This is a genomic window from Sorangium sp. So ce448 (assembly GCF_051520915.1).
Lineage (GTDB): Bacteria > Myxococcota_A > Polyangia > Polyangiales > Polyangiaceae > Sorangium > Sorangium cellulosum_B.
The window spans coordinates 862668-920338 of the sequence record NZ_CP150343.1; the positions used below are offsets into that span (position 1 = coordinate 862668).

Annotated in this window: 42 protein-coding genes (2 of these 42 cut by a window edge); 21 read left to right on the forward strand and 21 right to left on the reverse strand. The window is 73.5% G+C overall.

What is annotated here, in order from left to right:
• A protein-coding gene (locus WMF45_RS03200) for a protein kinase domain-containing protein (RefSeq protein WP_437715491.1) crosses the window boundary here: on the forward strand, positions 1 to 478 show its final stretch. Its footprint begins 1403 nt before the window's first position; 478 of the gene's 1881 nt are visible here — the last part of the coding sequence; its start codon lies off the left edge, out of view; its stop codon occupies positions 476 to 478.
• 99 nt (positions 479 to 577) lie between these two features.
• Here the strand turns inward: WMF45_RS03200 and WMF45_RS03205 are convergent, their stop codons facing one another.
• Complete coding sequence (locus WMF45_RS03205; protein ID WP_437715492.1) at positions 578 to 1216, reverse strand: hypothetical protein; 639 nt, start codon at positions 1214 to 1216, stop codon at positions 578 to 580.
• Positions 1217 to 1674: 458 nt separating this feature from the next.
• On the reverse strand, positions 1675 to 2994 hold the full coding sequence (locus WMF45_RS03210) for an MFS transporter (RefSeq protein WP_437715493.1): 1320 nt from the start codon (positions 2992 to 2994) through the stop codon (positions 1675 to 1677).
• Positions 2995 to 3228: 234 nt separating this feature from the next.
• On the opposite strand from WMF45_RS03210, the gene WMF45_RS03215 reads away from it, so the two are divergent.
• Positions 3229 to 3438, forward strand: a complete 210-nt coding sequence (locus WMF45_RS03215; protein WP_437549338.1) for a hypothetical protein — start codon at positions 3229 to 3231, stop codon at positions 3436 to 3438.
• A gap of 12 nt (positions 3439 to 3450) precedes the next feature.
• Here the strand turns inward: WMF45_RS03215 and WMF45_RS03220 are convergent, their stop codons facing one another.
• From WMF45_RS03220 to WMF45_RS03230, 3 genes are all read right to left on the reverse strand, one after another.
• Positions 3451 to 4377 carry a glutamate--tRNA ligase family protein gene (locus WMF45_RS03220; RefSeq protein ID WP_437715494.1) on the reverse strand — a complete coding sequence of 309 codons (927 nt, stop codon included), beginning with the start codon at positions 4375 to 4377 and terminating at the stop codon, positions 3451 to 3453.
• A 67-nt stretch (positions 4378 to 4444) separates the two neighbouring features.
• On the reverse strand, positions 4445 to 6241 hold the full coding sequence (locus WMF45_RS03225) for a glutamate--tRNA ligase (RefSeq protein ID WP_437715495.1): 1797 nt from the start codon (positions 6239 to 6241) through the stop codon (positions 4445 to 4447).
• Positions 6242 to 6380: 139 nt separating this feature from the next.
• On the reverse strand, positions 6381 to 8135 hold the full coding sequence (locus WMF45_RS03230) for an adenylate/guanylate cyclase domain-containing protein (RefSeq protein ID WP_437715496.1): 1755 nt from the start codon (positions 8133 to 8135) through the stop codon (positions 6381 to 6383).
• A gap of 436 nt (positions 8136 to 8571) precedes the next feature.
• Between WMF45_RS03230 and WMF45_RS03235 the strand changes: the two genes are divergently transcribed.
• Positions 8572 to 9291, forward strand: coding sequence for a hypothetical protein (locus WMF45_RS03235; RefSeq protein WP_437715497.1), 720 nt, complete (start codon positions 8572 to 8574; stop codon positions 9289 to 9291).
• Positions 9292 to 9477: 186 nt separating this feature from the next.
• Here WMF45_RS03235 and WMF45_RS03240 read toward each other — a convergent pair whose 3' ends face one another.
• Together WMF45_RS03240 and WMF45_RS03245 are read right to left on the reverse strand one after the other, a co-directional pair.
• Positions 9478 to 9858: an Hsp20/alpha crystallin family protein gene (locus WMF45_RS03240; protein WP_437715498.1), complete on the reverse strand. Its 381-nt coding sequence runs from the start codon at positions 9856 to 9858 to the stop codon at positions 9478 to 9480.
• A gap of 92 nt (positions 9859 to 9950) precedes the next feature.
• Entirely contained in the window at positions 9951 to 10415 is a 465-nt protein-coding gene (locus tag WMF45_RS03245) for an Hsp20/alpha crystallin family protein (protein ID WP_437715499.1), read from the reverse strand.
• Between the two features lie 438 nt (positions 10416 to 10853).
• On the opposite strand from WMF45_RS03245, the gene WMF45_RS03250 reads away from it, so the two are divergent.
• Positions 10854 to 11435, forward strand: a complete 582-nt coding sequence (locus tag WMF45_RS03250) for a YtfJ family protein (protein WP_437715500.1) — start codon at positions 10854 to 10856, stop codon at positions 11433 to 11435.
• 34 nt (positions 11436 to 11469) lie between these two features.
• Here WMF45_RS03250 and WMF45_RS03255 read toward each other — a convergent pair whose 3' ends face one another.
• Positions 11470 to 12384, reverse strand: a complete 915-nt coding sequence (locus WMF45_RS03255; RefSeq protein WP_437715501.1) for a MerR family transcriptional regulator — start codon at positions 12382 to 12384, stop codon at positions 11470 to 11472.
• A 173-nt stretch (positions 12385 to 12557) separates the two neighbouring features.
• Here WMF45_RS03255 and crtI point away from each other — a divergent pair, with 173 nt between their 5' ends.
• The 3 genes from crtI to WMF45_RS03270 all read left to right on the forward strand — a co-directional run bounded on the left by crtI (position 12558) and on the right by WMF45_RS03270 (position 16647).
• Positions 12558 to 14165 (forward strand): phytoene desaturase family protein, encoded by a 1608-nt coding sequence (crtI, locus tag WMF45_RS03260; RefSeq protein WP_437715502.1) that lies wholly within the window; start codon positions 12558 to 12560, stop codon positions 14163 to 14165.
• On the forward strand, positions 14146 to 15102 hold the full coding sequence (locus WMF45_RS03265; RefSeq protein WP_437297667.1) for a phytoene/squalene synthase family protein: 957 nt from the start codon (positions 14146 to 14148) through the stop codon (positions 15100 to 15102). Before crtI ends, WMF45_RS03265 begins: the two co-directional genes overlap by 20 nt.
• 66 nt (positions 15103 to 15168) lie before the next feature.
• Positions 15169 to 16647: a lycopene cyclase gene (locus WMF45_RS03270; RefSeq protein ID WP_437715503.1), complete on the forward strand. Its 1479-nt coding sequence runs from the start codon at positions 15169 to 15171 to the stop codon at positions 16645 to 16647.
• Positions 16648 to 16671: 24 nt separating this feature from the next.
• Here WMF45_RS03270 and WMF45_RS03275 read toward each other — a convergent pair whose 3' ends face one another.
• From WMF45_RS03275 to crtD, 3 genes are read right to left on the reverse strand one after another with little or no spacing between them, the layout of a single operon-like run.
• Positions 16672 to 17163: a beta-carotene hydroxylase gene (locus WMF45_RS03275; RefSeq protein WP_437715504.1), complete on the reverse strand. Its 492-nt coding sequence runs from the start codon at positions 17161 to 17163 to the stop codon at positions 16672 to 16674.
• Positions 17160 to 18044, reverse strand: a complete 885-nt coding sequence (locus tag WMF45_RS03280) for a carotenoid 1,2-hydratase (RefSeq protein ID WP_437715505.1) — start codon at positions 18042 to 18044, stop codon at positions 17160 to 17162. Before WMF45_RS03280 ends, WMF45_RS03275 begins: the two co-directional genes overlap by 4 nt.
• The gene (gene crtD / locus WMF45_RS03285) at positions 18041 to 19612 is read right to left on the reverse strand and encodes a 1-hydroxycarotenoid 3,4-desaturase CrtD (RefSeq protein WP_437715506.1); all 1572 of its coding nucleotides are present in this window, start codon (positions 19610 to 19612) and stop codon (positions 18041 to 18043) included. Before crtD ends, WMF45_RS03280 begins: the two co-directional genes overlap by 4 nt.
• Positions 19613 to 19710: 98 nt before the next feature.
• Between crtD and WMF45_RS03290 the strand changes: the two genes are divergently transcribed.
• The 5 genes from WMF45_RS03290 to WMF45_RS03310 all read left to right on the forward strand — a co-directional run bounded on the left by WMF45_RS03290 (position 19711) and on the right by WMF45_RS03310 (position 26842).
• Positions 19711 to 20622 carry a polyprenyl synthetase family protein gene (locus WMF45_RS03290; protein WP_437715507.1) on the forward strand — a complete coding sequence of 304 codons (912 nt, stop codon included), beginning with the start codon at positions 19711 to 19713 and terminating at the stop codon, positions 20620 to 20622.
• A gap of 382 nt (positions 20623 to 21004) precedes the next feature.
• Entirely contained in the window at positions 21005 to 22759 is a 1755-nt protein-coding gene (locus WMF45_RS03295; protein WP_437715508.1) for an acyl-CoA dehydrogenase family protein, read from the forward strand.
• 56 nt (positions 22760 to 22815) lie between these two features.
• Positions 22816 to 23904, forward strand: a complete 1089-nt coding sequence (locus tag WMF45_RS03300) for a MaoC family dehydratase (RefSeq protein ID WP_437715509.1) — start codon at positions 22816 to 22818, stop codon at positions 23902 to 23904.
• An 87-nt stretch (positions 23905 to 23991) separates the two neighbouring features.
• Positions 23992 to 26127, forward strand: a complete 2136-nt coding sequence (locus tag WMF45_RS03305) for an ATP-binding protein (RefSeq protein WP_437715510.1) — start codon at positions 23992 to 23994, stop codon at positions 26125 to 26127.
• A 145-nt stretch (positions 26128 to 26272) separates the two neighbouring features.
• Positions 26273 to 26842: a hypothetical protein gene (locus tag WMF45_RS03310; protein WP_437715511.1), complete on the forward strand. Its 570-nt coding sequence runs from the start codon at positions 26273 to 26275 to the stop codon at positions 26840 to 26842.
• On the opposite strand, the gene WMF45_RS03315 is transcribed toward WMF45_RS03310, so the two are convergent.
• From WMF45_RS03315 to WMF45_RS03335, 5 genes are all read right to left on the reverse strand, one after another.
• On the reverse strand, positions 26843 to 28300 hold the full coding sequence (locus WMF45_RS03315; protein WP_437715512.1) for a cyclic nucleotide-binding domain-containing protein: 1458 nt from the start codon (positions 28298 to 28300) through the stop codon (positions 26843 to 26845).
• A 269-nt stretch (positions 28301 to 28569) separates the two neighbouring features.
• Entirely contained in the window at positions 28570 to 29634 is a 1065-nt protein-coding gene (locus tag WMF45_RS03320) for a retropepsin-like aspartic protease (protein WP_437715513.1), read from the reverse strand.
• A gap of 3 nt (positions 29635 to 29637) precedes the next feature.
• Positions 29638 to 30720: a hypothetical protein gene (locus tag WMF45_RS03325; RefSeq protein ID WP_437715514.1), complete on the reverse strand. Its 1083-nt coding sequence runs from the start codon at positions 30718 to 30720 to the stop codon at positions 29638 to 29640.
• A 115-nt stretch (positions 30721 to 30835) separates the two neighbouring features.
• Positions 30836 to 31681, reverse strand: coding sequence for a ribokinase (locus WMF45_RS03330; protein WP_437715515.1), 846 nt, complete (start codon positions 31679 to 31681; stop codon positions 30836 to 30838).
• Between the two features lie 35 nt (positions 31682 to 31716).
• Positions 31717 to 33576, reverse strand: coding sequence for a vWA domain-containing protein (locus WMF45_RS03335; protein WP_437715516.1), 1860 nt, complete (start codon positions 33574 to 33576; stop codon positions 31717 to 31719).
• Between the two features lie 362 nt (positions 33577 to 33938).
• Here WMF45_RS03335 and WMF45_RS03340 point away from each other — a divergent pair, with 362 nt between their 5' ends.
• Complete coding sequence (locus WMF45_RS03340) at positions 33939 to 34748, forward strand: SIR2 family NAD-dependent protein deacylase (RefSeq protein WP_437715517.1); 810 nt, start codon at positions 33939 to 33941, stop codon at positions 34746 to 34748.
• Positions 34749 to 34890: 142 nt separating this feature from the next.
• A complete protein-coding gene (locus tag WMF45_RS03345) occupies positions 34891 to 35130 on the forward strand; it encodes a DUF378 domain-containing protein (protein WP_437715518.1) in 240 nt (79 codons plus the stop codon).
• Positions 35131 to 35158: 28 nt separating this feature from the next.
• Here WMF45_RS03345 and WMF45_RS03350 read toward each other — a convergent pair whose 3' ends face one another.
• Positions 35159 to 36007, reverse strand: a complete 849-nt coding sequence (locus WMF45_RS03350) for an alpha/beta fold hydrolase (protein WP_437715519.1) — start codon at positions 36005 to 36007, stop codon at positions 35159 to 35161.
• A gap of 191 nt (positions 36008 to 36198) precedes the next feature.
• On the opposite strand from WMF45_RS03350, the gene WMF45_RS03355 reads away from it, so the two are divergent.
• Positions 36199 to 37068, forward strand: coding sequence for an isocitrate lyase/PEP mutase family protein (locus tag WMF45_RS03355; RefSeq protein ID WP_437715520.1), 870 nt, complete (start codon positions 36199 to 36201; stop codon positions 37066 to 37068).
• Between the two features lie 10 nt (positions 37069 to 37078).
• Entirely contained in the window at positions 37079 to 38254 is a 1176-nt protein-coding gene (locus WMF45_RS03360) for an acyl-CoA dehydrogenase family protein (RefSeq protein WP_437715521.1), read from the forward strand.
• An 80-nt stretch (positions 38255 to 38334) separates the two neighbouring features.
• On the opposite strand, the gene WMF45_RS03365 is transcribed toward WMF45_RS03360, so the two are convergent.
• Complete coding sequence (locus WMF45_RS03365) at positions 38335 to 38955, reverse strand: glutathione S-transferase family protein (RefSeq protein WP_437715522.1); 621 nt, start codon at positions 38953 to 38955, stop codon at positions 38335 to 38337.
• 25 nt (positions 38956 to 38980) lie between these two features.
• The gene (locus WMF45_RS03370; RefSeq protein WP_437715523.1) at positions 38981 to 39334 is read right to left on the reverse strand and encodes a glutathione S-transferase family protein; all 354 of its coding nucleotides are present in this window, start codon (positions 39332 to 39334) and stop codon (positions 38981 to 38983) included.
• Positions 39335 to 40119: 785 nt separating this feature from the next.
• On the opposite strand from WMF45_RS03370, the gene WMF45_RS03375 reads away from it, so the two are divergent.
• Complete coding sequence (locus WMF45_RS03375) at positions 40120 to 40410, forward strand: GNAT family N-acetyltransferase (protein WP_437715524.1); 291 nt, start codon at positions 40120 to 40122, stop codon at positions 40408 to 40410.
• Positions 40411 to 40427: 17 nt separating this feature from the next.
• On the opposite strand, the gene WMF45_RS03380 is transcribed toward WMF45_RS03375, so the two are convergent.
• Together WMF45_RS03380 and WMF45_RS03385 are read right to left on the reverse strand one after the other, a co-directional pair.
• Positions 40428 to 40919 (reverse strand): N-acetyltransferase family protein, encoded by a 492-nt coding sequence (locus WMF45_RS03380; protein WP_437715525.1) that lies wholly within the window; start codon positions 40917 to 40919, stop codon positions 40428 to 40430.
• 37 nt (positions 40920 to 40956) lie between these two features.
• Positions 40957 to 45234, reverse strand: a complete 4278-nt coding sequence (locus WMF45_RS03385; RefSeq protein WP_437715526.1) for a tetratricopeptide repeat protein — start codon at positions 45232 to 45234, stop codon at positions 40957 to 40959.
• Between the two features lie 381 nt (positions 45235 to 45615).
• On the opposite strand from WMF45_RS03385, the gene WMF45_RS03390 reads away from it, so the two are divergent.
• The 4 genes from WMF45_RS03390 to WMF45_RS03405 all read left to right on the forward strand — a co-directional run.
• Entirely contained in the window at positions 45616 to 46215 is a 600-nt protein-coding gene (locus tag WMF45_RS03390; protein WP_437715527.1) for a peptidyl-prolyl cis-trans isomerase, read from the forward strand.
• A 58-nt stretch (positions 46216 to 46273) separates the two neighbouring features.
• Positions 46274 to 46570, forward strand: a complete 297-nt coding sequence (locus WMF45_RS03395) for a polyhydroxyalkanoic acid system family protein (protein WP_437715528.1) — start codon at positions 46274 to 46276, stop codon at positions 46568 to 46570.
• A gap of 451 nt (positions 46571 to 47021) precedes the next feature.
• Positions 47022 to 51794 carry a hypothetical protein gene (locus WMF45_RS03400; protein WP_437715529.1) on the forward strand — a complete coding sequence of 1591 codons (4773 nt, stop codon included), beginning with the start codon at positions 47022 to 47024 and terminating at the stop codon, positions 51792 to 51794.
• Positions 51791 to 57671: the 5' portion of a hypothetical protein gene (locus tag WMF45_RS03405; protein WP_437715530.1), read on the forward strand. It continues 128 nt past the right edge of the window; 5881 of the gene's 6009 nt are visible here — the first part of the coding sequence; its start codon is at positions 51791 to 51793; its stop codon lies beyond the right edge, outside the window. The genes WMF45_RS03400 and WMF45_RS03405 overlap by 4 nt, the downstream gene beginning before the upstream one ends.

Here is a 57671-nt window from a genome sequence, read left to right on the forward strand (position 1 = left end):
GGACGCGATCGCGGTGCTTGTCGTCGACGGCGTCGATCCGGAGGATCACGATCTCCTGATGGAGCTCCATGACATCCTGCGCTGCGCCCCGGCGGGCAAGCTCTCGATGATCCTGGTGGGCGCCCCCGATCTCCCCGCGACCCTCGCCTCGAACGGCGTGCCGCGCGAGCTCTACTCGGGCGCTCAGTCGCTCCTCTTGCCCGGCATGACGCAGCAGGAGATGATCGAATACATCGACTTCCGGATGTGCTCGGTCGGAGGGAGCAGGCGGGGGCTCCAGCTGGGCCTCGCGTCCCAGCAGCTGCTGCACGCGAGGAGCGGCGGCAGCCCGAAGCTCATCAACATCTACTGCCACAACGCGCTGACGATCGCCGCGCTCCAAGGCGAGACGGACGTGAGCCTGTCGTCGATCCGCCTGGGAATGAAGAGCAAGAGCTATCTCACCGCCGAGGCGGCCACCAACCTGATCCGGGGCTGAGCGCGCCTCCAGCGGGTCGTCCGGCGCGGCCGGAGCGGTCGTGTGCGGGGCGATCGCAACGCGCTCGCGCGCTGGCCAATCCCCTCGTTCCTCGCCTCGTTAGCTGTCGTTTCCGGCGGTCCCGACTGGTGCGACCGGCCTGGCCGCTCCGGTCCCGGACGGCGCGCTCGGCGGCGCCGCGGGGAGGGGGGCGCGCCCGGGCATTGCGGCGAGCACCGCCGCGTCCGTCATCGGCGCGCGCGGCACGTTCAGCGCACGTCCAATGCGCGCCCTCGAATGCTTGTCGTTGTCGATGCACCTGCCGCGCGTGTATGCGCTGAGCCGGTCGCGCGGCTCCTGCTTGCGGCACGCCCCGAAGGATCCCTTGATCAGCGCGAGTCCCGCACGAAAGCATTTCTCTCGATCCCCGACGAGATCCTCGTGCGACCACCCCTCCCGGGTCTTGCCGGCGCCGACGCGGACCTGGAGCAGACAGGAGTCGAGCCCCGAGCCGCGCGAGAGCTTCCCGAGCCCGAGGTCCACGTCGCGACGGTAACCGCTCTCGAAATACGCGATCGATAAGAGCAGCGCCATCGTCTCGGCTCGGCCGCGCGGGCCGCCGAAGAGCGGCTTCAATGCGGGATCATAGGCAACCTTCGCCGCCGCGCGCGCGATCTCGTGGTAACGCGCGCGGCCTTCCTCGGGCGTCTCGACCGCGTCCTTGATGAAGCTCTTCCCAGGCGGGGCCCATGTCATCATGATACCAACAGCCCACGCGATAATCGTATCCATAAGACATGTAAGGTCATGGGCTACCTCTGTGTCAAGCAATTCGGACAGCCTGGCTGGGATTGTCGTCGTGCGTTGTATGATGGCGTGCCGCTCAGTGTGCATTATAACGTCCTCGTCAAATTGCGAATGATCTGGGAAGCGGTGCGTCGTACGTGGTGCGCAATCGTTTTCGCACCGGTTCGCACTGGATTTGTGTTCGGTTGTGTTCGGTCGTGTTCAGTTACGTTTGTTACGCTTGTTGCGTTTGTTGCGCTCGGCCTCGCGAGATTGCGGCTGTGCTCGCGGTTAAATTCGCGCCGAGTTGTCTCGCGCTCTCGCCGCGGGGCTCACGAATGGAGTGGACCTCTCCAGTCCTCGAGAGAGCGACTGCCCCTCACCGGGCCGGGAGCGATGATGTGCTGCGCGCGCTCGACGCGAGGCGCGTGTCAGGCCTTCTCGGCGGCGTCTTCTTCGGATTCGGAGCTCGCGCGCGTGTCTTCGAGCCGGTCGACCGCGCGCAGCTCGGGGAACAGCCATGCCCAGAGCAGCACGACCGCGATCGTCCCGAGGCCGCCGAACACCACGGTGGGCACCGTCCCGATGAGCCTCGCGAGGGTGCCCGACTCGAGCTCTCCGAGCTCGTTCGAGGCGCCGACGAACACCATGTTGACCGCGCTCACGCGGCCGCGCATCTCGGGCGGCGTGGCGAGCTGCTCCAGGGTCATCCGCACGACGACGCTCACCATGTCGGCGGCGCCCATCACGGTGAGCGCGACGAGCGAGAGGGGGAAGCTCCGCGACAGGCCGAACACCACCGCGGCGAGCCCGAAGAGCCCGACGCAGAGGAGCATCCTCGGCCCGGCGCGCCGCGTGATGGGCCGGAAGGCGAGGACCACGGCCATGAGCCCGGCCCCGACGGCCGGCGCGGCGCGCAGGAAGCCGAACCCCTTCGGACCGACCCCGAGCACGTCGGTCGCGTAGATGGGCAGCAGCGCGACCGCGCCGCCCAGGAAGACGGCCACGAAGTCGAGCGAGATCGAGGCGAGGAGGACCTTCTTCCGGTAGACGTAGCGCAGCCCGGCGAGCGCCGTGGCGAGCGACGGCGGCTTCCTCTCCAGGCGGCCGGCGGGCGCCCGCACGGCCAGGGGCCCGGCGCACGCCGCGGCGAGCGCGAGGCTCGCGCTCAGGTACACGGGCGCGGGCGCCTTCCAGAGCGCGTAGAGCAGCCCGCCCAGGCTCGGCCCGCCGATGGCGCCGACCTGCCAGAGCGTCGATTGCCACGTCACCGCGTTCTGGAAGTGCTCCGTCGGCACGAGCGTCGGCAGGAGCGCCGAGCCGGCCGGCCCCTGGAAGGCGCGCACCGTGCCGAGGAGCACGAGGACCCCGTAAATCGCCGGCAAATTCGGGCTCGGCGAGCGCGCGAGGAAGAAGAGCGCGAGCGCCGCGAGCGCCGAGGTGAGGTAGCAAAGGACGAGGATCCGCCGCCGATCGAAGCGATCCGCCGCGTGCCCGGACGCGAGGGACAGCCCCGCGACAGGGAGGAACTGGGCGAGCCCCACGTAACCGAGCGCGAGCGGATCTCGCGTGAGGTCGTAGATCTGATACCCCACGGCGACCGATTGCATCTGGTAGGCCACGGTGGCCAGGAGGCGGGCCGCCGCGTAAACGCAAAAATCGCGCGACGTGAAGGCGGCGAAGGGCGACGACGGCTTCAGGGCGGCGGGGACGGTGGCCATGAACGAGTCCGGGCGACGTTCATGGCGCATTCCAGCGAGGGTCGCCAGGCTGCGATGCCGCGGTGACGGGCCGGGAGACCGAGGGAGACCGAGCGCCAGGTCGCTGCATCCGGCGCGCCGTGGAGGGGGTGCATCCCGGGCACTGTGAGGGAGAGCAGGGACGGCCCGGGCACCACGGCCGGTCATCGGGACGGTCACGTTCGCGTGGCCTCGGCGTGGAACACTGGCGCGCCGACTTGGACCTGTGGTAAGCGGCAGCCACACATGATGCTCCTTGGACATGACACTTCGTCGGGACGGGCGCGCGACCTCGCCGAGCAGGCGTGGCGCGCCTGGACGCTGTTTGGCAGCCGCTCCCGTCGTGGGCGTGATGGCCGGCGCGACGACGACGACGACGACGATTTTCCGCGGCCGAACGCGATCCTCACGTGGCTCCCGATGCTGGGACGCGCCGTCTCGCCGCTGCCCGCCTGATCTACACGCCGCTCAGGGCCCGCTCGCCGTCAGCGTGAGCGAGCCGTCGCGGAGGCTCACGACGCGGTCTGCGGTCGCGACGCGCGACCAGTCGAACTCCCGGAGCAGCTCCGCCGGCGTGCACGGATCAGGGCGATCCCGCAGGCCGACGCAGCAGGCGAGCGCGCCGGTGAGCGCGGGCGCGCTCCGGGCGAGCGCCGCGCCGCGCGCCGCGCCGTGCGTCTTCGCCAGCTTGCCGCCGCGCTCCTCCAGCAGGAGCAGGTGGTGCCGGTAGACCGGCGCTGGCAGCCCGAGCAGCGCCTGGAGCGCCGCCTGCGTCGCGGTGCTCGGCGCGATGTCGCGCCCCCGGACGACGCGCGTGACGCCCGCCGCGCCGTCGTCGACCACCACCGCCAGCTGGTAGGAGAAGGCGCCGTCGCGCCGGCGAACCACGGGATCGCCCATCGCGAGCGCGGGCTCCTGCGACAGGTCGAGCCCGCCCTCGTCCAGGGGCCGGAACACGCCGTCCGGCAGCCGCGCCCGGATCGGCTCCACGCTCGCGCGCCACCCGCCGGGCGGCAGCGCGCGGCCGCGCGCGCGGTTGTCGTAGGCGAAGCCGCCGTCCGGGGCGCGCCGGCCGATCGCGCGCACCTCCTCGCGGGTCGCGGAGCAGGGGTACAGCGCGCCGAGCGCCTCGAGCCGGTCCAGCGCCGCCTCGTGGTGCGCCCTCCGCGCGTGCTGCTCGACGCGCTCGTCGAAATCGAGCCCGAGCCACGCGAGATCCTCCTCGATCGCGCGCCCGAACTCGGGCCGGCAGCGGTCGGGATCGAGGTCCTCCAGCCGGAGGACCAGCCGCGCGCCCCGCGACCGCGCGTCCAGCCAGCAGAGCAGCGCCGCGGCGAGCGTGCCGAGGTGGGCGGGCCCGGTGGTCGACGGGGCGAACCGGCACACCTCGCTCATCGCTCTTCCTCCTGCCGCTGCGGGCCGCGCCCTCGTCGCGCGGCCCGCGGGCCCGTCACGCCGCGCCTCAGAGGAAGCGCGCGATGCGCGCCCGCACGCGCGGCTCGCCCAGCACCGCCATGACCTCGGTCAGATCAGGGCTGTTCCTCGTCCCGCAGACCGCGACCCGGAGGAGCATCGAGACGTCGCCGACATGGCCCTTCCACGACTCGGGAGAGGCCTTGTACTGCTTCACCTCGCCGGCGTAGCCCGAGGCCACCGCGATCTGCCGGATCTTCTCGAACCACGCCTCCTTCGAGTCGGCCGGGTCGAACGTGTCGAGCATCTGCCGGAGCAGCGGCTGGCGATCGCCCTCCGGGACGTTCTCGGGGAAGTCGAGCGCGTCGACGCCGCTGTAGAGCTCGTCGTAGAAAAAGAAGAGCTGGGCCCGCAGGTCGGGCCACGTGGTGATGCGCTTGTTCGACTTCTTGCCGCCGCGCTCGATGCCGAGCGCGCGCTTCGTGTACTCCGGATCTCGCTCCATCAGCGCGGCGAGCTCCTTGTCGTGCTCCCTGGCCCAGTCGAGGCCCTGGGCATAGACGTCCTCGGCGCTCATCCGGCTCACGACCGCCTGGCTGACGCTCTTCAGCTTCACCATGTCGCTCAGCGCGCCGCCGGGGGCGAGCTTGTTGAGCTTGAGGGGGAAGGCGGAATAGGGCTTGTCGGGGTTCGCCTTGCGCCAGTCCTCGAACGCGGAGTTGGCGATGTTGAGGAGGTACTCGATGGTGCCTGTCTCGGGGACGCCGATCTCCCGGTAATAGGCGATGTTCGCCTCGGGGTCCTTGCGCTTGCTCAGCTTGCGCCGCGCGTCCGAGACCTTCGTCTCGCCCGTCTCCGGGTCGACCTCTTCCACGCGATCGAGCTTCTGGATGGGCGGGACGTGGGCGTACTCGACCGGCCTGAAGCCGAGCGTGCGGAAGAGCTGCAGGTGGAGCGGCATCGACGAGATCCACTCGTCGCCTCGGATCACGTGCGTCGTGCGCATCAGGTGATCGTCGATCGCGTGGGCGAAGTGGTACGTCGGGATGCCGTCCGACTTGAGGAGGATGGTGTCGAGATCGTTGACGGGCATCGAGATGACGCCCTTCACGCCGTCCTTCCACTCGACGCGGCCGGAGACGTCGTCCGGGGCGCGCAGCCGGAGCACGAACGGGGTGCCGCCCGCGAGCGCCTCCTTCACCCGGGCGAGCGGCGCGTCGCGCCACTTCGCCCACCGGCCGTGGACCCCGGGCTTCACGGTGAGGGCCATCTGCTCCTGCCGGATGGCGTCGAGCTCCTCGACCGTGCAGAAGCAGGGGTAGGCGAAGCCGCGGCGGATGAGATCGATCGCGTAATCCCGGTAGATCTCGACCCGCTCCGTCTGGATATAGGGGCCGTAGCTGCCCTGCTGCACGAACTCGCCTCGCGACGACGGGTCTCCGTCCTTGGCCGGCGCGCGGAGCACGCCCTCCTGAGGGGAGAGATCGAAGCGCGCGAGGGAGTCGACGATGGTGTCGAGCGCGCCGGGGATGGCGCGCTTCACGTCGGTGTCCTCGAGGCGGAGGTAGAAGACGCCCTCGCTCTGGAGCGACAGCCGCTTGTTGATGAGCGACACGAAGATGCCGCCAATGTGCATGAACCCGGTCGGGCTCGGCGCGTAGCGGGTGACCATCGCGCCTTTGGGCAGCGCGCGCCGGGGATAGCGCGCCTCGTACTCCTCGGGCCGCCTGGCCGACGCGGCGGCGTCGCCGAAGAGGAGGCGCACGAGCTCGTCGCGGTCCTCTCCGGGGGCCGGTTCGCGGACGGTGACGGGAAGCGTCGTCTCGTTCGGGGCCTGCTTGTCCATGAGGGCGCGTCGCTCCTGGTCTGACATCGGGCGGGCAGCCATTGCACGCCCGCCTGGCCTTGTCAATCGGCCGGGAGCGCGTCAATCGTGGGTTACGAGCGCGAACGAGCGTGGATCGCGACGCGCGCCGCGCGCCGCGCTACTGCGGTGTGTTCTCGCCGATGAGCCAATAGGTCTTCATCGCGCCCTTGCCCTTGATCGCCACGAGGCCCCGCTCCTCGAGGAGGAAATCTCGCGCGAGCAGGGAATAGCTCGCCTCGCTCACCTGGATCCGGCCGGGCTCTCCGCTCGACTCCATGCGGCTCGCCACGTTCACCGCGTCGCCCCAGAGGTCGTAGCTGAACTTCTTCTTGCCGATCACGCCGGCGATGACAGGCCCCGTGTTGATGCCGATCCTGAGCTGGAACGGCTCGCCGTCGTCGCCGACGAACTGGCGCACGGTGTGCGTCATGGCGATCGCCATCCGCGCGATGGCCCTCGCGTGATCGGGGCGCTGCGCCGGCAGTCCGCCGACGACCATATAGGCGTCTCCTATGGTCTTGATCTTCTCCAGGCCGTGCTGCTCGGCGAGCTGATCGAACGAGGAGAACATCCGGTTGAGCAGGCCGACGAGCTCCGCCGGGGGGAGCCGCGCGGCGAGCGGGGTGAAGCCCGCGATGTCCGCGAAGAGGACGGTCACCTCCTCGAAGTGCTCGGCGATGAGCTGCTCGTGCTCCTTCAGCTGATCGGCGATCGTCCTCGGAAAGATGTTGAGGAGGAGCCGGTCCGAGCGCTCATGAGCTTGCTCGGCCGCCGCCTTCGCCTGCTCGAGCGCCGCCTTCTGCTGGCTCTGCCGCCGCGCGTTCGCCTCCAGGGCCGACAGCATGCCGTTGATCGACCCGGTGAGGCGCGACAGCTCGTCGGTGCCCGGCATCGCGACCCGTGCCGAGAGATCGCCGACGCCGCCGATCTCCGTGACCTCCCGGCTGAGACGGGCGAGCCGGTACAGCACCAGCTTCTCCAGGAGCAGCAGCGTCACGCCGCCGAAGACCAGGCCCACGACAACGGTCACGAGCACGAGATAACGCAATGTGTCATGGCCCATCCTGAGGATGGCCCGGTCGTTGTCCACGCGCACGAGCAGCGCCGGCTTGCCGTCGATGTCGTTGAGGGCGGTGTATCCGGCGATCCGGTCGCTGCCGAGCGGGTGGACGAGGATCGGGTCGCGGTCGGACAGGGCGGCGCGGGCCTCGCGGAAGTCGTCGGGCAGCCGGGGATCGTCGAGGCGGTGCACGGCGAGCGAGAGGCCGGCGGGCTCGGTGAGGCGCTTGATCTCGGCGTCGGTCAAGAAGCGCCCGAACGTGACGGTGCCGGCGACCGGTCCACGGCCGGAGCTGCCGACGCTCGGCTGGGAGCAGAGGAGCATCGGCCCGTCCGGGAGCAGGACGATGCCGCCTCGGACGGCGCTGCCGGGCGCGTCCCGCCCGAAGAGGAGATCGCCGACGCGGAGCCGCTCCGCGATGCCGCGCGGCAGGGGGGCCCAGCTCTTCGTGGCGTGGTCGTAGCCGGTGCTGTACACGGGCTTTCCGTCTGCGCCGGCGAAGACCGCGAGATCGATCCGGGCGATGTCGAAGAGCTGGGCGACGAGGTTCGAGCGAACGAACTCTTGATTACCGTCCTGCACGAACGCGTAGGCGTCATCCCACTGGCTCCAGTCGGTCCAGCGCGCGTTGAAGTCGCTGCTGGCCTGGCGGAAGAGGTTGAGCGCCACCTGCACGGTACGGCGGGTGTCCTGCGCCTCGGCGGCCATCGAGTTGGCGAGGAGCGCCCTCGAGGACACGCCGTACAAGGCAAAGCTGAGCCCGAGCAGCGTGGCGGCGATCGCCAGCAGCGTCTTCGCGCGCAGGGAGAGCAAGGCGTTGAGGGCGGGCTTCAGCGGCGCCGAGACTATCGAAATGCGGGACGGCGCGGAAGCGCGCCGACACCAGCCGGGACGGCGCGGGCCCGCGGCGGGTGGGGGAGGGAGCGCGGCGGCGTGGTGCGGCGGTGCCCCTGGCCCGGTCCCGGCCGCGCTCGCCTGGAGCGGTCTCCGGGGCGGGTCTGGAGGTGAGGTTTCATTCGCGTTCTACGGCGGCACGCGAGGCATCGAGTTCCAGATGTGTATCGTGGACGTTCCCGCCCTTCGCTCCGGTCCGAGTCATCATCGATTTTGCGGAAATTCAGGTCCGTAGTGATGAAAACAACTTGAACGGTTGCCGCCGTTTCCGGCGGTGATGAACGACGCTACGGTATCTCACGTTGCCTCGTGGCTTCCTTGGACCGCTGTCGCGAGAGCAGATAGAATGCGTGCAATGCACACGCCCGGCCGGCTGCTTGTCATTCCTGCGGTCCTTCTCACCCTCGCCGCGTGCGCCAACGGCACCGACGATCTGCTGCCCGGCTATTACGAGGAGCAGGCCGGCGGCGGCGGACTCGGCGGTGATGGCGGCGCCGGAGGGGAAGACCTGTCCGTGAGCTCGAGTTCTAGCTCGAGCGTGAGCGTCGGCTCCACCGGGGTCGGCGGCGATGGGGGCGAGGGCGGCGACGTCGGGAGCAATGAAGGCGACGGGGGCGCCGGTAGTGGTGGAGCGGTGGCCGAGTGCGACTATGCGGCGCCCAATACCTGCACGGGAGCAGAGGCTCTCGGTAGTATCTCGGGCGACGTCGATGCTGATTCGATGACGGTGACGGGGACCACGTCGAAGTGGTTCAAGATCCTGATCGTCGACAATGCAGATGAGGCCAGCTCCGAGCACTTCCGTGCCACGCTCGAGTCTCCGCCGGGGATGAACTTCGATTTGATCGCTTATCAAGGAGAAATCGAAGTTGATGCACCGAATTGCTTTGCGTCCGGCGTCAGAGGGCAGGGCACGCCCGAATCATTTTACGTGACGTGGAACGACCGTTTCGCCGATCCCGATGAGCTCTGGTTTATCCTCGAGGTGCGGCATGTGGAGGGTACCGCGTGCGGCGAGGACGCGAAGTGGACGCTGACGCTCCTCGGCAACAATGCGGCGTTGATAGAGCCTTGAGCCTGCACGCGCAGCCCGCAGGCTGGTCACCGGCACATGAGAGCTCCTTGAGCCTGTGCGCTCCACACATCAGCGCCGGCTCACCTCCCCGGAGCGCGCGAAAGGCACCGCGCGCCGCCCCGACGCCGCCCCGGAGGGGGCCGTCGGTGATCGGCAACACGGTGCCTGGACACCGGGCACACCGCCTCAGCTCGCGCTGATCGGGATCTGACGCGGCTTGAGAGACGCGCTCTTCGGCAGGTGGATCCGCAGGACGCCCGCCCGGAGATCCGCGGAGATCTTCTCGGAATCGATGCCCTGCGGGACCACGAAGCTGCGGCGGAAGTCCGGCAGGCCCTCCACGCCCCGCTCCCGCTCGGCCGCCTCGGTCCGCCGGCCCTCGAAGGTGAGCTCCCCCTTCTCCACACGGACGGCCAGGCGATCCTGCGTCACGCCCGGGAGATCGGCCACGACCAGGAGCTCCTCGGCGCTCTCGTAGATGTCGACCGCCGGCGCCACGGCGGGGCGCTGCTGGATCTTCTCGGGGTTGCTCTCGGCACGGTGGGTCAAGCTGCGATCGGTGCTCATGTTCATCGCTCCTTCCTCGGTACACGCCAGATCCGCTCGTCGCTGGATCGTCGCTCTCCTCTTCTTCGTTCGCTCTTCAGTTCCCGGCTCCCTCAGCGCGCCGTCACCGCGATCTGGCGCGGCTGCGCCTCGGCGGCCTTGTTCAGCGTGAGCGTCAGAACGCCGTTCTTCAGGACCGCGGTCGTCTTCTCCGGATCGACCTTGCTCGGCAAGGTGAAGCTCCGGCTGAAGCGCACCGCGCCCCGCTCCTTGCGGTGGACGAGGTAGCCCTCCGGCGCATCCGACTTGCGCTCGCCGCTCACCGTCAGGACGTCCTGATTCAGCGAGATCTGGACATCCTTCTCCGTCAGACCCGGAACATCGGCCTTGACGACAAGGGCGCTCCCCGTGTCGAACAGGTAGACGCGCGGACCCCCCGCGTACCGGGACGTCTGGTCGAAGTCGCCGCGGAGCGACGCGCGGGGCGCGTCCGCCTCCTCGAACACCCAGTCCAGGCGCCGGCGAAGCTCATCCATCATGGCAAACGCGCGATCGAAATCCGTGGTTCGGTGCAGCATGGTCAATCCTCCATGACCGCCGCGCGCGGCGCGCGCCGGGGCTCCGCCCGCGGCGCCGTCAACCTGCTCGCGACGGCCGATTTGTTGTAGCGTTACGGGACCTTGGCTCCGAGAGCCGGTCTCTTCGCACCGCCCAATCTTTGCACGGCACGTGGGGTGTCAAGAGCACGGCGCGCCGTCGTCCCCCCGAGGCAGATCGGCGGGAGCAGCAGTGGCGACCGGACTCGTCAGACCGAAGGGAAAGGCAGGGAAAGGCAGGCGAGCGCGACCTCTCCGGCTCCCCGGAGCGGCTCCATGCACCTCCCGCCGGCAAGCGCCCCGGAGGCCGAGCCACGCCAGCGCAGGCCGCCGGCGGAGCCAGCCACGCCGGCGCCCGGTGGAGCCTGCCGCCTCGAACACCCTGGGAGCGCATCCGGGAAAGCGCTAGAAACCCAGGACATGCAGCCCTGCCCTCCCGCCTTCCGCCGCCGCGGCGTCCTTGCCGCCCGCCTCCGCTCCGTCTCCTCTGCGGCGGCGCTGTCTCTGGCGCTCATCTCGGGCGCCGCGCTGGCGCTGCCGTCGGAGGGGGACCGGGCGCCGAACGCGCGCGTCGAGGACGCGGACGGCCGCGAGCTCCGGCTCAAGGCGCTTCAAGGCAAGCCGATCCTCATCGTCTACGAGGACAAGGACTCGAAGACCCAGAACCAGGCGCTCAAGGACGCGCTGGCGAAGCTCACGAAAGGCGACCGCTACCGGCGAGGCATCGCCGTCACCGCGATCGCCGACGTCAGCTCCTACGACTTCTGGCCGGCGAAAGGCTTCGTGAAGGACGCCATCCGGGAGGAGTCGAGGAAGGTCGGCGGGACCGTCTATTGCGACTGGGACGGCTCCTTCCGCACGGCCTACAAGCTCCGCCGCGGCGTCAGCAACGTCGTCGTGGTCGGCAAGAACGGCCACGTGCTCTTCGCGGCCGAAGGCGCCCTCAAGCCGGAGTCGCAGAGCAGGGTCCTCGAGCTGCTCCGCAAGGAAGTCGAGGGCTGACCGCAGCGGACGCCCCGGCCGGCAGGGCGCGCGCTCAGCGCCCGTCCCTGCGGCGCCGCCGCGCGTGCAGCGCGGACTCGATCTGCGCGCGGATCTCCGCCGCCTCCGCGGCCGCCACGAGGCCGCCGCGCGCCTCGATGAAGGGCCGGAGCGCCCCGGCGCCCGCGCCGCCCACGATCCACGGCACGCCACGGCACGCGTCCGCGTAGGCGTCGATGAGCTCGCGCGCCGACGGCGGGAGCGGCGGGATCGCGACCGTCAGCGCGACGAGGTCCGGCGCGAGCGCCTCGACCGCCCGCGCGATCGCGGCGGGCGGCGTCCTCGCGCCGAGCACGACGGAGCGGAAGCCCCACGAGCAGAAGCGCAGGCCGATGCCGAACAGCCCGAGCACGTGATCCTCGTCGGCGAAGGCCGCGAGCAGCACGCGCCGCCCGCTCTCGCCAGGCTGCGCGAGCCGCAAGAGGTGCAGCAGCGTCGCGCCGAGGATCTGCGAGGCGAGGTGCTCCTGCGCGACCGTGATCTTCCCCGAGAGCCAGAGATCGCCGATGCGCTCGAGCGCCGGGCCGAGCGCGCGCTCGAAGATCGTCACCGACGGGCCGAGCGAGAGGGCCCGGTTCACCTCGGCCTCGAGGCCGTCCGGATCGAACCGGACCGCGGCGTCGACGATGCGCTCGCTCGCCCCGGCGAACGCGTCGCCGCCGCTCGTGCCCACCGGCGCGCGCGGCCCCGCGGCCTCGAGCACCATGCGCGCCGCCTCGGCCGCGGCGATCCCGCCGTTCACGTGGTCGCGCATCTTCTTGATCACCGCCACATCGTCGTCGCTGTACAGGCGATACGCCGACGCCGTGCGGGCGGGCGACGGCACGCCATAGCGGCGCTCCCACGCGCGCAGCGTCGCCGAGGACACGCCACACATCTCCGAGACGACATGGATTCTGTAGCGGCTCAACTGGATACACCTTGCTAGGACCCGCCGAGCCGAGGCCGTCCGCGCCGGTCCGGCGCACCGGGATGCATCGGAACGGCGGGCAGCGAGGCCCAGAAAGACCCGCTCCTGCCGACGTCTTTCGCCTTCGTCATTCGCCTTTGTCAAAGGCTAGGACAAACATTATACTGAGCGTCATGCAAAACACCAGCGCTTCGGCGCAGGATCCGGCGCATCCGGCCAGGCCTGACGCCTCGCCGTGCGACGAGGTGGCCGCTCCCCCGCGAGCGGCGCGAGCGGGCGGCGTCCTCCGTGGAGCGCGCGCGCCGCGCGCCGTCGTGATCGGCAGCGGCTTCGGGGGCCTCGCGGCGGCCGTGCGGCTCGGGGTGCGGGGCTACGACGTCACGGTGGTCGAGAAGCTCGACGCGCCGGGCGGGCGCGCGTACGTCCACCGCCAGGACGGGTTCACCTTCGACGCGGGGCCGACCGTCATCACGGCGCCGTTCCTCCTGGAAGAGCTCTGGCAGCTCTGCGGCCGGAACATGGCCGACGACATCGACATGCGGCCCGTGACGCCGTTCTACCGGATCCGGTTCCACGACGGCGCGACGTTCGATTACACGGGCGACGCCGCCGCGATGCGCGCCGAGGTCGCGCGCCTGTCACCCGGGGACGTCGAGGGGTACGAGCGCTTCGTCCGGCGGAGCGAGGAGATCTTCCGCGTCGGGTTCGAGGAGCTCGCGCACGTGCCGTTCGGGTCGTGGATCGACATGGCGCGCATCGTGCCGGACATGATGCGGCTCGAGAGCTACCGCACGGTGTACGGCCTCGTCGCGAAGCACGTGAAGGACGACCGCCTGCGCCAGGTGCTGAGCTTCCACCCGCTGCTCGTCGGCGGGAACCCGTTCTCGACGACCTCGATCTACAGCCTGATCGCGTTCCTCGAGCGCAACTGGGGCGTCCACTTCCCGATCGGCGGCACGGGCGCGCTGGTGAAGGGGCTCGTGTCGCTCATCGAGGGCCTCGGCGGCTCCGTGCGATGCGGCGCCGAGGTGCGGCGCATCTCCGTGGAGGGCGGCCGCGCCCGGGGCGTGGAGCTCGCGTCGGGCGAGCGGCTCGCCGCCGACGTCGTCGTCTCGAACGCGGACTCGGCGTGGACCTACCGGCACCTCGTGCCCCCCGAGGCGCGGAAGCGCTGGACCGACCGGCGCATCGAGCGGCAGCGCTACTCGATGAGCCTCTTCGTGTGGTACTTCGGCACGCGCCGGCAGTACCCGGACGTCGCTCACCACACGATCCTCCTCGGCCCGCGGTACAGGCCGCTGCTCGAGGACATCTTCGAGAAGCACGTGCTCGCCGACGACTTCAGCCTGTACCTGCACCGCCCGACCGCGACCGATCCGGCGCTCGCCCCGCCCGGCTGCGACGCGTTCTACGTGCTGTCCCCGGTGCCGAACCTGCTCAGCGGCACCCACTGGCCCACGGCCCAGGAGCGGTACCGGCGCTCGATCTCGGCGCTGCTCGAGGCGACGGTCCTGCCGGGGCTCGAGGGCGCGCTCGCGAGCTCGCGGCTCCTCACGCCGCAGGACTTCCAGGACCGGCTGCTGTCGTTCCGGGGCGCGGCGTTCGGGCCGGAGCCGGTGCTCACGCAGAGCGCCTTCTTCCGGCCCCACAACGCGAGCGAGGACGTCGAGCGCCTCTACCTCGTCGGGGCAGGCACGCACCCGGGCGCCGGTCTGCCCGGGGTGCTCTCGTCGGCCCGCGTGCTGGATCAGGTGGTCCCGGATGCATCGAAGCTCGCCTGAGGCGTCGGCGGCGGACTTCGCCGCGTGCAGGGACCTCCTGCGCAAGGGGTCGAAGAGCTTCGCCGCGGCGGCGCTCCTCCTGCCCGCGCGCGTGAGGGAGCCGGCGGCGGCGTTCTACGCGTTCTGCAGGGTCGCCGACGACGCGGTCGACGAGCTCGGGGAGCACGCGCCGCCGTCCGCGGCCGCGGCCGCCGTCGCGGCGCTGCGGGAGCGGCTCGCGCGCGCCGCGGCGGGCAGGCCGGACGACAGCCCGGTCGATCGCGCGCTCGCCCACGTGATGGCGGAGCACGGGCTGCCGCGCGCGTTCATCGAGGCGCTGCTCGAGGGGTTCGCGTGGGACGCGGAGGGGCGCCGCTACGAGACGCTGTCGGACCTGAACGCCTACGCGGCGCGCGTCGCGGGCACCGTGGGCGCGACGATGTCGACGCTCATGGGGGCGCGGGGGCCCGACGCGCTCGCGCGGGCGTGCGACCTGGGCGTCGCCATGCAGCTCACGAACATCGCGCGCGACGTCGGCGAGGACGCGCGGCGCGGGCGGATCTACCTGCCGCTCGCCTGGATGCGGGAGGCGGGGATCGCGCCGGACGGGTGGCTCGCGCGGCCGGTGTTCGACGACCGGCTGGGGCGGCTCGTGGCGCGGCTGCTCGCCGAGGCGGAGGTGCTCTACCTCCGCGCGGGCGCCGGCATCCCGATGCTGCCGCGCGACTGCCGCCCCGCGATCCAGGCGGCGCGGCTCATCTACGCCGACATCGGGCGGGTCATCGCGCGCCGCGGCTTCGACTCGGTGTCGACGCGCGCGGTGGTGTCGCCGGGCCGCAAGGCGTGGCTCGTGCTGCGGGCGCTGCTCCGCAGGTCCGTCGCGCCCGCGGAGGCCCGGGAGCACGGCGCGGCGCCGCCGCTCGACGAGGTCCGCTTCCTGCTGGAGGCGGCGCGATGAGCGGCGGCGCGAGCGGCGCGACACGCGCTCTGGAGGCGGCGCGATGAGCGCCCTGGTGGGAGCGCGATGAGCGCCGGCGGCGCGCCGGGCTCAGCCGAGCGGGAGCTCGACGCGGCGCGGGGGCGCGTGCGTGAGGCGGGCGGCGAGGCGCTGCTCGCGCGCCTCGAGCACCTCGACGCGGTGCGGGCCGCCCCGGCGCCTCGGCCGGGACCCTCGCCGCGGCCGCCGGATCGGGGCGCGACCGCCGATTACGACGTGGTCGTCGCGGGCGGCGGGCTGTCGCTCCTGCTCGCGCCGCTGCTCGCGTCGGCCGGGCTGCGCGTCGCGGTGCTCGACCGGGCGCGGATCGGCGCTGCGCACCGGGAGTGGAACGCCGGGACGGCCGAGGTGGCCGCGCTGTCGGCGTCGGGGATCTTCACGGGGGGCGAGATCGAGCGGCTCGTCATCGCCCGCTACGTCGAGGGGCTCTGCCGCTGGCACGGCGGCGGGACGTACCCGGTGCGCGGCGTGCTCGACCACGCCATCGACGCGGGGGGGCTGCTCGCCGCGGCGCGGGCCCGGGCCGAGGCGCTGGGGGTGACGCTGCTCGACGGGCACGCGCTCCTCGGGCACGCGGAGGGGCCGGACGCGGTCGCGCTCGCCGTGGCCGAGGCGCAGCCGGGCGCCGCGCCGTGCGCGCTGTCCGCGCGGCTCCTCGTCGACGCGCGCGGCGCGGCGAGCCCCTACGCGACAGCGGACCTCCTCTGTCCGACCGTCGGCGGCGTGCTCACGGGGCTCTCGGAGGGCGACGGGGCGCGGCGGATCCGGCCGGACGTCGGCGAGATCCTCGCCACGACGGAGGACGTCGAGGAGGGCAGGCAGCACCTCTGGGAGGCGTTCCCGGGGCGGCCGGGCGAGACGACGGTCTACCTCTTCTATTACGCGCGCTCCGGGGACGTCGGCCCCGGCGCGCTCCTGTCGCTCTACGCGCGGTTCTTCCGGCTCCTGTCGCGCTACAAGGAGGGCGACGCGCGCCTCGTCCGCCCGACGTTCGGCTTCATCCCCGGCTGGTCGCGGCTGTCGGCCGCGCCGCGCGCGCCGGGGCGCCGGGTGCGGCTCGTGGGGGACGCGGCGGCGCGGCACTCGCCGCTGACGTTCTGCGGCTTCGGCGCGAACGTGCGCGAGCTCGCGGCGACGGCCGCCGATCTGGCGCGGGCCGTCCGGGAGCCGGGCGCGCGTCACACGTCGGCCACGGCGCGCGACGCGCCTGTGCACTCGGGCACCGGCGCGCTCGCGGCTCTCATGGCGAAGCCCCCCGGCGGGGCGAGGGCAGGGGAGATGAACGCGCTCCTCGACACGGCCTTCGCCGTGCTCCACGCGATGGGCAACGACGCGTACGCGGCGCTGCTGCGCGACGAGATGCAGCCGGCCGATTTCGTGAGGTTCTTGCGGGAGACGGCGGCGCGGCGGCCCGAGGTGTACCGCGAGGTCGTGAGCGCGCTGCCGCTCCGGGCCATCGGCCGCTGGGGAGCGGGGCTCGCGCGGGAGCTCTACCGCGCCCGGTGAAGGTCTACCGCGCCCGGTGAAGGTCTACCGCGCCCGCTGCGCGGAGCGCTGGGCGCGGCCTCCCGCGACGGCGCGCCGCGCGAGGACGAGGGGCCCGAGGAACAGGCCGTACGGGGGGCCGCCGGTGCCGTGGTGGACGCGGTGCGCGTCGCGGACGCGCGCGAGGTACGGGATGCGCGCGAGGCCCGAGACAGGGAGCCGCCCGTGGACGAGCCCGTCGTGGACCAGGACGTAGGCGAGGCCGAAGGCGGTCATGCCGAGGCCGAAGCCGAAGGCGGCCTCGCGCAGCGGCCCCGGCGCGCCCCAGCTGCCGTACATGATGAGCCCGGCGGCGATCGGGGCGTGGAGGAACGCGAGCGCGTCGTTCTGCTCGAAGGCGCCGCGCCGCTTCGTGTGGTGGGTGCGGTGGATGCGCCAGAGCGCGTGGTGCCAGACCTTGCCGTGGAGGAGCGCGGCCCACACCTCCATGGTCGCGAAGGCGGCGAGCGCCGTGCCGATCCAGATCGCGAGCGTCATCGCGCCCTCCTCATGCGGAACGGCAGGAGGAGCTGCACCCAGGGGCTGGCGAAGCGGTCGAGCGAGAGGGCCTCGTGGACGACCGTCGCCGGCTTGCCGCCGAACGTCGCGGCCGCGATGGAGCGCGCGTAGAACGGCGTGTCCTCGAGGGTGCGGAGGAGCCGCGGCGCGGACCCCGGGTCGGCGGCGATCTCCCGCGCCAGGCCCCAGCGCGTGTCGCCGAGCGGCCGCGGGGCGAGCGGCGGGAGCTCGCGCGCGCCGCCCGCCGCGTCGAACGCGGGCGAGAGGAGCATGCGCGTGCCGTCGCGGCGCCGGACGTCGTAGGTAAGGGCGATCCCGTCCGATCCGAGCGCGCGCGACCAGGTCCAGCGCTCGAAGGCGTGGCCGAGCGGCTCGTCGCCGGCGTTCGTGTCGAGGTAGGCGCTGCCCGAGAAGCGCAGCGAGGGGTGCGCGAGCTCGACCTCGGCCCGCGCGATCGGCGCGATGGGCGTCCAGCGGTGGAGCCCCCGCCCGTCCAGGGCGACGCCGTCGTGCGCGCCGTCCGCCGCGGGCCCGGGCGCGGACGGGCGGAGGCGCACCGTCCCCGAGAGCCGGGACGGCAGAGGCGCCGTGATCTCGTCGAAGGAGACGCGGAGCTCACCCCCGGACCACTCCATCTGGCTCGGTCCGATGGCGAGCGACCGCGGCGACCTGGAGATCGCGCTCCGCGGCCGCTCGGTCAGCGCCCAGCGATCGGCGCGCGCGCCGTACAGCGCGACGTTCATCGCGCAGTGCATGAGCGGGTCCGCGGCGCCGCGCGATCGCGCCCTGGCGTAGTACGGCGAGAAGACGCTCCCGAGCATCGCGATGATCGTGATCGCGCTCTGCCCGTCGTCGCTCACCGCGTCCAGGTACCACCAGGCGTAGCCGCCGCTCGGGATCTCGAGGTCGAAGCGAGGTCCTCCATCACGCTCCGCGCCGCGAGCTGGCCGCTCAGCGCCGCCATCGGCACGCCCGCCCCCGGGTGCGCGCTCCCGCCGGCGAAGTACAGGCCCGGGAGCTTCGAGCGCGAGGCCGGGCGCGCGAAGGTCGAGTTCCACCCGTGGGACACCGGCCCGTACAGCGCGCCTCCCGTCGCCGGGAACATCCGCTCGAAGTCCGCCGGCGTCGTCGCCACCGGGGAGACGCCCGTGCTCTTCAGCGAGAGGCCGAACCGCTGCAGTTGCTGGAACACGCGCTGCTCCCATTCGTGGATCTCCGTCGATGAGGGGGTGTGTTTATCACCGGTCGCAGGGGCATTGAGGATGAAGAACAGCCGCTCTCCGCCTCCGTCGGCGCCTGCGCTCGCCCCGACCCCGCCGGGCTCGTGCGCCGGCGCGTCGCCGCGGTCCTCGGCGCAGACGTAGACCGTGGCGTCGCGCGGGAGCTCGGCGCGGTCGAACAGCGCGCGGAACTCGGCCTCGTAGTCGCCGGAGAAGAAGACGTTGTGCCGGAGGAGGGGGAAGCCGCTCACCTCGGCCACGAGCGCCCAGGTGACGGCCGAGAGCGAGCGCGGCTCGCTCCCCGGCGCCTTGCGGGCGGCGCGCTCGCCGAACAGGCCGGCCCGCAGCGCCGCGGGGTCGGCGTTCAGCACGATGGCGTCGGCCTCGATGCGCTCGCCGCCCTCGAGCACGACGCCCGTCGCGCGGCCGCGGCCCTCCTCGATGGCGGCGACGTGCGCGCCGCAGCGCAGCGTCGCCCCGGCGCGGGTCGCCGCTGCAGCGAGCGCCTCGGCGACGCGGCCCATGCCGCCCTCGGGGAGCCAGAGGCCCTCGCGCTCCACGTGCGCGATGACGCTCAGCGTCGCAGGCGCGAGGTACGGCGACGAGCCGCAGTAGGTCGCATAGCGCCCGAACAGCTGCAGGAGGCGCGCGTCCGTGAAGAAGTCGCCGAGCGCGCGGTGGAGGGTGCGGTGCCCGTCGATCTTCATCATCCCGCCGAGGCCCAGGTTGCCCGCCGTGCTCAGGATCGTCTTGAGCGTGGGCCGCTCCGCGCGCATGAACGGCGCCTCCACCACGTCGAAGATCTCGCGCGCGTACCGGCTGAACCGGCGGTACCCGTCCGCCTCCCGCGCCCCCGCGAGCGCGCCGATCGCATCCGCGGCGCGCTCGACGTCCGCGAAGAGGTCGAGCGTCGAGCCGTCCGGCCAGGCGTGGCGCGCGAGCGTCTCGGCCCGGCGGAGCGACACGTGGTCCTCGAAGCGGAGCCCGAGCGACGCGAAGATCTCGTCGAAGACCCACCGCATCGTGAGCACCGTCGGGCCGACGTCGACGCGGCGGTCCCCGAGGACCGCCTGGCGTATCTTTCCGCCGACGCGCGGCGCCCGCTCGAGTAGCACCACGTCGAGCCCGCTCGAAGCAAGGAGCGCGGCCGAGGTCAGACCGCCGATACCCCCGCCGATCACCAGGACGCGATCTCTCCTGTCCGCCATGGTCGGAGTGTACGCGTCGGAGGTGGTTTGTCTATACTTTGTTTAACTAATGTTCAAACTATTGACAAGCCCCTGAGGCTCGCCAAGACTCGCCCCCCATGGATTTCGATCGCCGGATCGAGCGCGTCCTCCTCGCCGCCATCGAGCCGCTCTCCTCGCCCGCGTCGCCGCCCGGGCTCCTGGCCGCGACGCAGCACGCCGTCTTCCCCGGAGGCGCCCGCATCCGTCCGCGGCTCTGCCTGGCCGTCGCTTCGGCGTACGGCGATCCCGCGCCGGAGGCCGCCGACGCCGCGGCGGCGGCGGTGGAGCTCATCCACTGCGCGTCGCTGGTCCACGACGACCTCCCCTGCTTCGACGACGCGCCGATCCGGCGCGGCCGGCCGTCTGTCCACCGGGCCTTCGGCGAGCCGATCGCGGTGCTCGCCGGCGATCAGCTCATCGTGCTCGCCTTCGAGGCGCTCGCGCGCGGCGCCTTCCACGCGATGGCGAGCGGCGTGACGGACGCGCGCAGGGCGGTCCGGTTCTTCGAGGTGCTCGGGGGCGGCGTCGGGATGCCGCAGGGGATCATCGCCGGGCAGGCGTGGGAGTCGGAGGCGAAGGTCCCGCTCTCGGCCTACCGGCGCGCGAAGACAGGCGCGCTCTTCGAGGCGGCGGCGACCCTCGGCGCGCTCTCCGCAGGCCAGGACGGGGCCGCCTGGGGCGATCTCGGGCAACGCATCGGCGAGGCGTACCAGGTCGCGGACGACGTGCTCGACCTGGTCGGGAAGCCGGAGGACATGGGCAAGCCGGCGGGGCGCGACGGGGCGCTCGGGCGCCCCAACACGGCGCTGGAGCTCGGGCTCTCCGGCACGACCCGGCTGCTGCAGCGGCTCATCCAGGACGCGGTCGAGGCGGTGCCGCAGTGCCCGCGGGCGGACGCCGTGCGGTCGTGGGCCGTCGAGCTGGGGGACAGGCTCCTCCGGGTCTGCAGGGGGCCTTCGGCGGCGCTTCCGACCGTGAGCTCCATGTAACGGCTCGGGCGGTCTGACGTACGTCCGAGAGGGGCGGCCGTCGGGGGGACTCGGGACGTCTGAGACTGATGATCGGGAGTGGGGCTGGGTTGTTTGCGCGTCGCGGGACGGAACGCGTGAAGCCGACGTGGACCGACGTGAAGTCGACGTGGACCGACGTGAAGCCGACGTTGAGCAGGTTCAGGGAGGGCCTTAATGCGCTGTCGCCTCGCGATAGTGAGGCTGCGCCCAGGCTCGACGAACGCGGTTTGGGGTGGCATCCTCGGCGGGCCTTTCCGCGTCTGCCGCGGGGAGCGTGGCTGTGGCGCGGTGTAAAGGCGCTGTGTCCTGCGTCCGGTGAAGCGTGGCGTGGGTCATAGTCCGCGAGCGGGGGGATTGGGGGATGAGGGCGATTCGGGAGCAACACGCCACGATCGTTTCTCGAAAGCTCGAGGCCGACAGTCCCGGGGGCATGCGCGAGGCGATCACCTCCGCCGAGCAGCTGGCGCGCGTCGCGCGCGGGCGCCTCCGCGACCGGGTGGTGGACGTCGGGAGCGCGCTCCGGGGCGCGCCGAGGAGCGCGAGCTTCGTCCGGGCGGGCGCCGCCGTGCCGCTGCACGTGTCGCGGATGCTGCTCGATCGACACCAGGTCGCCGCCCACGCGCTCGCCCACCTCTACGCCGAGATCGAGGCCTGCCGCTCGCTCGCGAGCTGGGCCTGCGAGGCGGGCGGGGAGGCCAGGGCGGTCGCCGAGGCGCACGCGGGGGCGCTGCTCCTGTCGCTGCGCGGCGGCGTCGATCTGGGCGGCGGAGAGATCGCGCCGCTCGGCGAGCTCGAGCTCCGCGACGACGAGGTCGCCAAGGCGATCGGCCACCCGGCGGTCGCGGCGTGGGCGCGCGACGCGGGCTCCGGCGTCGCCGTCGCCTCGATCGCGCGCGCGGCCGCCGAGCAGGGCATCCCCGCCAGCGCCGGCGCGGAGGACGAGCGCGTCGGCTGGATCCGGCACAACATGCGCGACTTCGTCGAGCGCCTCGTCGAGCCGCTCGCCCCCGAGATCCACCGCCGCAACGGGCTCATCCCCGAGTCGATCGTCCGCCGCATGGGGCAGTTCGGGGTGTTCCGGCTCGCCACAGCGCCCGAGCACGGGGGCGACGGGCTCGGCGTGGCCGCCATGGCGACCGCCATCGAGGAGCTCGCGCGCGGCTCGCTCGGCTTCGGCGTGCTCACCATGACGGCCTCCATCGCGTCGGACCTGCTCGCCCGATCCGGCACGGACCTCCAGCGCCGGACCTGGCTGTCGCGCATCGCGAACGGCGAGGCGCGCTGCGCCCTCGCGTTCGCGGAGCCGGCGTACGGGTCGGACCTCGCGCGCGTCGTCACGCGCGCCGAGCGCCAGGCCGACGGCAGCTACCTCCTCATCGGAAAGAAGGCGTGGGTCACCGGCGCGTCCCGCGCCGACCTGGTGCTCACCCTCGCGAGGACCACGACGCCGGGAGGACAGGGGCAGCTGCCGCTCGGGCCGAGCCTCTTCGTCATCGCGAAGCGGCGCGGCGCGCCGGGCGCCGACTTCCCGGACGCCGGGATGGCCGGGACCGAGCTGCGGGCGCTCGGGCAGCGCGGCATGGGGCACTACGAGCTCCGGATCGAGGGGCTCCAGATCGGCCGCGAGGCCCTGCTCGGCGAGCGCGAGGGCGAGGGGATCGCCCAGATCCAGCGGGCGCTCGTGATCGGCCGCACCTACGCGGCCGCGTGCGGCGTGGGCGTGGCGCAGGCCGCGCTGGAGCTCGCGCTCGAGCGGGCGAAGACGCGCGTGCAGTTCGGGTCGCAGCTCATCTCCTTCCCGCGCGTGGCGCACCGGCTCGGAGGGCTCATCGCGCGCGTCGCCGCCGCGCGGCAGCTCACGCGCGCCGCGGCGCACGTGGCGGACACGGGGCAGCCGTGCGAGCTCACGTCGGCGATGGCGAAGCTCTTCTCCAGCCGCGTGGCCTGGGACGCGGCCGACGCCTGCATGCAGCTCCACGGGGCGAGCGGCTACGCGGAGAGCTCGACCGCGGCGAGGCTCCTGCTCGACGCCCGCAGCCTCTTCTTCCAGCTGGGCCCGCACGAGGTGCTCGCGCAGGGCATCGCGCGCGCCCTGCTCGAAGGGCCGCTGCCCTGAGGCGCGCGCGCCGTCGTCGTCAGCCGAGCGCGCCTGTGCCATGATCGCGCGGACCGATGGTCCGCGTCCGCTCTCCTCGCTACGGCCGCAAGCTCGACGATTTCACGGTCGGCGCGGTGTATGCCCACCCCTGGGACGTCACCGTGGACGAGGGGATGCTCGCGCTCTTCGCGGCCTCGTTCCAGGACGCGATCCCGACCTACGCCAGCCGCGTCGCGGCCCGGTCGGTGGGGCTCAGGGACAGGCCGGTGAGCCCGCTCTTGCTCCTCAACCTCGGGATCTCCTTCAGCGTGCACGACGTGAGCGAGCAGGCGATCGCGCACCTCGCCTACACCGACGTCCGGTTCCCGGCGGCCTGCTATCCGGGGGACACGCTGCGCGCGAGCTCGCTGGTCATCGGCAAGAAGCCGGTCTCGACGGGGGACAAGGGCGTCGTGCACGTCAGGACCCAGGTGGTGAACCAGGACGGGCTGCTCGTCTGCTCGTTCGAGCGCAAGGCGCTCGTGCCCCCTGGCCGCGTCGCGGAGCGCCCCGCGGACGCGCCGCACGCGGTCGCGCAGCCGGACGCGCAGCCGGGGCGCCTCCCGGAGGAGCTCGACGGCCCGCTGCCGCCGCCGGCGCGCCAGGGCGGCTTCGCCTGCGCGTGGGACGACTTCGAGGTCGGCGACGTGATCACCCACGAGGTCGGCAGGACCATCGGGGACAGCGAGCACATGCAGCTCGCGACCCTCCTGCGCAACTCCCACCCGCTGCACGTGGACGAGCAGTACTCCAGGTCGAGCTCCTTCGCGAAGACGCGCGTCGTCCACGGGGGGCTCGTGCTGTCCTGGGTGCTCGCGCTCTCCAGCCGCGACACGGCCGGGTGCGGCGTCTGGGACCTCGGCCTCGACGAGGGGGCGCACCCGAGCGGCGTGCTCGCGGGCGACACGCTGTTCGCCGCGTCGAAGGTGATCGCCAGGGAAGAGGCCAAGAGCGGCGCCGGGAGCGTCACCTTCCGGATCGTCGGCGTGAAGAACACGCCGCCCCGCGCGCTGATCGAGCAGGGCGCCGACCTGTTCACGCCCGAGCTCGGCAAGGCCGAGGGCAGGGTGAAGGAAAAGGTCGTGGAGATCACGCGAACGCTGCTCCTGCGCCGGCGGAGCTAGCGTGACAAACGGTCCCCGGCGGGCCGCCTGCGGCATACAATGCGCGGCCATGAGCACCGCTCTGCCCCAGCGAGGAACGGGACGGCCATGAACACCGCTGGGAGCCGTGAGCTGGACGCGCTCCGCGCGCGCGTCGCCGAGCTGGAGCGGGAGCTGGCCCACGCCCGTGCGCCAGGTCGGAGCGCCGCCGCGCGAGGCCCGGACGCGCCGGCCAGAGACCCGGGCAGCGCGAGGGGATCCGCCCTCGTCGAGGCGGCGCGGCGGCAGCTCGACGAGGGCGAGCAGGCGGCGCAGATGGGCAACTGGCTCTGGGAGCTCGGCCAGAGCAGCACCACCTGGTCGCGGCAGCTCTTCCGGATCCTGGGCCGCGATCCCGAGACGGACACGCCCTCGACGGAGACCTTCCTCGAGGCCGTCCACCCCGACGACCGGGAGCGGCTGCAAGCCCTCCTGGTGCTGGCGAACGAGACAGGCGAGGGGGCGGGCGCGATCGCGTTCCGCGTGCGCCACCGGGATGGAACGGTGCGGGAGTGCCTGCTGAGCAGCCTGCCCCTCGTCGAGGGCGCGGGGCCGCCGTCGCGCTACTTCGGCGCGGTCGTCGATCTCACCGAGCGCCGCCGCGCCGAGCAGGAGCTCCGCCGCAGCGAGCGCATGCTGAAGGAGGCGCAGCGCATCGCCCACGTGGGCAGCTGGTCCTACGACATCGCGTCGCGGACGATCCGCTGGTCCGAGGAGCTCTACCACATCCTCGGCGTCGATCCCTCGGTGCGCCCGACGTTCGAGCTCCTCGCGGGCCTCATCCACCCCGAGGATCGCCACCGGGTCTTCGGCGGCGCGGAGACCGCGTCGCCGCTCGGCATCGCGAGCCCCGTCGAGTGCCGCGTCGTGCGCCCGTCCAGCGGGGAGCTGCGCCACGTGCAGATGGCGGCGCAGCTGGTCACGGACGACGCCGGGACGATCACCGGGCTGGTCGGCACGAGCCTCGACATCACCGAGCGCCGGCGCCTCGAGGAGCAGCTCCTGCACAGCCAGAAGCTCGAGGCGATCGGGCGCCTCGCCGGCGGGGTCGCGCACGACTTCAACAACATGCTCACCGCGATCTTCGGGCACAGGGAGCTCGCGGTGCGCAAGGTGCCGGCGGCGTCGCCCGTCGCCGAGCACCTCACGCAGATCGGCACCGCCGCGGAGCGGGCCGCGGCGCTCACGCGGCAGCTGCTCGCCTTCGCGCGCAAGCAGCTGATCCAGCCGACCGTGGTCGACCCGAACGCGCTGATCTTGGGGGTCGAGCCGCTCCTCCGCCCGCTCGTGGGCGAGGACGTGGAGCTCGTCGTGCTGCCGGGGAGCCAGATCTGGCCCATCCACATCGATCGGGGGCAGTTCGAGCAGCTGCTCATGAACCTGGCCGTGAACGCGCGCGACGCGATGCCCGGCGGGGGCCGCCTGGTGATCGAGACCGCGAACAGGGCGCTCGGCGCGGGCGACGGAGGGTGGGGGCCAGAGATCGAGCCCGGCGACTACGTGGAGCTCACGGTCACGGACACCGGGCAGGGCATCGACGACGCCGTCCAGCAGTACGTGTTCGAGCCGTTCTTCACGACCAAGGAGCCGGGCAAGGGATCGGGCCTCGGGCTCGCGACGTGCCACGGCATCGTGAAGCAGCACGGCGGCCACATCGGGTTCGCCAGCGCCCCCGGCCAGGGCACGCGCTTCACGATCTGCTTCCCGCGCGTGCGTGGCGTGCCCTGCGAGCAGCCTGTGAGGGCGACCCCGGCCGCCGTCGGGGGCGTGGAGACCGTGCTCGTCGTGGAGGACGAGGCGCAGGTGCGCGAGCTCTGCGTCGCCGCGCTGCGCTCCTTCGGTTACTCGGTCCTCGCGGCGCGGAGCGGCAAGGAGGCGATCGCGCTCGCGGCCGCCTATCCAGGCCCGATCCACCTGCTCGTGAGCGACGTGGTCCTGCCGGACGCGCGCGGCCCCGCGCTCGCGGCGATGCTCGCCCGCGCGCGCGCCCCGCTGCCCGTGCTCTACGCCTCGGGCTACACGGAGGACGCCCTCCTCCAGACCGATCTGCTCGACGGGGTCGCCCACTTCCTCGCCAAGCCGTACACGCCGACGCAGCTCGCGAAGGCGGTGCGCGCCGTGCTCGACGCGTCCGCGCAGGCGCGACGGGCGAAGGGCTCCGGCGGCGCCCCGCCCCCGGCTCCGACCGCCGAGCGCCTGCAGTGAGCGCGCTCGTGCGCCGCGGGAGGCGGGCTCGCGGCGCGCTTGCGCGCGATCGTCGGCATGTGCGTGCGCGTGCGAGGCGGCCCGCAGCGCGCCACGCTGGCCCCCACCGCCCGGGTGCATCTATCCTGGACGGGCGGCTTTGGCGATGAAGATCCGGGGGTCGGCGCTCATGCACACGAGGACCTACCTGCAGACGCGGTGGGGGAGCCAGGCCATGTCCGCCCTCGACGCCAAGCTGCCCGCCGCCGCGCGGGCGGTGTTCACGGCGCCCGATCTCGCGGCGCACAGCTGGTATCCCATCTCGGTCTGGAACGCGATCGCGGACGAGATCTCGCGGTGGCCCAACCGGTCCGGCGTCATCCGCGATCTCGCGGCCTACGTGGCCGAGCAGGACCTGACGCTCGCGCACAAGGTGCTGCTCAAGCTCGGCACGCCCGCGCTCGTCATGCGGCAGGCCGGCGTGATGTGGGGCATGTACTTCAACGGCGGCCGGCTCGCGCCCCTCGCCGAGGGAGAGCGGTTCTTCCGGCTGATACTTTACCTGGGGGTCGACCCGCAGTCCGACCCGGGGCGCCAGACCTGCAGAGACGCGGTGCCGGCGTGGCAGGAGAACGCGCTCCGGCTCTCGGGCGCGCGAGGGGGCCAGAGCCTCCACACGAAGTGCCGTTTCGAGGGACACCCCACGTGTGAATACGAGGTGCGCTGGCTCCGGTAGTCACCACTTGGTGCAGAAGGCGAACAGGTTCACCTGCGCCTCTTCCGCGACCACCTCGACGGGGGTGCTCCCGAACTTCGACCGGGCGAACAGGGTCCTGAGATCCTCGGTGCTGCGGTGGATCAGCTCCCACTCGAGGACGTGATCCATGAACGCCTTGCTCGGGTTGTTCACCCCGAAATTGCCGACGACCGCGACGCCCCCGGGCAAGAGCTTGTCGTGCATGCAATTGAGGAGGGCCACGACCAGATCGTCGCGGAGATAATCCGTGAGCCCGATGCTGTAGATCATGTGCTGGGGCTTGAGCACCGTCCTGCCGCGGCCGTGGGCCAGCCGAACCACGTTGTCCTGCGCGAAGCTGAAGCGGTCCATGACGCCGAGCTGGTCGGCGATGCCGGCCGCGTAGGCGAGGGCCTGGTTGTCGATATCGATGCACGTCGCCTTGATGTCGGGCAGCTCGCCCCCCTCCGCGAAGAGGTCGAATAGTTCCCGGGCGGGGCCGCTCGCGAGGCTGGTGATGTGGACCGGGCCAGACGCGTGCGCGCTGCAGGCGTCCCGGAGCGCGCGGCTCAGCACGCCTCTCCGGTTCTTGACGGCGCGGCAGGCGTCGATGGCGAGCCCCCACTGGTCGATGAAGCGGCCGAGGCGGCCGTCGCCCGCGGGCTCGTCGTTGTACATCATCTCGATGGTGTAGAAGTCGCCAGCGTAGCCGCGCGGCTTCGTGTAGCACCGGTCGACGGTGCGGCTCAGCATGAAGAGCGAGAACGTCTCGCGGAAGACATAGGCGCCGATGCCCTTCTCGAGGTGGCGCTCGCGCTCGATGTGCTCGCGCAGCGCGGACACGATCGTCTGGCACGCGGCGCTCACCTTCTCCTGGATCTCCGCCTCGGGCTGCTTGGCCTCCTTCACCATCCTGTCGGCGATCATCATCTCGAACTTGAACTGTTCGACCGTGTCGATGAGCTTCGGAGGGATGTTGTTGGTGCCGGCCTGGCCCGTCCTCGCGGCGTGAAAGCGGTTGACCTGCGGTACGTCCTCGACGAGGAGCGGCGGCAGCATCGCGGTGTTCTCGCGGAGGCGCTGGGCCAGCATGATCGCGAGCGACTGGTAGAAGCGCGCCGCGAGCCCGGGGACGGAGGCGAGGAGCGAGTGCACATACGGGCCCTCGATGACGTCGAGCGTGCACTCCTCGCGGGCGACGACGGAGGCGCTCGCGGCGGCGCTCTCGAGGAACGACATCTCGCCGAAGATGGCGCCGGGGCCGAGCTGGCGGAGCGCCACGCCGCGCCCGAGGTGGGCGACCTCGACCCCGACAAGGCCGCTGCGCACGATGAAGATGCCCTGCCTTCGCGAGCCCTCCTCGAGGATCTGTTCGCCCGGTCGGTAGGTGACGCAGCTCGACTTCTCCAGCAGCAGCCGCTCGTCGTCCTGGGTCAAGAACTCGAAACCTGTCGTCATGATGCCTCCCGAGCGCCGCGGGCGCCCCGGGCTCGCGGAGGAACGGATCTCTCCCCCGCCGCGGCGACAGAGGCGTCCACGCGTGCGCCCCTTCTACCACGACGCATCGCGCCTCCGCTGAGGCATGGCGGTCCGCCCGCTGGCTCGGCGCCGATCGCGCAGCGGTCGCCGGGGCGCGCCTCGTTGACCGCGCCGCGGTCGCCGCGCGGCGCCTCGTCGATCACGCGCCGCGCTCGCGCCGGACGCGCGTCGCGCGGTCCTTCACCGGGTCACCGCGGGGCGCAGGCCGCGAGGCCGCCGTCCTCGGCGAGCACCAGCACACAGGTGCGGAGCACATCCATGCCGGCAAATCCGTCCGACGGACAGGTCGCCCGCCGCTCGCCGGGCAGAAGATCGAACTCCACGGCGGCGTCGAACCCCGCCATCCGGAGGCGAGCGCCCGAAAGGACGGGAACGGTGTGCTTGCCTGAGGCGGCGTAGGCGCTCCTGCCGCCGGTCGCCCGGCGCGACAGCCGCTTGCCCGCGGGGGAGACGCCGAAGAGCGAGCTCTGCGACGCCCCCGAGTCGATCTTCAGCGTGACGTCGATCCCCTCGACGCTCGCCCTGGCGGTGAGCTCGCTGCCCTGGTTCGGGCCGCCGCAGCGGGCGAGCTCCACGATGGCGGTCTCGCCGAACCGCGCCCGGAGCGCGCGTGCGGCCTCGTCGCGCGGAGCTTCGGTCATCCGGCCCTCGCGCAGGTCGAGCACGACGGCGCGGCCCGGCCCCGCCAGCTCCTGGGGCGCGACGACGCCGCCGATGCCGATGCGCTGCAGGACATCGGGCATGGGGACGACGAGCAGCGCGGAGACCTCGACCCGGCCCCACCCGGAGAGCGCGAGGCTCGCGTTCTCGAGGCGGGACACAGCGAGGGGCCTGCCCGCGTGGTCGACGGCGACGTCGCCTGCGGTCGAGAGGGGCAGCGCGAGCTCGTCGGCGAGCCAGCGGGCGAGGACGTGGTGGGAGGCTCCGGTGTCGACGATCATCACGGCCGGCTGGCCCGCCACGACGGCGTCGATGAGCGGCGAGGGGAACGCGCGATCGTTGAGCTGGTACTGGAGGCTGGCCCGGCGCTCGGAGCCCGCCGCCGGCGCCGCCGGGCCCGCGCCCGCCGCCGCGGGGCCCGCGGGCGAGGACGCGCCGCCGGCGCCGGCGCCGGTCGACGCCGCGCTGCGCGGCGAGGCCGGCGCGGCGCGGACCGCGGCGGGCTCGGCGCAGCCGGCCACCGCGAGCGCGCCGGCCGCGGCGGCGGCCGAGAGCGCGGCGAGGAGCTGCCTGCGAGCGCGCGGCACGAGCATCCGCTACTCGACGCAGCAGAGCGTCGACTGCCCCGTGGGATCCAGCGAGCCGCTGAGGTTCGTGCGCGCGGTGCAGGTGGAGTTTGTCGGCGTGCCGACGAGGTGAGCCGGGGGCGAGTAGGCGTACCCGCAGTACCGCCCGCCCTGCGAGATCTGGGCGTGATCGAAGCAGCTGTAGTCGTTGCCGAGCTCGACGCGCACGTAGTTGCAGTCGCCGCCGCTCGCGGTGCACGCGCACGACGAGCACGTCCGGGTGTCGTTGTACCCCCGGAACCAGTCGCTCTCGCGCCGCGCATAGCCGCTGCAGGTGGCGCTGCCGGACACGAGCGCGCATTGCGTCGCCGGCGAGCCCTGCCTCGGGACGCAGGCCTCGCCGGCGCGGCAGCCCGCGCCGGCGGTCGCGTGGCAGAGCTTCCTGGACTCCTTCCACGTCGCCGGCGCGGGGATCGCCGTGCCGGTCGCGGTGCAGCTCTGGATCACGTCGAAGAGGCCCGCGCGCACGCCGCCCCAGTCGACGAACCCGTTGTTGATCGGCTTCGAGTCGCACGTGAACCCGACCCGCTTCGCGAGCGTGCCGCGCGTCCCGGCCTCGTCGGCCTCGCACTGCGACTCGTCGGCGTAGAGGTAGAGATCCGCCGCGCAGTCGGTGGGGTTCGGCGTGCAGCCGCAGCCCTCGCAGCCGCTGCCGGAGAGGCCGCGGAAGAGGAGCGTCTCCTTCGCGGTGAACCCTTCAGGGCACGGCTCGGCCGCGTCCACGACGACGCCGAGCTCGAAGTTCGTGGGTGCCGTCAGGCAGACCGCGCCCTCCGCGCAGTCCGAGTCCGCGCAGTCGACGGCGTCGTCGCAGTCGTCGTCGCCGCCGTTGAAGCAATCCTCGACCTGCGTGCAGCCGGTCGTCGTGCTCGTGCCGGCGCTCGCGCTCATGCCGGCGCTCGCGCTCGTGCCGGCGCTCGCGCTGGAAGGTTCGGTCGTCCCGGCGCCATCACCGCCGCCCGACCCGCCCGCGCCCGCGAAGTTGCGCTCCTGGACGCTGCAGGCCGAGAGGCTGACGAGCGCTGCTATCGCAGGCCCGCGAAAGTTCGTCATGCCGCCAGGATAGCCTCCCTTGCAGGCGAGGTGCAGCGTCATGTCCCGGAGGCGCGGCGCTCGCCGCGAGGGGCATGATGGGCGAGGTGCCCTGTGACGCCGGGAGGAGAGGCCGTCACGGAACCGTGGGGCGCTGGAGGCGGCGCTCCACCTCGGCGCGCGTCGGATACGATGTCTGACACCCCTCGCGCTCGACCGAGATGCCCGCCGCCGCGATCGCGAACCGGAGTGTGGCCTCGATCGCCATCCCGGAGGCGAGCCCGCCGGCGAGCACGCCCGTGAGGGCGTCCCCGGCGCCCGTCGTGTCGACAGCGCGGGCCGGCAGGGCGGGGAACTCCTCGCCCGACGGCAGCAGCACCGCGCCGCGCGCGCCGCGCGTGAGCACCACGCGCTCCGGCAGGTGACCGCGCAGCGCCTCGTGCTCGAGCTCGTTGACCACGGCGAGGTCGAACCGGCCGACGAGCCCGGGATCGATGGCGTTGACGGGCGACGGATTGCAGATCGACAGCGCGCCGTCGGCCCGCGCCGCCGCGAGCACGCCGTCGATCGCCGCGGCCGGGATCTCGCCCTGGCAGAGCCAGACCGAGGCCCCGCACGGCGAGGGCGGCGTCACGAGCGCGTTGGCGCCGGGGATCGCGAGGATCTGGTTCTCTCCGGCCTCGTCGACGCAGATCAGGGCGACGCCCGTCGTCGCGCCGCGGTGGACCGCCACGGCGGAGAGCTCCACCCCGTCGGCGGCGAGCGCGGCCGCGCAGAGCTCGCCGTGGGCGTCGTCGCCGCGCGCGCCCGCGAGCCGCACGCGCGCCCCGGAGCGCGCCGCCGCGACCGCCTGGTTCGCGCCCTTGCCGCCCGGCGCGACGAGGAAGCGGCGGCCCAGCACCGACTCGCCGGGGCGCGGCAGCCGCGGGCCGTAGCCGATGAGATCGGCGGTGATCGAGCCGCAGATCGCGAGCAATCCCATCACCGCCGCATACCACGAACGAGGCGGCGCGCGCGTCAGTCGGCGTTCACGGCCACGGCGTCGGTCTTGCCGTTGGCGAGCGCGCCGGCGCGGCGGATGATGCCGATGAACTCCTGCTGATCGCCCTTGCTGGACGCGGCGGCCCTCGCGATCTTCTCGATGTCGGCGAGCCTCCAGGAGCGCGCGTGCGGGCTGTGGCGCAGGACCTCGGCGAACCCTGCCACCGCGGACGCGAAGCGGAAGTCGGCCGGGGCCGCGTCGAAGGTGGGGGCGATGGCGCCCGGGGCCATCTTGACCAGCGTCTCCTCGGCCGTGTTCGAGCCGAGCGGCGCCTTGTGGCGGAGGCGCACGACGACCGGCGCCGCGCCCTCGCCCTTCGGCGCGGTGGCCTTGAGCTCGACGTCGTAGATGGCCGTCACGCTGTGCCCTGCGCCGATCTCGCCGGCGTCCACCTTGTCGTTCCGGAAGTCCCGGTCGGCCACGTCGCGGTTCTCGTAGCCGATGAGCCGGTAGCTCTTGACGAAGCTCGGGTCGAACTCGACCTGGATCTTCACGTCGCGGGCGATGACCTGGAGCATCCCGCCGACCTGCTCGGAGAAGACCCGCCGCGCCTGCGCCTCGCTGTCGATGTAGGCGTAGTTCCCGTCGCCCTGGTTGGCGAGCTGCTCCATCATGAGATCCTTGTAGTTGCCCTGGCCGAAGCCCACGGTGGACAGCGTGATCCCCTTGTCCCTCGCGCGCTTGATGGTCTTCAGGATCTCGTCGTGGGAGGTCGGGCCGACGTTCGCGTCTCCGTCGGAGAGCACGATGACGCGGTTGACGTGCCCCTTCACGAGCGTCCGCTCGGCCAGGCTGTACGCGAGATCGATGCCGCTCGACATGGCGGTGGAGCCGCCCGCGGTGAGGTCGGCGAGGGCCGCGAGGATCTTCCCCTTGCTCTCGATGCCGGTCGGCGCGAGCACCTCTCGCACGCTGCCCGCGTAGGTGCAGAGCGCGACGGTGTCCCCCGGCTTGAGGGTGTCGGTGAGCATCTTCAGGCTCTTCTTCGCGAGCTCGATCTTGTCCGGCGACTGCATCGAACCGCTGGTGTCGACGAGGTACACGAGGTGCACCGGGGTCCGCTCCTTGAGCGGCACCCGCTTGCCCTGGACCGCCACGCGCACGAGGTGGTGGCCCGACGTGAACGGCGAGGGCGCGGCCGCGAGGTGCACGGCGAACGGGCCTGTCGCGGGCGACGCGTAGCCGTAATCGAAGTAATTGAGGAACTCCTCGGCGCGGACGGCCTGATACGGGGGCAGCGCGCCATCCATGATCTTGCGGCGCGCGATGGCGTAAGAGGCCGTGTCCACGTCGATCGCGAACGTCGAGAGCCGGTCCTTCGCGGGGTCCTCGACCGGGTTGACGCCGTAGTCCCGGTACGTCTCGCTGCCCTGGGGCTCGGGCGCGGTGACGGCGACGGCCGGGGGCGGGGCCGCGGGGCGCGCCACGGCGGTCGCCGCCGGGGCGGGCGCCTTCTTGGGCGCGGGCGCGCCGCCCGTCACGCGGACGCGCGCGTCCGCGCCGGGCGCGGCGCCCGCCTTGGTCGCCCGGGACTGCGCGGGCCCCGGCGAGGGCGCCACAGGGGCGGCCGCCACGGGCAGGGCCGGCGGCGGCGCGGCCTCCGCGGCGGGCGCGGCGTCAGGGGCGCTCGCCGCGGCTTCCTCGCGCTTTGCGTCGGACGCGCTGCCCTCGTCTTGCGCCGCGTCGAACTCCGGCTGCGTGGCTCGCCCGGCGGGGGCCTCGGTCGGCGTGGCCGATGCGGTCGCCGCCGTGGGGGCAGGCGTGGAGCCACCGCAGCCGATGAGCAGCGCGGTGACGAGGGCGGGGGCGACGAGATCGAGGGGCCGGGTGCGCATTGAGGTGTCCTCCTTGAAGGGGATCGCGAGGGCGGATCCCTGCTGTACGTTTTCGTGGGTCGGCCATCGCCGATCGCCACACACAGGTCCTTGCGGGGGCCGCACGCGCGGCTGCCCCACAGCGCGTTTTCCAGGGGCGAGACGGACCCTTCGCCGCTTTCGCTGCGTGAACGCCGCGTGTCGCCGGTCGTCCGGCGAGCCGACGAAGGGGCTCTCGCGGCCGGGGCCCGCTGTTGCGGGGCTCGGCGCGTCCGAGTGCCAGGGAAACGCGGTCGTCTCGGCCGGCTTACACCCGAAAACGACGGGAGCTCGGGTCGGGTCCTCCGCCCGCCTCCCTCTCGATCTATCCTCAGGGGTCCGTGATGAGCGAAACGAGCCGCGAGCGCTTCCAGTCCACCCTGTGCCGCGCCACGAAGATCGCCGTCCTGACCGGCGCAGGCGTCTCGGCGGAGTCGGGTATCCCCACGTTCCGCGGCGCTGGGGGGCTGTGGCGGCGTTACGAGGCGACGAGCCTCGCCTCGCCCGAGGCGTGGCAGCGCGATCCGGGCCTCGTCTGGGAGTTCTACAATCACCGCCGGGAGCGCGCCCTCGGCTGCGCGCCGAACCCGGGTCATCACGCGCTGGCGCAGCTGGAGGCGCGGTGGCGGGAGGCCGGCAGGGTCTTCACCCTGATCACCCAGAACATCGACGGCCTGCACGAGCAGGCGGGCTCCCGGAGCCCGGTGCGCCTCCACGGCTCGCTGTGGCAGGTGCGCTGTCTCTCGTGCGGGAGCGTGACCGAGAACCGCGACGTGCCCATCACGCCCGCCTTCGCGGGCAGCGGCTCCCCCGATCCGGAGGCCCCCGCCCGCCGCTTCACGGCGGCGGACCTGCCGCGCTGCGGCTGCGGCGGCGTCCTTCGCCCGCACGTTGTCTGGTTCGGCGAGGCCCTCCAGGAGAGCGATCTCGCCGCGGCGGCCGCCGGCGTCGAGGGCTGCGATCTCCTGCTCGTCGTCGGTACGTCGGCCGTTGTGGTTCCCGCCGCCGGTTTCGTCCCCATGGCCAAGCGCCACGGCGCCCTCATCGCCGAGGTCAACGTCGAGCCGAGCGCGATCTCCGGCCTCTGCGATGTCGTGTTCACCGGCGGCTCCGGCGCGATCCTGCCCTCCCTGCTCGACGTCACGTCGGCGTGAGCGCCGCGGCCTGACGGGCGCGGCGAGCCGGCGGCGTCGGCACGGCGAGGCGAGCCGGCGGCGTCAGCGCGACGCGCTGTCGCGCCGCAGCGGGCGCGCGGTGCACGCATCGCGCGGCGCGGCGCATGCTTCTGCCGGGGTCATGGAGCAGGTCAACCGTGGGATCTCAGGGCTAACGTGGGCGGCGATCACGCTCGTCGTGATCGGCGCCGTCAACTGGGGGTTCGTTGGGCTGTTCGAGTTCGACGTGGTCGCCGGGCTCTTCGGCAGGCTCAGCGCGCTCAGCCGCATCATCTACGTGCTCGTCGGGATCGCCGGGCTCTATCTGCTCTACGCTGCGGTCCAGCTCGGAAAGCGCGCTCGGGTCACCACGATGCCCTGAGGGCGATGCGCCCGTGCACCCCAGGCGCTCATGCGCCCGGGCTGGCCTGGCCGCCGAAGCCGCGCGGGCGGGCGGCGATCGCGCGCGCCTCGATGAACCGCGACACGGCGTCGACGAACGCCTCGGGGTTCTCCACCTGCGGCATGTGCCCTGTCGCCGGGATGAAGGTGAGCTGCGACCCCGGCAGCGAAGCGTGGAGCTTCTTCGCGTCGTCCGCGCTGTTGCCGAGGAGCTGGTCCGCCTCGCCCCAGACGAGGAGGGGATTCAGGCTGAGCGGGGCCCTGGGACCTCCCTGGATGGCGGCGTCGAGCACCGCCTCCAGCTGAGGTGGATTGGCGCTCTCCAGGACCTCCCGCAGGGCAGCCGGGACGCGGCCGGGATCGGCGTAGGCGCGGCTCAGGACCCGCGGGTTATAGGTCTGCTTCCGCATCAACGCGCGCAGCATCCGGCGGGGCAGCGGCCGCGCTCCGAGCCAGCCGACGAGGCGCGGCAGCGGGGGGATGGGAACGCCGTTGACGAACACGAGCCCTCGGCAGCGGGCCGCGAACAGGCTAGCGAAGCTCGATACGACCGAGACGCCGAAGGAGTTGCCGACGCACCACGCGCTGGAGAACCCCAGCTCGTCCAGGAGCCGCTCCAGCCAGCGCGCATAGGCGTCCAGGGAGCCGAGCCCCGGGGCGTCCGTGCGCCCGATGCCGGGCAGATCGGGCGCGATCACCTGGAAGCGCTCCGCCAATCGATCCCAGACAGGCGCCCAGTGCATCGACGCCCCGCCCCAGGCGCCGTGCACCAGCAGCAGCGGCTCGCCCTGCCCGCCCACGTGGACGCTGGCAGGGCGGCCGTCGATCGCGATCTCCTTCACCGAAACCGTGCTCATGCCCCTCTCCTGTGCGGAATCATCGCGGGCCCCATCCTGCCCCCGGGCGCCGGGGGCCCGCAACAGGAACGCACGACGGCGCGCGCCCCCCGTCCCTCCCTCTTGCGTGTGCGGGCGCTGGCCGGGCGCGCGGCGCCTCTAGGCCCTTCGCGCTTGCCTCACGGGCAGGCGATCGCGGTATCGTCCCCGCCGTGTCCTCCGCTCAGAAGCTCCGCGATCTGCTCGCCTCGCCCGGCCTCCTCGTCATGCCTTGCTGCTTCGACGCGCTGTCGGCGCGGCTGATCGAGCAAGCCGGCTTCTCGCTCTCGTTCATGAGCGGCTTCGCGGTCTCCGCCGCGCGCCTCGGCGCGCCCGACACGGGGCTCATCTCGTATGGTGAGATGGTCGATCAGGCGCGGGCGATCTGCGGCGCCGTGTCGATTCCGGTGCTCGGCGACGGCGACACGGGCTACGGCAATGCGATGAACGTGAAGCGCACGGTGCGCGGTTATGCGCAGGCCGGGCTGGCCTGCGTCATGATCGAGGACCAGGTCGCTCCCAAGCGCTGCGGCCACACGCGAGGCAAGCAGGTCGTGCCCCGCGACGAGGCGTTCACCCGCGTCCAGGCCGCCGTGGACGCGCGCGACGAGGGCGCCGGCGTGCTCATCATGGCCCGCACCGACGCCCGCCAGACGCACGGCTTCGACGAGGCGCTCACCCGCGCGCGGGCGTTCGCCGACCTCGGGGCAGACATCGTGTTCCTCGAGGCGCCCGAGAGCGTGGAGGAGATGCGAACGTTCTGCCGCGAGGTACGCGTGCCGACCATGGCCAACATGGTGGATCACGGCAGGACACCGGTGCTCCCGCCGGCCGAGCTAGAGGCGATCGGCTACAAGATCGCGGCCTATCCGCTCACCCTGCTCTCGGTCGCCGCCGCCGCCATGCGCGAGGCGCTCGCGGCCCTGCGCGCCGGCCGGCACCCCGACCCGCGGACGAGCTTCGCGGCGCTCCAGGAGATCGTCGGGTTCCCCGAGTACTACGCTGAAGAAGAGCGCTATGCGCAGCCGCCAAGGAAGGGGTGAGTCGAGCACCATGACCACGATGTCCTCTGCCGCCCCCGCGTCGCTCCTCGACGCGGCGCGCAGCCTCGTCCCGCTCGTCCAGGAGCACGCCCAGCGGGGAGAGCGCGAGCGCCGTTTGCCCGATCCGGTCGCGAGGGCGCTCCGGGAGTCGGGCATCTTCCGCATGTGTCGTCCGCGCGCGCTGGGCGGGCTCGAGGCCGACCCCCTCACGGCGCTGCAGGTCATCGAGGAGCTCTCGCGCGCCGACGGCGCGGCAGGGTGGTGCGCCATGATCTGCGGCACGACCGGCGCGTTCGAAGCGTACATCCCGGCGGAGGGGGGCAGAGAGATGCACGCGAGCCCGGATGTCGTGACCGCCGGCGTCTTCGCGCCGAGCGGGCGCGCCGTCGAGGTCGAGGGAGGATATCGGGTCGCCGGGAGGTGGGCGATGGCGAGCGCCTGTCATCATTGCGACTGGCTGGGCGGCACCGCGGTTGTCTTCGACGGGATGGCCCCGCGCCTGCTGCCCGGGGGCGTCCCCGAGGCCGTCGTGCCGATGTTCCGCGCCTCGGAGTGCGAGATCCTGGACACGTGGAGCGCCTCCGGCCTCGCCGGCACCGGGAGCCACGATTTCGCGGTCGTGGACGCCTTCGTGCCGAGCAGCCGGTGCATCCGACTCCCGATGACGGCTCCGACGCATCCAGGGCCTCTCTTCGTGTTCCCGCTCTTCGGCTTCCTCGCGAGCGCGGTCGCGACGACCGCGCTCGGGATGGCGCGCGCGGCCATCGATGAGCTGGTCCGGCTCGCGGCGACCAAGCGGCCGAGCGGCATGACGGCGTCGCTCGCGACGCGGCCCTCGACGGCGCTCGTCGTGGCCGAGGCCGAGGCCACGCTGGGCGCGGCCAGGGCCTACCTCTTCGAGGCCGTCGGCGGCGTCTGGGACGCCGCGGTCTCTGGCAGGCCGATCTCGCTGCGGGAGCGGGCGCGCGTCCGGCTCGCCGCGACGAACGCTGCCCTCGGCGCGGCGCGCGCCGTCGATCTGGCGTACACGGCGGGCGGCGCCACGGCGCTCTACGCGGAGAGCCCTCTTCAACGCAGCTTCCGCGACGTTCACGCCGTCACGCAGCACGCCCTCGTCGCCCCGCACACGCGCGAGGTCCAGGGCCGTGTGCTCCTCGGGCTGGACACCGAGCTGCCGATGTTCTGAGGGGCCGTCCGCGAGCGGCGAGGTGGATTACGAAAGGGTGGAGCGGATGAGCCCGTGGCGCACGAAGATGCGCCCCGCTCTCATCCCAGGGGCAGATCCACCCAGCGCTCGAATCCAGGCCGGCGCTTGATGCGGCCGTACCACGCGTCGAGGTGCTGCAGCGCGGGCCGCTCGGTCTTCAGATTGTACCACCGCTGCGCCGCGACCCCGAGGGGGATATCGGCGAACGTGAAGTACTCTCCAGCGACCCACGGGTGCCGTGACAGCTGCCTGTCGAGGATCCCGAGCGCGGCGAGCGCCGACTTGCGCGCGGCCTCGATCGCGCCCTGATCGCGGCGCTCTTCGGGCGTGCGCACGAGCTGCACAAGGAGCGTCCGGACCGGGGGCCACAGGGTCCCGAACTGCCAGTCGGTCCAGGCGTCGGCGCGCGCCCTGTCGGCGAGATCGCTCGGCTGGAGCGGCGGCGACCCGTAGCGCGAGAACAGATAACGCACGATCGCGTGCGACTCCCAGAGCACCAGCGGGCCGTCCTCGAGCGTCGGAACCAGCCCGTTCGGGTTGAGGGTGAGATAGTCGGCGTCCTTGACGCGACCGAACGGTCCGCCGGCGTCGATGCGCTCGAAATCGAGCTTGAGCTCGTCGAGCGCCCAGAGGACCTTCTGCACGTTCGAAGAATTCTTGTGACCCCAGAGTCTCAACATGATGTCCCTTGTCTTTCGGCGCCGCTCAGGCCGCCGTCTCGGCCCTGAGCAGCTGGGTGAACGCCGGCACGAGGCGCGTGTTCGCGTGATCGATCCAGATCCTCGCCAGGGCGCGCCTGCCCGGCTCCCTGGGCAGGAGCCGGGGCTCGGGGAAGACCTCCTCGAGGTACTCGTTGATGATCGCCGACTCCCAGATGCGGTGGCCCTCGTGCTCGATCGCCGGGACCTTTCCATAGAGCGAGGCGTCGACGAACGCCCGCGGCTTGTTCTGCAGATCGACCTCGGTCAGCTCGAAGTCGATCGCCTTCTCCTGCAAAACGAGCCGGGTACGGTGGGCGAAGGGGCACGCCTTCGCGCTGTAGAGTCGCAGCTTCGTCATCCTGTTCTCCTTGATGGCGTGCGCCACGCGAAGAGCTCTCCTGCCCTCAGGCAGAAGGGGCGCTCCGCTCACGGGCCGTCGTCGTGGCAAAGAGCAGGGAGCGTGCCAGGGCTTTATTGCAGGAACTGCAGGAACGGATCACAATCGTCCGCGCTGACCCGCTGACCGCGCGCTTGCTGCGACGGGAGCAGGGATTGCTGGTGATGTGCTGCTGAGGCAGCAGTGAATCCGGCGTGGGCGTGGGAAGGGCTCTGCTGATCGAGGGTCGACCCCTGTCGAGTACCCGGGGGACGTCGCGTCCGTCGGGATGAGGCGTGCTCAGATCTTCATCCTTCCTCCTCGTGTCATGGTTCGCAGCCCGCGCCACCTCAGCCAATGGCACCTCTGCTCGAGCGGTCATCCGTCGTCCACGCGCGGGCGTGGACGTGGACCTCCTCCCGGTGTGCCGGGAGGGCGCGCTGATGTTTTCCGCCTTACTCTTCTATGGCGGACAATAGTCTGCTATGACGGATATGTCAAGACGCTCCGCGGTAGCGTCGATGTCCTTGGCAAGAGGTGTGTGGACCGGCGTGCAACGGCGATGATCGCTGCGGAGGCCGGGATTGACCGGATGTGCGAGGGTTGTCTTCGTTGTAAGCTGCGTGCCGTGACGCCTGATCGCCTCGACGCCCGAGCACTCCATGGCGCGCATGGTTCGAGACGTGACCGTCGCGTGATCCGATGGCCTGGGCAAGACAGCGTTGTCGTCGTCAAGCGCATGACGGAGACAGGCATGGAGCGACGCGATGACAGGTGAGCGCCCGCCGGACCGCATCCTGACCGCTCGGCTGACGCTGCGAGCATGGCGGCCCGAGGATGCTCCTCTGATCAGGGAGGCGATCGACACGAGCCTTGCCCACCTGCGGCCCTGGATGCCGTGGGCCGTGCACGAGCCTTCTTCCGTGGAGGCGACCTCGGCGCTCCTGGAGAAGTTCCGGGACGACTTCATGGCAGGACGCGACTTTCATTATGGCATCTTCACGCGCGACGAGCGCGCCGTGCTCGGCACCGAAAGGAGCGGCGCGACGCGCCGATAGCGGAGCGGACGCCGCGGTCACTCGATCCCGAGCGTCATCTCGATCATCGTGCGACGGAAGCCGAACCGCTCGAACAGGCGCTGCGCGGCGGCGTTCTGCGTCGCGGTGTGGAGCACGATGCGCGGCGCGCCCAGGGCCCGGAGGCGCGCGATGACGGCCCCGAGGAGGATCGCGCCCGCGCCCAGCCGGCGCGCGGGCTCGGCGACATAGATGTCGTGGAGGGCGCCGCAGGTGTCGAGGAGGCTGTTCCAGTCGCGCGGCTCCCGGCGGCCGTAGGCGTAGCCGACCAGCGCCGGCTCGGCGCCGGTTCGCTCGGCGACGACGATCGCGGCGTCGGGGTTGGCGAGCTCGCCCGTGAGCCACCGCTCGTAGCCCGGCTCGATCGGCTCCAGGCACATGAAGCGGTGCGGATCGAGGGCGTGGTGCAGGCGGACGAGCTGCGCGGCGAAGCGCGCCACCTCGGGCATGTCGGCGCGCACCGCGAGGCGGGCGTTGACGGAGGGGAGCATCCGCCAGGATAGCCGAGCGCCGGGCGCTCGCTCCGCCTCAGCGCCCCTTTCCCGCCCCCAGGCCCTCCAGCGCCTGCTCCGCGTCGCGCCGGTAGGCGTTGTCGGTCGGCGCCGTCTCCAGGAAGCGCTCGTAATGGTGGATGGCCTTCTCGCGGTTGTTCGCCGCGCGGAGCGCCTCGGCGAGGAGGAAGTGCGCGTCGAACAGCCAGGGCGGGGTCGAGCGGTCCGGCGCCTCGCCGAGGGTGACCGCCTGCTCCATCTCGCTCGCGGTCCCGGCCCGGTTGCCGCGCGACGCGTAGATCTTGCCGAGGCGGTAGTGCCACTCGGGGACCTTGTCGTTGGCCGCGATCGCCTTGCGCCACGCCTCCTCCGCGGCCGCCCAGTTGCCCTGATCCTGGTAGCAGAGCGCCATCGTGGCGTAGGCCTCGTAGCGGGACGGCCGCTTCTCCAGCGCGATCTTCAGATCCGCCAGCGCGTCCCGGCTCGCCCCCTGCTTCTGCAGCAGCACGCCGCGCTGCCAGTACGCGTCGCCGAGCTCCGCGTCGAGCTCCAGCGCGCGCCGCAGCGCCATCTCCGCGCGCGCGGTCTGGGCCGTCTCGTTGGCGCCCCAGCCGACGTAGAGGTGGTACTCGGCGCGGTTCGGATCGAGCTCCGCGGCGCGCTCCAGGAAGCGCAGCGCCTCGGCCATGTTCGTGCCGCGCACGAGGAGCGCGCGGCCGAGGAAATGGTTCGCCTCCGCGGAGTTCGCGCGGTCCTTGAGCACGTCGCGCAGGATGGGCTCCGCCTGGCTCGCGTGCCCCGCCATGACCTGGGTCGAGCCGACGCGCAGCTTCAGGTCGATGTCGTTCGGCGCCTTGCGGAGCGCGTCGGCGTACATCTCCAGCGCGCGCTCGCTCTGGCCGGTCTCCTCGAACAGGAGCCCGCGCTCGAGCGCGAGGCCCGGGTAGTCCTTGTCGGCCGCCGTCACCTTGTCGAAGACCTTCGCGGCGTCCTCGAACCGGCGCAGGCGACGGTACGCCACGCCCAGCTTGAACTGGCTGCCGAGGTCGTCCTCCTTCGCGAGCGCGAGCTCGAGCTCCTGCCGGGCCTCGTCGTACCGCCCGGTCTGGAGCGCGACCTCCGCCTTGGCCTTGTGCAGCGCGGGCAGGTCCGGGAACTTCGCCGTCGCCTCCGACAGCCTCTCCGCCGCCGCCTCGTTGCGGCCCATGCTGGACAGGAGCGACGCCAGCGCCACGTACGCGTCGACGACCTCCGGGAGGTTCTCTGTCGACTTCACGGCGTCGAGGTACGCCTGCTCCGCGTCCTTCTTGTTGCCGAGCGCGAGCTCGGTGCGCCCGAGCCAGTAAGCGACCTGCGGGGCCGCCGCGTGGGTCTTCTGCAGCTCCTTCAGGAGGTCCTTCGCCTCCTTCATGCGCTCCTGCGCCAGCCACGTCTTCGCCTTGCCGAGCTGCGCGGCGAGGTTCTGGGCGTCGGCGCGGGCCGCGGCCTCGAAGCGCGCCTGCGCCTCGGAGTAGCGGCCCGACCGGTAGAGGACCTCGCCGTTGCCGATCAGGGCGCGCACCGCCTGCGGGTCGAGCTTCACCGCGGCGGCGAAGGCCTGCTCCGCCGCGCTCATGCGCGACCTCGCGAGGTGAATGGCGCCGAGCAGCGTGTACGCGTCGACGATCTCGGGGTCGCTCGCGGCGGCCCGGATCGGGCCGTCGCCGGTGACCTTGCCGAGCAGATCGAGCGCCTCCTGCTCGCGGCCCGGGGTCTGCCAGAGCAGCGACGCGATCAGCGTGCGGGCCCCGACGTGGTCGGGCGAGGCCTCGAGCGCGCCGCGGGCGCTCGCCTCGGCGCCGGCGGTGTCCCCGGCGAGGATCTGCGCCCGGGCCAGGCCGAAGAGCGTGCGCGCGCTCTTCTGGAGGCCGCTCGCGTGCTGCCACGCCGCGATCGCCTTGGGAGCGTCCCTGGCGGCGAGCTCGATCTCGGCCGCGAGGACGGCGAGGTCGATGTCGTCCTTGAGCTGCGCGGCGAGCGCCTGCGCGGCCTGTCGCGCGCGCGGGAGCTCGCCGCTGGCCGCGGCCTGCGCCGCGACGGCCAGGGAGAGCAGGTCGCCCGGATGGGAGCTCGCGAGCGTGAGCATCTCCTTGCCGAAGGCGTCGTCGACGGTCCGGTGCCCGAAGCGGATGCTCCGCGCGAAGGCGATGTACGCGGCGTAGGCCATGGTCGGCCGGTGGCGCGGCGCATTGGTCCGCGTGGCGTTCGCGTCGTTCAGCGCTCCGTTGGCGGCCGACGCGGTGTCCTTGGCGAAGGCCGTCTGGGTCCGCTGGCGGAGCTCGGCGAGCGCCCCCTCGTGCGCGAAGGCGTTGAGCCGGTCGCTGATGAGGTTCACGCCGAAGGCGCCGACGTCCGGAACGAGCGCGAGCGCGCCGCCGCTGACGGCGGCGACCGCGAGCGCCGCCACGACGTAGCGCTTGATCTTCGACTTTTGCGGCGGCACTTCCGTGGTCGCCGCGGGCTTCTCGGCCTGCGCGCCGGGACCGGCGCTCAGGTCGCCGATCTCGGTGCCCGCGCCGGTCAGGTCGACCTCGTCCCCGACGCTGGGGTGCGGCTCGCTGAGCTCGATGCCCCGATCGTCGGCGTCCGCGGGCGATTGCGTGAAGTTCGCGGAGCGGTCGGACGGATCGTACGGGGTGGGCGCGCCGCCGGGGGCGAGCTGCGTGACGCTCTCGCCGAGCGCGATCTCGTCGCCGAAATCGGCGACGCCGAAGCCGGTGGTGGACGTGGCGCGGGCGTCGGCGGGCGGCGCGGCGCCGAAGCCGGTTGTGGATGCGGCGCGGGCGTCGGCGGGCGGCGCGGCGAGGAAGTCGGCGGGGGGTAGGGCGCCGAAGTCGACGGGCGGCATGGCGCCGCTGCTGGGCGGCTCCGGCGCTGCCTGCGGCGGGAGGGGGCGCGGCCCGGGCGCCTGGAATGCGGCGCCCACGCGCGAGTCGTCGTAGTCCGGCGGGGCCTCGTCGAAGAGCTCGGCGCCGACGATGGTCCCCGGTCCTGCGGGTGAGCCGGCACCGGTGGCCTTCGAGGGGAGGGCGGAGCCGGCGGCCTTCGAGGGGAGGGCGGGGCCGGTGGACTTCGAGGGGAAGCCCGCGGGGGCCGGGGCAGGGAAGCCCGCCTGGGCCGCGGTCGGGAGCCCGGCGCGCGCCGGCGAGGGGAGCGGCGCGGAAGCCGGCGTGGGCAGGCCCGTGTTCGAGAACGGGGCGGGCATGCCGATGACGGCCGGGGCCGAGCTCGGCAGATCGCCGGCGACGATGGGCAGGTCGCCCGCGGACATCGCGGGCAGCTCGGCGTCGCCGTCGCCCTCGAGCGGCAGCTCGAGCTCGCCGAAGCCGAACGACATGGAGCCGCTGCTGGAACGCGCCGGAGGAGCCGGGGGCGCGTCGTCGTCCAGGTCTCCGAAATCGTACTCCGGGGCCACGCGCGGTGGCGCGTCTCCCGCGCCGCGGGTGCGCCCGCGACCGAGCGGCTGCGTGGTGGCCCCGGCGTTTCGCCCGCCGAGCCCCGCGTCCCGCGCGCCAGGCCTCGAGGGGGCGCCCGGCGCCGACTCTCGATCGCCGAACCCGAGGGTGCGCCGGCTGCTCGGAGGCAGCGGCTCGACCCGCGCCGGCAGGTCGGTGCCGGCGAACGCCGTCGGCGTCGCCGGGGCAGTGCGGGACTCCGCGCGCGATCGCGCCGGGAGCGCCACCGGCGCCCCGGGCGCATTGCCGTAGACGACCGGCAGATCGTCCGGGTTGAGCCCTTGCACCTCGGCGTCCGTCGGGCTCGGGAGCTCGACCATGAGATCGATCTCTCCGAAGCCGCGCCGCTGCGGCACCGTCTTGGCGTTTCGCCGATCGGACGGGGCGGGGCGATCGGGGACGTCCGGCAAGCCGATCTCGCCGAAGACCTCCGGACCCGGCGGCTCAGGAGGCGGCGCGGGCGGCGCAGGCACCGCGGGCGCTGCGCGGCGCGGCGGCGTCGGTACCGGCGCCGGCGCCGGCCCGGGGCGCCGGGGAGGCGCGACCGCGGGGAATGCGATGTCCTCCGGAGCCGCCATGGGCAGATCGGCGTCCTCGGGCGCCGCCGGGGCGCTCCGCTCCGAGAGCTGAAGGCCTCCCGCCCCGGCCCGCGGCGGGGGGGTGGGCACAGGCGTCGGCGCGGGCGCTGCGCTTGCGCCCCCCTTGGTCACCAGCAAGCTCGTACCGCACTTCGGACAGCGCATCCTGAGCCCCGCAGGGGGGACACGCTTCTCGTCGACCTGGTACGGCGATTTGCACCCGTCGCACTCGACCTTGATCATGCTTCCCGACCCGATGCCGGCGCTGCGAGCGCCTTCGCAGGCGCCCCCACGCTCGTTCGGCCTACAAAAGGCCGGGATGCCCCGACATCCGCTCTCCTTACTAGCAGGGGTTGTGGTCCTTAGGATCGCCTCTTCTGCCGGCCGCCCTCAAATCGGCGACTTCCTCGGGCATGTCGCGTGCTTGGTCCGGAAGCAGGAATAGGAAGCGGACCGCGCGCAGACGCGGCGCGGCCGGGGACGGAGGGGCGCGGGGACGGGCGGGGGATGGGCGGGGACGGTAACGGTAACGGTAACGGAGCGGCGACGCCGTCTGGCAGGCGGCGCGTGTCGCCATCGCGGCCTCGCCAAGCGTCCTCCACCTGTGCTAACGCGCTGCCGCTCATGCAGCGCTCGACGGCGGTCATCTACACGCTCTTCTTCACGGGCGCGCTGGCGTTCGTCATCACGCACGGCGGCGCGAAGGGGCGCGGCGCGGCCAGCGCGCCCGCCGACGCAGGCGCCGACGCCGCCGACGCCGCCGCCTCGCCTGCGACGGCCGCGGCGGACGACGCCGACGCGGGGAGCGACGCCGGCGCCGAGGGCATCGTCCAGGAGCGCGGCCCCGAGCCAGCGGGGCGATCCGACGCGGGCGTCACGCTCCTCTCGGGAGAGGCGCCGCCCTCGCTGCCGGCCGAGGCGCCGAAGAAGGTGCGCTTCGGCGTCGTGCTCATCCAGTACCGCGGCGCGCAGGGCGCGGCGCCGACCGCGCGCTCCAAGGACGCCGCGCTGGCGCTCGCCAGGGAGCTCGCCGAGGTGGCCAAGACGGACTTCAAGGCCGCCATCGAGAAGGGCGACAAGGGGTCGACCGACGACCTCGGTTACATCCCGCGCGGCGTGCTCGAGCCCGCGCCGGAGTACGAGCTGTTCAGCCTGTCCAAGGGGGGCGTGAGCGGCCCGGTCGACACCCCGCGCGGCTTTTGGATCGCGCGTCGGATCGAGTAAGTAAAGCGTACCGCGCGCGGCGCGTCGCCGTGGACGCGAGAACGAGTGGAGATACCGTATGGCGACGATCGACATCCGTCGGCAGCACGCGCTCACCAAGGACGAGGCCAGGAAGCGCGCGGAAGAGCTTGCGCGGGGCATGGAAGACAAGCTCGGCATCCAGTGGCGATGGGATGGCGACGTCATCCGGTTCGAGGCGCCGGGCGGCGCCGCGAAGGGGACGAAGGGCCTCGTTCGCGTCGAGGCGTCCGCGGTCCAGGTGGAGATCGATCTCCCGTTCCTGCTGAAGGCGATGAAGGGCATGGTCGAGTCGAAGGTCAACGACAAGCTCGCCGCCGTGCTGGGCAGGGCCTAGCCCGGCTGCCGGCCAGGCGCGCCCCGGCGGCGCGCTCGACCGAGCCGCCCCGCAGCGCGCGGCGCCCCGGTCGACACGCGCCCCCTCCTCCTCAGCCCCGCAACCCGCCTCCTCCTCGCGAGCGAGCGACCTCCGCCCGCTCGCGCGCGTCGCGCGCGAGCGCGCCCACCGTTCTTCGTTTTCCGGCGGTTCCGGCGCCGTACGCGGTCGACCGGCGCGCTCCGCGGATCTCCTCGCCGGGCGCGGGCGCCCGCACATCCGTGTCGGCCGCTCGACCCACCGATCGCGCGCGGCCAGGCCAGGCCAGGCCAGGCCACTCGACGCCGCTCGACGCTCTTCGAGCCCGCTCCCTGCCCGGCGCGCTTTACTCCGTCAGGTTCGGTTCGCTACTCTCCGCCATCGTCATGCGGTGCGCACAGATGAGACCCCGTTCGGAGGCGTCGCGAGCGAGATGACGGTTCAGGCACCCGAGGGGCAGGCGGAGAGCATGACGGCCCTGATCGCGCGGCTCCGCGCGGAGCAAGGCGAGCAACCGGAGCGGCAGCTCCAGGCGCTCTTGCTGCACGAGCTCGGCGCGCTCGAGGAGGCGCTCGGCGAGGAGCCCACGGCGGCGCGCGACTACCTCGCCGCGTTCAACGCGGATCCCCAGTTCCGGGAGCCGCTCGAGGCGCTGGTCCGCATCCTCACGCGGCGCAAGTCCATCAAGAACCTCGGCAAGCTGCTCGACGCGCTCACGCGCGCCGCGGCCACGCCCGAGGAGCGGGCGCGCTCGTTCTGGGAGCGCGCGGCGTACCTCCAGGACCACGAGCAGAACCTCGCCGCGGCCAAGGAGGCGCTCGAAGAGGCGGCGCTCAGCAACCCGGAGGACGCGACCCCGTGGCTCGAGCTCGAGCTCATCGCGGCCAAGGAAGGGGACCTCGCCGGCCGGATGCGCGCGCTGGAGGCCCGCGCGGAGCTCGCGACGGACGCGACGTGGAAGGGGCTGCTCTTCATCGAGCTCGCCGACCTCGCGGCGGCGACCGAGAACGTGGAGCGCGCCTACGAGCTGCTCGACGCGGCCGCCGCGCTGGAGGGGCGGGCGCGCTTCAGGTCGCAGCTCGCGCTCGAGGTCATCGCCCGGCGCGAGGAGGACCTCGGCGCGCTCGCGCGCGCCCTCGAGGGGCAGGCGGAGCTCATCGCCGACGCGCTCGACGACGAGGCGAGCGGCGACGCCAACGGCGTCCCGCGGACCCTGCGCAAGCCGGAGCACGCGGCCGACGCGTGGCTCCGCGCCGCCGAGCTGACGCAGCGGGCCGGGACGGGCGGCTTCGCGTCGCTCCTCGAGCGGGCCGCGGAGCGGCTGCCCCAGTCGACGCTGCTCGGCCGGGCGCGCATCGCCGCGCTCGAGTCCGCCGGCGAGGCCGAGGCCGCCGCCAGCCTGGCCAAGCAGGAGATCGCGCGCGGCGCGAGCGGGCCCGGCGCCGCGGCCCTGTGGCTCCGCGTCGCCGAGGCGGCGGCGCTCGCGAGCGATCGCGAGGCCGCGCTCGCGGCGCTCCGGAGCGCGCTCGCGGCCGACCCGCAGTGCATCCCGGCCCGCGCGCTGGAGATCGATCTCCTCGGAGACGGTCAGGACCCGTCCGCGTTCGCGGCCTCGCTCGAGGCGACGGCGGCCTCGTACGCCAGCGACGACGCGAGGGGGCGGGCGCTGCTCCTCGCGGCCTACGTCTGGGCGGTGCGGACGGACGACGTCGGCGCGGCGAAGGCGGCCCTGTCGCAGGCCGGCATGGCCGGCGTCCACCCGGGCGTGCTCGCGCGCTTCGGCCGGTCGTTCGCGGCGCTCCGCGGCGACGCGGCCTGGTACGAGGAGTCGACGAAGCGGCTGCTCTCGACGGGCGTCGACCCGGCCGAGAAGGCGAGCCTGTGGTTCGAGATCGGCCGGAGCCGCCTCCTCCGGGGGGACGCGGACGGCGCCGAGGGCGCCTTCGCCGAGCTCGCCGACGCCGGCGCCGACGACGGCGCCACGCCGAACGCGTGGCTCGGGCGGGCGCTCGGCGCCTTCGCGGTCGATCTCGTCCGCAGCCGGCGCGAGCGCGGCGACGAGCCCGGCGCCCCCGGCCCGCGGCGCTCGCCGACGGTCATCGAGGCGCTCGCCGAGGTCGAGGGCGAGGAGACCGCGCGCGGGCTGTGGCTCGTCGCTGCCCTGCGCAGCGCGCGCGGCGGCGATCTGGATCGCGCCCGGAGCCGGCTCCGCGCGCTCTTCGAGCGATCCGCGGACGACGAGGTCGTCGCGGTGTTCCTGGCCGAGCTCCACCGGCGCGCCGGGAGCCCCACCGCCGCGGCCGCGACGCTGTCGGCCTGCGCCGCGGCGATCGACGACGCCGATCTCTCGGCGGCGCTGCACATCGAGGCGGCGATCCTGCTCTGGCGCGCCGGCGAGCGCGGGCGCGCCGTCGAGGAGCTCGAGGCGGCGCGCGGCAAGGCGCCGCGCGCCGGCGCGACGGCGCTCACCTGGGCCCTTCGCGGCCACGAGGCGAGCGATCTGGAGAGCCGGCGCCGCGCCCTCGAGGTCGCCGGCGAGGCGGGCGAGGACCCGGCGGCGCTCGCGCTGTCGCGGTTCGGCCTCGAGGTCGGCGCGGCCGAGGGCGGCGACGCCGACGAGGCGCTCGCGACGCTCGAGGCGCTGGAGTCGCAGGCGAGCGACGACCTCGCCCTGGCCGCCGCGCTCGGGCGCCTCCTCTGGCAGCCGGCCCTCGAGCAGCGGAGCGCCGTCGAGCGCGCGCTCGACTACATCGAGGAGCGCGGCGACGGCGCCGCGACGATCGCGCACGCCGAGCGCTTCCGCCTCGCGCGGACCCTGGACCAGGATCGCGCGCGCACCGCGGCGCGCGCGGCGGCGTGGGCCGCGGCCGACCGGAGCCCGCACGCCGAGCTCGAGTGGCTCGGCGCCGCGCTCGGCGCCGAGGACCGCGAGGCGGAGGTCGCCGCGCGGAGCGCGCTCGCGCGGCACATGGAGGGCGAGGCCCGCGCCGCGATGGAGGCCTCGGCCGCGATCGTCGGCGCGCTCGATCAGCCGAACCTGCCGCGGCCGTTCCTCACGGGCGAGCACGCGCCCGCGCAGCTCGCCAACCTCGAGCTCGCGCTCCCCGGCTGCGATCCGCGGCGCCGCGCCGCGGCGCTGCACGGGCTCGGCGACGCGCTCGGCGAGGAGGCGCAGCTCACCGCGCTCGGCCTCGCGGGCTGGTCGGACTTCGCGGCCGGGGATCACGAGCGCGCGCTCGCCGCGTTCCGCGCGGTCGTCGAGCGGCGGCCCGACGACGTCGCCGCCTGGGAGGGCGTCCGCGCGACGTCCGAGGCGCTGCGCGACCCCGTGTCGACGGCGCTCGCCTCGGCGCAGCTCGGGGCGCTCTGCAAGGACGACGCGCGCGGCGCGGGGTTCTGGGAGAGCGCCGGGCTCCTGCTCCTCCAGCACACCGAGGCCCACGAGGACGCGGAGATCGCCTTCGATCGCGCGTTCGCGCGCGACCCGCGGCGCGGCGTCGCCTTCGACCGGCTGTTCCGCCGCGTCCGCGCCCGCAACGAGGACGAGCGGCTGCTCGACATCATCGAGAGGCGGCTCGGCGTGGCGGACAACGACCTCGAGCTCTGCAAGCTGTTCTGGGAGCGCGCGCGCGTGCTCCGCAAGAAGGGCAGGCTCGACGACGCGCTCGCCGCGCTCGAGAACGTGACGCTGCTCGAGCCGGACCACATCGGCGCGCTGGCGCTCTCGGCCGACATCTCGAAGGCGCAGGGCGATCTCGGCCAGGCGGCCGCCTTCTACGCCGAGCTCTCGCGCGTCGCGAAGGCGCCGGGGGAGCAGCGCCTCATGTCGGGGATCACGGCCGTCGACGCCTACGAGAAGCTCGGCGAGCACGACAGGGCGCTCGAGGTGCTGATCGGCCTGCACCGGGCCGGGCTGTCGACGCTCGTCGTCCGCGAGCGCCTCGTCCGCGTCGCCGCCCGGGTCGGCTCCTGGGACGAGGCGACGCGCCTGCTCGAGGAGCTCATGGTCGAGCGCGACACCCCCGAGGGGCGGATCGAGGCGGCGCGCCTCGCGATGGCCATCTACCGGGATCAGCTCGGCGCGCCGCGCCGCGCCGAGCGGGCCGTCGCGAAGCTCCTCGAAGAGGCGCCGGACGACGGCGAGGCGATCGATCTCGTCCTCACGACGGACTACGAGCCCGCGTTCCGCACCCGCGTGCTCGGCCGCGCCAAGGCGACGCTGATCCAGGCGCTCGCGTCCGAGCCGCTCGACGCGGCCCGGGTCGCGCTCCTCGCGAAGATCGCCGGCGCGGGGCAGGACGCGGCGCTCCGGCAGGCCACGCTCGGCGCGCTCGTCTCGCTCGTCCGCATCGACGACGGCATCTCCGCGGAGCTCAGGAAGATCGACGCCCGCGTCCCGGCGCGGCCGCAGATCGCCCTCGACGCCAAGGCCATGGCCGACATCGCCGATCCGCTCGACACCGGGCCCGTCGGCGAGCTGTTCGCGAAGATGGCCGAGACCATCTGCATGGCGCTCGGTCCCTCGCTCGTGTCGCTCGGCGTCGGCAAGAAGGACCGTATCGACTCGCGCGGCGGCCACCCGCTGCGCGTCGCGGTCGCCGAGTGGATGGGCGCGCTCAGCTTCGAGACGGACTTCGAGCTCTACGTCGGCGGCCCCAGCCCTCGCGGCGCGACCGGCGTCTACGGCCAGCTGCCGGCGCTCGTGCTCGGCTCCGAGATCACGACGCCGCTCGACGCCGCCTCGCGCTCGGCGATCGCGCGCGAGGCGTTCGCGCTGCGCCGGGGTATCTCGTCGCTCAGGACGCGGGACGACAGCACCGTCGCCTCGCTCGTCGCGGCCGCGTGCATCGAGGCGGGCTTCACGGTCCCGCAGCCGCCCTACGCCGTCTTCGGCGAGGTCTCGCGCGCCATCCACAAGGAGATGTCGCGCGCGACCCGCAAGGCCATCGCCGACGTCTGCCAGCGCATCGTCTCGAGCCAGCAGGACCCGCTCCGCTGGGCGCAGGCCGCGCGCAGGAGCATCGATCGCATGGCCGTCATTGCCGCAGGCGACGTCTCGCTGGTCCTCTCGGACATCCTCAATACCCCGCGCGAGCAGCTCGGCGGTGTCGTCGCCGAGAGCGAGCGGGCGCGCCAGCTGGTCGCGTTCGTCCTCTCGCAGAGCTACCTCGAGCTCCGGAAGAAGCTCGGCATGGGGGTCCGGTGAGCAAGAATCCGCAATCCAAGAGCTCCTCTGGCGGCGGCGACGAGGGCGCGCCGTCGCAGGAGAAGATCACGGTCCCCCCGCCGGCGATGTACGGCGCGGCGGTCTCGGAGGGCGACGTCGAGGAGGCCACGCTCCTCGCGAAGATCCCCGAAGAGCTCATCCAGTCGATCCGCGGTGCCGAGGAGGGCGAGCGCGCCGGCGAAGGCGGCCTGAAGCAGCTGTTCTCCCGCGAGCCCGTGCCCGTGCCCGCGAGGCCCGCGCAGAGCGCCGGAGAGAGCGACGCGCTGCTCGACATGCTGTTCGAGGATCAGCGCGCCGAGGACGCCGACGACGGGGTCGTGACCTCGGCGCCGGCGTTGCACGGGACGCGCCGGCCCCCGGCGCCCATCCCGCCGCCGCGCCCCCCGTCGCTGCCCCGCCCCGCCGCCCCGCCCCGCTCGGGCAGCAGGCCGGGCGACGTGAAGGCGTCGCTCGGCGCCGAGTTCACGCCCGGCGATCGGACGCCGAAGATCCCGCCGCCGGCCCCGTCCGCGAGGTTCACGGCGCCGCGCCCGCAGCCCGCCGCCCCGCCGCCTCCGCTGCCGCCGCCGTCGGCGCGCCGGGAGCCTGTGTTCGAGGAGGACACCGCCGAGCCGGGCGACCGCGCGACGCCCATCCCCGACGGCGGCGACTCCCCGTTCGAGTTCGCGCCGCCCAGCGGCGCCAGCAGCGGCCGGTTCGCGGAGGCGCACGCCTTCGACGACGAGGAGACGCACGGCATCGACGACGAGGAGACGAACGCCCTCGACGAGCCTGGGCCCACGACCCGGCCGTACACCGGCCAGTCGTCCGCCTCCGCCAGCCGCTGGGATCAGCCCGCCGCCGACAGCGATCCCGGCGAGCTCGTCGACGAGTCCAGCCTGCTCAGCGGGTCGGCCGAGCCGACCGATGAAGAGCTCGAGGACGATCTCGCGCAGACGCGCGTCGCGACCCGGAGACCCGACAGCGGCGTCGCCTTCGCGCCGCCGCGCCCGCCTTCATCGCCGCGCGCGTCGTCGTCGCCGCCGCGCCCCTCGTCGTTCGTGCCGTCGTCGTCGCCGCCGCGCCCGTTCGCGGCGTCCCACGTCCGGCCGTCGTCGTCGTTCGTGCCGTCGCCGTCCTCGTTTGTGCCGTCGTCGTCGCGCGTGCCGTCGTCGTCGCCGCCGCGCCCGTCCTCGTCAGCGCGCGTCCCGTCGGCGCCTCCTTCGGGCCCGTTGTCATCGGCCCCTCCCCGCGCGCCCGAGAGCCTCCCGCCGCTGCCGTCGATCCCGCCGCCCGCCTCGGTGTTCGACGGCGAGCAGGACGCGAGCGCGATCCTCGTCCAGTCGCAGCAGCGCGACGTGTGGGCGGCGCGCGCCGCGTGGCTCCGCTCCGAGGCCGAGCTCATCGAGGACCCCGCGGCCCGGGCGCGCGCGCTGCTTCCCGTCGCCGAGCTCTACGTGATGGCCGGGGAGGACGCCACCGCCCGCGCCATCGCCGCCGAGGCGCGGGATCTCGCCCCGAGCCTGATCTTCGCGCACCGCCAGCTCCGCGGCCTCCTGATGCGCGAGGCAGATCTGCCCGCCGCGCTCGAGGCGCTGGAGAGCGAGACCCGCGTCCTCGGCACGCCGGCCGCGCGCTGCCACAACCTCGTGCTCGGCGCGGAGCTCTGCCGCATCCCGCTCGCGGATCCCGAGGGCGCCCACAAACGCTTCGAGCTCGCGGCGCGGACGCACCCCGCCGATCCCCGCGCGCACGTCCAGCGCTTCTGCGAGGCGCTCGCCGCGCCGGACTCGGACGCCGCGGCCTCCGCCGTGCTCGCCAAGTTCCGCGTCCCCGAGGCGCCCGAGCTCGCGCCGCTCGCCGCCGCGAGCGCTCAGGTCGCAGCGCACCGCGGCGCCCCGCGGCCGGCGCGCGGCCGCGCCGCCCCCGCCACGCCGTACGAGGCGTTGCTCCGCGCCCGCGCCCTGCTCGGCGCCGGCGACCTCGCCGAGGGCCTCGCGACCCTCGATCCCCTGCGCGGCACCTCGCTCGCGCCCGCCGTCGCGTGGCTCACCGCCGCGCTGAGCGCCGCGCGCAAGGAGACCCGCCCGGCGTCGCTCGGCGCGCTCCGCAGCGTCGCCGCCGGCTCGCACGGCGGCCAGGCGCGCCGCGCCCTCGCGGCGCAGGCGATCGAGCTCGGCGACGCCGCCGCCGTGCGCGACGCGACGCTCGACGACGGCGGCGCCTTCTCGCCGGCCGATCGCATCGTCCTCTCGGCGCTCGCCGGCGGCGCCGCGGGCGAGATCGACCCGTGGCTCGACGCCCTCGCCGACGAGCCCGAGTTCGCGCCGCTCTGCGCCGCGGCGAGCGCCGCCCTGAGCGACGCCGGCGGCGACGCCGCGGTGGCCTCCGTGGATGGCGCGCCCGCGTCGAGGGGCGTGCGCCCCCTCGGCGGCCCGAGGGCCCGCGCCGCCGCGGCCCTCGGCCGCGCGCTCTCGCGCGAGGCCGTCCCCGCCGAGGGCGGCGTCGACGCGAGCGACGCCTTCTCCCGCGCGGTCGTCACCTACGGCGACACCGCGGCGGAGAGCCCGCTCTTCCGGGCCCTCGCGCTCGAGCTCGATCTCGACGGCGATCGCGGCGCCCGCGTCGCCAGGGCCGTGGCGTCGCTGCGCGAGGTCGCGTCCGAGCGCGACAGCGCGCTCGCCGCCGCCGTCCTCGCGGAGATCGCGGGCGATCAGCGCGCGGCGATGAGCGATCTCGATCGCGCCCGCGCCGCGGACCCGCAGCACGAGGGCGCCGCGCGCGCCCGCGCCGCGCAGGAGAGCGGCGTCGGCGCGGCCCGCATCCTCGCGGAGCACGCGCTCACGCTCGACGAGGGGCCGCGGGCCGCGGTGCTCGTCACCGAGGCCGCGATCCGCCTGCTCGACGGCGGCGACAACGAGGAGGGCGAGCGCCTGCTCTCGCGCGCCGCCCAGATCGATCCGAAGCTCCCCGTCGCGCTCCACCTCGGCGAGCGGAGCGCGCGCGCTCGGGTGGACCGCGACGGCCTCCTCGAGTGGCTCAGGACCCGCCGCGAGGGCGCGGCCGACCCCCTCGAGCGGGCCCACGATCTCGTCCGCGAGGCGCTCCTCGTCGCCGAGGCCGACCCCGCGGCCGCGGCGTCGCTCCTCGAGACGGCGCACCGCTCGCGCCCCCAGGACATCGGCCTGCGCGAGCTCTTCGAGCGGCTCGCGCCGGAGCCGCCCGCCGACCGCGCCTCCTGGCGCGCCGAGCGCGCCGCCGAGCTCCTGCGCGCCCTCGACGCGGGCGGCGACGACGACGCCGGCCGCTCGGGTGACGACCGCGCCGCCGCGGGCATCGAGGCCGCTCGCCTCGCGCTCGAGGCCGCCCTCGACCACGAGCGCGCCGGCGATCTCGCGCAGGCCGCCGCGTGCGCCCGCCAGGCGATCGCCGCCGGGGACAACGCGCTCGCGCCGATCGCCCTCTACCGCGCGGCCGTCGCGGGCCACGGCACAGGAGAGCTCGTCGACGCACTGATCCCGCGCGCCCGCGAGGCGGCGGACGCGGCGGAGCGCCTCGACATCTACGAGCGCCTCGCGGAGCTCGACGAGCACGGGCGCAAGGACGCCGGCAGCGCCCTGCTCTGGCGCCGCTCCATCCTGGAGGAGACGCCGCACCACCTGCCGACGCTCCGCCGGGTCGCCTCGTACCTCATCAGCGAGGGCCGCGACGAGGAGCTCGAGCCGATCGCCCTGGAGATCGCGCGTGTCCTCGACGGCCCGGAGGCGATCGCCCACGCGCTCCTGTCGGCGCGGCTGCGCCTGCGCGTGCTCCCGTGGGAGGAGGCGCTCGAGCCGGTCCAGATCGCGTACAGGAACGAGCCCCGCGGCATCTGGGCGCTGCGCCAGATGGCGGCCCAGGCCCGCGCGAAGGCGGATCACGCCCTCGCGATCGAGGCGGATCGCCAGCTCATCGAGCGCACCGATCGCCCGTCCGAGGCCGCGGCCCTCTCGGTGCGCGCCGCCAGGGACGCCCTGCTCGCGGGCTCGATCGAGGACGCCGTCGCCTTCTTCCGGCACGCGATCACGCTCGTCCCGCACTACCTCGTCGCGCACCTCGATCTCGCCGACGCGCTCGATCGCGGCGGCGACCCGGCGGCCGCCGCCGCGGCGCTCGAGTCCGCCGCGGGCGCGAGCGTCGGCCCCGAGGGGCGCGCGCACTCGCTCTACGCCGCGGCCGTGCTCTGGCAGGACAAGGTCCAGAACGTCGCGCGGGCGCGCGACGTCCTCGAGGCGGTCGCCACGGTCGACCCGTCGTACGCCGACGTCTTCTCGCGGCTCAGGGCCATCTACATCGCCGAGGGGGCGCGGGCCGAGCTCGCCGCGCTCCTCGAGCGCCGCCTCGAGGCGGTGACGGATCCCGCGGAGCGGGTCGAGATGGAGGTCCTGCGCGGCCGGGCGCTCGCCGACGTCGGCGACGCGGCGGCCGCGAAGCGCGCGCTCGCCGCCGCGCTCGACGCGAACCCCGATCACGTCGAGGCCCTGTCCGCGTTCGCCGACGTCTGCGCCGGCGAGGGCGACTGGGCCGGCGCCGAGCAGGCGTGGATCCGCCTCGCGCGCCTCGTGCCCGAGCCCGCGAAGCAGGTCGCGATCTACCTCCGCCTCGGCGAGCTCTACGACGAGCACCTCCCGAACGCGGAGCGCGCCGAGCTCGCGTACCAGGAGATCCTGAAGCGCTCGCCGGGCGACGTGAGCGCGCGCGAGCGCCTCGTCTCGCTCTACAAGCGCGCCGGCGACGGCGCCCGCGCGCTCGAGCAGCAGAACCTCCTCATCAACGCCGCGGAGGCGCCCGAGCAGAAGTGCCGCCGCACCGCCGAGCTCGCCGAGATCTACGAGGCGATGGGGGACGCGAAGAAGGCCGAGGCCACGCTGCTCACGGCGCGCAAGACGTGGCCGAAGGACGACTTCGCCCTCGGCGCGCTGGCCCGCTACTACCAGCGCACCGAGCAGGCTTCCGCGGCGACCACCCTGCTCGATCGCGCCCTCGCCGACGCGCGCCGCGCGCTCAACACCGGCCGCTTCGAGCCCTACCTCTTCTCGACGGTCGCGACGGTCGCGGAGCTCCGCGGCCGCGCCGGCGCCGCGAAGATCGCGCGCGCGACGGTCGACGCGCTCGACGGCCGCGACGCCGCGATGGGCGGCGCGGGCAACGCCGCCGGCGCGGCCCGCCTCGACGCCCACCTCGCGCCGGAGCTCATGACCCCGGCGTTCCGGGAGCTCCTGCTCAAGACGGGCCCGCTGCTCGACGCGGCGGTGCCGTTCGATCTCGACTCGATCCGCGCGACGCCGCTGCCGCCCCAGCACGCCGAGATCACCGATCTGGCGCGCGGCATCGGCGCGGCGTACGGCCTCCCCGGCCTGCAGGTCTACATGACGGGCGCGCTCGGCGCCGTCTGCGTGCCGGCGTCCACGAGCCCGCCCAAGATCGTCCTCGGCCAGGCGCTCGTCACCTCGCCGCGCGAGGACGTCCGGCTGGCCCTCATCCACCGCGCCGTCAAGATCCTCCAGACCAACGCCTCGGCCTTCTCGCGGACGGCGCCGATCGATCTCTGGCCGCTGCTCGCGGCTTACCTGAAGGCGTTCGTCCCGTCGTGGTCGCCGCAGGGCGCGGACGCCGGGCGCCTGCGCGAGTACCATGGCCGCATCGAGCGGGTGATGGCGGGCGGCGTGGATCCGAAGATCAGCGTGCTCGCCGCCGACGTCATCGGCTCGATCGGCAACCGCGCCTCGACGTTGAACACCGCGATCAACGGCTGGGGGAACCGGGCCGCGTTCCTCGCCGTGGGCGACATCAACGTCGTCCTCACGGGCATCGCCTGGTCCGGCGGCAACACGAACG

What these genes read in the sequence shown, in the direction of transcription:
- WMF45_RS03205 (WP_437715492.1), bottom strand. Translation starts at nt 1,216, where the DNA reads ATGATGACATGGGCCCCGCCTGGGAAGAGCTTCATCAAGGACGCGGTC.
- WMF45_RS03210 (WP_437715493.1), bottom strand. Translation starts at nt 2,994, where the DNA reads ATGCGCCATGAACGTCGCCCGGACTCGTTCATGGCCACCGTCCCCGCC.
- WMF45_RS03215 (WP_437549338.1), top strand. Translation starts at nt 3,229, where the DNA reads ATGATGCTCCTTGGACATGACACTTCGTCGGGACGGGCGCGCGACCTC.
- WMF45_RS03220 (WP_437715494.1), bottom strand. Translation starts at nt 4,377, where the DNA reads ATGAGCGAGGTGTGCCGGTTCGCCCCGTCGACCACCGGGCCCGCCCAC.
- WMF45_RS03225 (WP_437715495.1), bottom strand. Translation starts at nt 6,241, where the DNA reads ATGGACAAGCAGGCCCCGAACGAGACGACGCTTCCCGTCACCGTCCGC.
- WMF45_RS03235 (WP_437715497.1), top strand. Translation starts at nt 8,572, where the DNA reads ATGCACACGCCCGGCCGGCTGCTTGTCATTCCTGCGGTCCTTCTCACC.
- WMF45_RS03240 (WP_437715498.1), bottom strand. Translation starts at nt 9,858, where the DNA reads ATGAGCACCGATCGCAGCTTGACCCACCGTGCCGAGAGCAACCCCGAG.
- WMF45_RS03245 (WP_437715499.1), bottom strand. Translation starts at nt 10,415, where the DNA reads ATGCTGCACCGAACCACGGATTTCGATCGCGCGTTTGCCATGATGGAT.
- WMF45_RS03250 (WP_437715500.1), top strand. Translation starts at nt 10,854, where the DNA reads ATGCAGCCCTGCCCTCCCGCCTTCCGCCGCCGCGGCGTCCTTGCCGCC.
- crtI (WP_437715502.1), top strand. Translation starts at nt 12,558, where the DNA reads ATGCAAAACACCAGCGCTTCGGCGCAGGATCCGGCGCATCCGGCCAGG.
- WMF45_RS03265 (WP_437297667.1), top strand. Translation starts at nt 14,146, where the DNA reads ATGCATCGAAGCTCGCCTGAGGCGTCGGCGGCGGACTTCGCCGCGTGC.
- WMF45_RS03270 (WP_437715503.1), top strand. Translation starts at nt 15,169, where the DNA reads ATGAGCGCCGGCGGCGCGCCGGGCTCAGCCGAGCGGGAGCTCGACGCG.
- WMF45_RS03275 (WP_437715504.1), bottom strand. Translation starts at nt 17,163, where the DNA reads ATGACGCTCGCGATCTGGATCGGCACGGCGCTCGCCGCCTTCGCGACC.
- crtD (WP_437715506.1), bottom strand. Translation starts at nt 19,612, where the DNA reads ATGGCGGACAGGAGAGATCGCGTCCTGGTGATCGGCGGGGGTATCGGC.
- WMF45_RS03290 (WP_437715507.1), top strand. Translation starts at nt 19,711, where the DNA reads ATGGATTTCGATCGCCGGATCGAGCGCGTCCTCCTCGCCGCCATCGAG.
- WMF45_RS03295 (WP_437715508.1), top strand. Translation starts at nt 21,005, where the DNA reads ATGAGGGCGATTCGGGAGCAACACGCCACGATCGTTTCTCGAAAGCTC.
- WMF45_RS03300 (WP_437715509.1), top strand. Translation starts at nt 22,816, where the DNA reads ATGGTCCGCGTCCGCTCTCCTCGCTACGGCCGCAAGCTCGACGATTTC.
- WMF45_RS03305 (WP_437715510.1), top strand. Translation starts at nt 23,992, where the DNA reads ATGAACACCGCTGGGAGCCGTGAGCTGGACGCGCTCCGCGCGCGCGTC.
- WMF45_RS03310 (WP_437715511.1), top strand. Translation starts at nt 26,273, where the DNA reads ATGAAGATCCGGGGGTCGGCGCTCATGCACACGAGGACCTACCTGCAG.
- WMF45_RS03315 (WP_437715512.1), bottom strand. Translation starts at nt 28,300, where the DNA reads ATGACGACAGGTTTCGAGTTCTTGACCCAGGACGACGAGCGGCTGCTG.
- WMF45_RS03320 (WP_437715513.1), bottom strand. Translation starts at nt 29,634, where the DNA reads ATGCTCGTGCCGCGCGCTCGCAGGCAGCTCCTCGCCGCGCTCTCGGCC.
- WMF45_RS03325 (WP_437715514.1), bottom strand. Translation starts at nt 30,720, where the DNA reads ATGACGAACTTTCGCGGGCCTGCGATAGCAGCGCTCGTCAGCCTCTCG.
- WMF45_RS03330 (WP_437715515.1), bottom strand. Translation starts at nt 31,681, where the DNA reads ATGGGATTGCTCGCGATCTGCGGCTCGATCACCGCCGATCTCATCGGC.
- WMF45_RS03335 (WP_437715516.1), bottom strand. Translation starts at nt 33,576, where the DNA reads ATGCGCACCCGGCCCCTCGATCTCGTCGCCCCCGCCCTCGTCACCGCG.
- WMF45_RS03340 (WP_437715517.1), top strand. Translation starts at nt 33,939, where the DNA reads ATGAGCGAAACGAGCCGCGAGCGCTTCCAGTCCACCCTGTGCCGCGCC.
- WMF45_RS03345 (WP_437715518.1), top strand. Translation starts at nt 34,891, where the DNA reads ATGGAGCAGGTCAACCGTGGGATCTCAGGGCTAACGTGGGCGGCGATC.
- WMF45_RS03350 (WP_437715519.1), bottom strand. Translation starts at nt 36,007, where the DNA reads ATGAGCACGGTTTCGGTGAAGGAGATCGCGATCGACGGCCGCCCTGCC.
- WMF45_RS03360 (WP_437715521.1), top strand. Translation starts at nt 37,079, where the DNA reads ATGACCACGATGTCCTCTGCCGCCCCCGCGTCGCTCCTCGACGCGGCG.
- WMF45_RS03365 (WP_437715522.1), bottom strand. Translation starts at nt 38,955, where the DNA reads ATGTTGAGACTCTGGGGTCACAAGAATTCTTCGAACGTGCAGAAGGTC.
- WMF45_RS03370 (WP_437715523.1), bottom strand. Translation starts at nt 39,334, where the DNA reads ATGACGAAGCTGCGACTCTACAGCGCGAAGGCGTGCCCCTTCGCCCAC.
- WMF45_RS03375 (WP_437715524.1), top strand. Translation starts at nt 40,120, where the DNA reads ATGACAGGTGAGCGCCCGCCGGACCGCATCCTGACCGCTCGGCTGACG.
- WMF45_RS03380 (WP_437715525.1), bottom strand. Translation starts at nt 40,919, where the DNA reads ATGCTCCCCTCCGTCAACGCCCGCCTCGCGGTGCGCGCCGACATGCCC.
- WMF45_RS03385 (WP_437715526.1), bottom strand. Translation starts at nt 45,234, where the DNA reads ATGATCAAGGTCGAGTGCGACGGGTGCAAATCGCCGTACCAGGTCGAC.
- WMF45_RS03390 (WP_437715527.1), top strand. Translation starts at nt 45,616, where the DNA reads ATGCAGCGCTCGACGGCGGTCATCTACACGCTCTTCTTCACGGGCGCG.
- WMF45_RS03395 (WP_437715528.1), top strand. Translation starts at nt 46,274, where the DNA reads ATGGCGACGATCGACATCCGTCGGCAGCACGCGCTCACCAAGGACGAG.
- WMF45_RS03400 (WP_437715529.1), top strand. Translation starts at nt 47,022, where the DNA reads ATGACGGTTCAGGCACCCGAGGGGCAGGCGGAGAGCATGACGGCCCTG.